A 57,671-nucleotide genomic window follows, 5' to 3' on the forward strand; every position below is an offset into this window, starting at 1 on the left:
TTCCCTCTAAAAATCGCCCCTCACCCAATGTTTGCGGTCTTTTGCCGTTTTCAGCGCAACGCGTCCTGACAGTCTGCCCAACCGATCCCGCTCGGCGCCGTTTGCGTGATGAGCCAGGGCATCGCCGTTTTCAGCGCATCCTGCTTCACATTGAAATTGATCACCCCGTGCCGCCACAGCAGCATCAGGGTCAATACCCGTTGTGCGCTCTGGTTGCCCTTGAGTTTGCCGGCGCCGTCCTGGGCATCGATGTCCCACAATGCCACCTGCAAGCCCTGAGACGTGAAGAAGCCCTCGGCATCGGACCGGCGCTGCCCCTCGGGCGGGCGAAACAGCGGCACGTAATTCTCCGGCAGCTTGCCTTTGACCAGCTCGACGCTGCGTCGCACCGAGTCCTGCCAGTCTTGCCAGTGGCTGTGGGAACGAAACTCCCAGCCTTGCACGCCCACGCATTGCTGCGAATAAGTCCCTTGCAGACTGGCCACCGAACGGTCGGCCAAGCGGGCCTGAATGTCCTTGCCGAGGACGAAGAACGTAGCGCTCATGTTGGATTTGCGCAGGTACTCGGTGACCCAGGCGGTGTTGTCTGGCATGGCATTGGCAGCGCTGTCGAAGGTCAACAGGAACAGACGATCATTCATGGCCTCGCCATTGCGCTCATAGTCACCAAAACGATCGACTTCGCTGCTGGTCTGCGGGAACAGCGCGGCCTTGCGCAGCTGCTCGTCCAGGTATTGGGCGTGGAACAACCGGCTCGGCTCGGCCCATTTGATGTAATAGCTGTCATCGCTCACCTGAAACTTCGCCGCTTGCTCACGCAAGGTGGCCATGTCCTCGACCAGGAAACAGAAAGAAGCATCTTGATCGCAGCTTTGCTGGGCGAAGTTGTAATTGGTCAGCAAACGCTGCCACAGGCGTTGGCGCAGTTGGTTGACCGACTCGAGATTGAGGGTGCGCAGGCCCAGGCGTTGAGCCAGGCTCGCTTCATCCAGCGATTCACTGGCCAGCAGAACCCGGGCGAACATGAGGATTTCGGCCCGCGAGGCGACGTCAAACAGCGTCGGGCTGCTGAGCGGCTCAGGCCAGGTGCTGCGATCCAGCGTCGCCACATCGCCCGGCGCGGCGATGGCGCCAAAACTCAAGAGCCAGGCCGAGAATAGAAAAACGATACGCAATGGGATGTCTCCATAACAAAACCCGCGCGGCACTATAGCCGATCCCGCTCACATTCCCGCAGCAGCAGCCGATCTCATTGTGGCGAGGGAGCTTGCTCCCGCTGGGCTGCGAAGCAGCCCTCAAACCAACACATGCATTCCTTCAGAAAAAACACATGCGCCTGTATTGCGACCGCTTCGCGCTCGAGCGGGAGCAAGCTCCCTCGCCACAGGATCTCTCTGTCACAAAACCTGGTTACACCACCGATCACCTATGACACCCATAGCTGGAGTCAACAAGGACAACCCCCTAGAATCGCCGCCACGATTAAAGGAGACGACTTCATGCTGATGGTGATTTCCCCCGCCAAGACCCTTGATTACGAAACACCGCCGGCGACCCAGCGCTTCACTCAGCCGCAATACCTCGACCATTCCCAGGAACTGATCCTGCAACTGCGCGACCTGACGCCAGCGCAGATCAGCGAGCTGATGCACGTCTCCGACAAGATCGGCGGCCTCAATGCCGCGCGTTTCGGTAGCTGGACCCCGGCCTTCACCCCTGCCAACGCCAAGCAGGCGTTGCTGGCATTCAAGGGCGATGTGTACACCGGCCTGAACGCACAAACGTTCAGCGAAGCCGATTTCGATTACGCCCAGCAGCACTTGCGCATGCTCTCCGGCCTGTATGGCCTGTTGCGCCCCTTGGACCTGATGCAGCCCTATCGGCTGGAGATGGGCACCAAACTGGCCAATGCCCGTGGCAAGGACTTGTACGCCTTCTGGGGTACGCGGATCAGCGAATGGCTGAACGAAGCCCTGGCCGATCAAGGCGATGACGTGCTGCTGAACCTGGCCTCCAACGAGTACTTCTCGGCAGTCAAACGCAGCGCCTTGAATGCACGCATCATCAATACCGAATTCAAGGATCTGAAGAACGGCCAGTACAAGATCATCAGCTTCTACGCGAAAAAGGCCCGCGGGATGATGAGTCGCTTCGTCATTGAAGAACGCATCAATGACCCGGCCGCCCTCAAGCAGTTCGACGTTCAGGGTTATCGCTACAGCGTCGAACAGTCTAAACCGGACAATCTGGTATTCCTGCGCGATCACGCACCGCAATAATAAAACCGCGCTTGATCGGCGCACGACAACGATAACTTCGTCGTGCGCCCTCCCTTTGAACCTCGAACAATACCCCGCCTTTTCGCCGCTTTATTGGCGCCAAAAAACTATCAGTTCATTTTCTAACTTTAGTTTCACTCGACATGGATCATTTTTTTCCGTAGTGGCACTCAACTTTTTTACGCATGGTGGCAAAAAAGTATCCAACGCAATAATAACCCCCTATATAAAGGGCCAAACGGCAAGTGCTATCAATATGAAAGCAGTGCCATCTTTTTCAATATTTCAAGAAATTTCGGAATTCGCGATGGGCGGACAGGAACTATGTCCAAATGCGCCGCTCATACCACCGGTAACGATTCTCTCGGTGATTGTGCGAGATAACTTACACAGACAAGAGATCCCTATAGCGAAGTTGTCACACTCACTTAGGCTTACTGATCACTTATTTGGGCAATACATGAAGGACAGGAGATAACGCACCATTACTATCCCCTACAAGGCCACGGCTGCGCCCCTATAAACGTGCTCACCTGAGCACCCAACCGCTTGATTTACGGGCTTTCGGGCCTGGCATTGAGCGCGCAAGACCTTTGCACGAACGTCCTCTGATTAGAGGGTCGGCTGCATAACAGGGCACGTCATAACAATAAGGCCTGGTTGCGCACATCTTGAGTGCACTTATTTAGACACTCGGAACTTAGTATGCCTGCACCCGGCATTGTGACGCCTTTAAGGCCGCACTTGCGAGTGCACTATGACCGCTGAACACCATTAACTCCGGCCATGTAATGGCTTATGAACACAGGTTTGATTAACTGAGAGGTAATTGCGATGCGCATCAGCATATTTGGTTTGGGTTACGTCGGCGCAGTCTGTGCCGGTTGCCTGTCTGCACGGGGCCATGACGTCGTTGGCGTCGATGTTGCCAAAGACAAAATCGATATGATCAACGCAGGTAAATCGCCGATCGTTGAACCGGGTTTGGGCGAACTTCTGCACAAGGGCATCGAGACGGGCAAATTGCGCGGCACGACCAACTTCGCCGAGGCGATTCGCGACACCGACCTGTCGATGATCTGCGTCGGTACGCCGAGCAAGAAGAACGGCGATCTGGAACTGAACTACATCGAAGCCGTGTGCCGCGAGATCGGTTTTGTCCTGCGTGACAAGACCACCCGCCACACCATCGTGGTTCGCAGCACCGTCCTGCCGGGCACCGTGGCAAACGTGGTGATCCCGATCCTCGAAGACTGCTCCGGCAAAAAAGCCGGCGTCGATTTCGGCGTAGCGGTCAACCCTGAGTTCCTGCGTGAAAGCACCGCGATCGCCGATTACGACCTGCCGCCAATGACCGTTATCGGCGAGTTCGACAAGGCTTCGGGTGACGTTCTGCAATCGCTGTACGAAGAACTCGACGCACCGATCATCCGCAAGGACATCGCTGTTGCCGAGATGATCAAGTACACCTGCAACGTGTGGCACGCCACCAAGGTGACCTTCGCCAACGAGATCGGCAACATCGCCAAAGCCGTCGGTGTCGATGGTCGCGAAGTGATGGAAGTGGTCTGCCAGGACAAGACGCTGAACCTGTCCCAGTACTACATGCGCCCAGGCTTTGCGTTCGGCGGCTCTTGCCTGCCTAAAGACGTGCGCGCCCTGACCTACCGCGCCGGCTCCCTGGACGTGGAAGCACCGCTGCTCAACTCGCTGATGCGCAGTAACGAGTCCCAGGTGCAGAACGCGTTCGATATCGTCTCCAGCCACGACAAGCGCAAAGTCGCCCTGCTGGGCCTGAGCTTCAAGGCCGGCACCGACGACCTGCGTGAAAGCCCGCTGGTCGATCTGGCGGAAATGCTGATCGGCAAGGGTTACGACCTGAGCATCTACGACAGCAACGTCGAATACGCCCGTGTCCACGGTGCGAACAAGGACTACATCGAGTCGAAAATCCCTCACGTCTCGTCCTTGCTCAACGCCGACTTTGACGACGTGATCGCAAATTCCGACGTGATCATCCTGGGCAACCGTGACGAGAAATTCCGCGCCCTGGCACTGGAAGCTCCACACGGCAAGCAAGTGGTCGACCTGGTTGGCTTCATGTCCAAAGCCACCAGCGTGAGCGGCCGGACTGAAGGCATCTGCTGGTAACCGTGCGGCGACACGCAACAACTGCGTGAACGCGGTGTAGGAGCTGTCGAGCGAAGCGAGGCTGCGATCTTTCCCGGGTCACTTGAGTCCCGAGTGAACCCGGAAGATCAAGATCAAAAGATCGCAGCCTTCGGCAGCTCCTACATGACCCTCGCCAGTTTTCACAGGCCTGCCTTAACCCCATCGGGCCACCCCACAGGCTCGCCCGAGATCGAGACGGATGCAGATTATGCACAGGCTAAAGCACGGCCTACTTCAGGCCGCCGGTTGGCTGTTTTACCTAAGTTTATTGATGGGCATCGCCATGGCGTTGCCTGCGTCCACGTTCGACTCCGAGTCGAAGGACTTTATCTTCCTGATCGGTATCGTCGGTATCTGGCGCTACTCGATGGGTGCCACGCACTTTCTGCGCGGCATGCTGTTTCTGTACGTGGTCTACCCGCACCTGCGGCGCAAAGTGCGCAAGCTGGGCAAAGCGGCAGACCCGTCCCATGTATTTCTGATGGTCACCAGCTTCCGCATCGACGCGCTGACCACCGCTCAGGTCTATAGCTCGGTGATCCGCGAGGCCATTGACTGCGAACTGCCGACCACTGTGGTGTGCTCAATCGTCGAAATGTCCGACGAGCTGCTGGTCAAGAGCCTCTGGAAACGCATGAACCCACCGCCACGGGTCAAGCTCGACTTCGTGCGCATTCCCGGCACCGGCAAGCGCGATGGCCTTGCCTACGGTTTCCGCGCCATCTCACGCCACCTGCCGGACGACCGCGCCGTGGTTGCCGTGATCGATGGCGACACCGTGCTGGCTGAAGGCGTTGTGCTCAAGACCGTGCCGTGGTTCCAGCTGTTCGGCAACGTCGGCGGCCTGACCACCAACGAGTTCTGCGAAGTACGCGGCGGTTACATCATGAGCGAATGGCACAAACTGCGATTCGCCCAGCGCCACATCAACATGTGCTCCATGGCCCTGTCCAAGCGCGTGTTGACCATGACCGGCCGGATGTCGGTATTCCGCGCCTCCGTGGTCACCAACCCGGACTTCATCGCCGATGTGGAAAGCGACTCGCTGCAGCACTGGCGCCTGGGCCGCTTCAAGTTCCTGACCGGTGACGACAAGTCGAGCTGGTTCAGCTTGATGCGTTTGGGCTACGACACGTTTTACGTTCCGGATGCCGCGATCCATACCGTGGAACACCCGCCGGAAAAGAGCTTCATCAAGGCCAGTCGCAAACTGATGTTCCGCTGGTACGGCAACAACCTGCGGCAGAACTCCCGCGCCCTGGGCCTTGGTGTGAAGCGCCTTGGTGCATTCACATCGGTGGTGCTGTTCGATCAGCGCGTGTCGATGTGGACCTCGCTGCTCGGCCTGACCGTCGCGATCATCGCCACCTTCAAGTACGGCAGCGCGTTCATCCTGGTTTACCTGCTGTGGATCGGCATCACCCGCCTGATCCTGACGGTGCTGCTGTCCTGCTCCGGTCACCGGATCGGCCCGGCTTACCCGGCGATTCTCTATTACAACCAGATCGTCGGCGCGCTGGTGAAGATCTACGTGTTCTTCCGCCTCGACCGACAGTCCTGGAGTCGCCAGCCCACTTCCCTGACCCGTGATCTCGCCAGCTTTCAAGGTTGGTTCAACACTTGGTCGTCTCGGACCATGACCTTCTCCGCCGGCAGCATTTTTGTCGCCGTGCTGCTGCTGATGGTCTGACCGAACTCGCCTGAATTAACTAGGAAATCGCCCATATGAATACCGCCGTCAACTCCAACGTAGTGCACGAATCCGAAGCCCAGCGCCAACACGCTCGCGTGAAAATCCCGGCCAAGCTGCGTTTCTTCGGCCCTGACCGGACCCCGGTCGAAGCCCGACTCATCGACCTTTCCGCTGGCGGCCTGGCGTTCAACGCCGGTCAGCTGCCGCTGAAAGTCGGCGATGTGCACAAGGCTCGCCTGCAATTCGTGATCGATAACCTCGGTTTGGCCATGGACGTGGAATTGCAAATCCGCTCCGTGGATCGCCAGACCGGTCGCACCGGTTGCCAGTTCCAGAACCTGGAACCCCGTGACATTTCCACCCTGCGCCACCTGATCACCTCGCACCTGGCCGGCGACATCGTCAGCGTGGGTGAAATGCTGGCGACCCTGCAGCGCGACAACTTCACCAAGGCGCGCAAAGTCAAGGATGGCGACCACGGCATGACTGCGCTGGGCCGTCTGAAAGCGGTGACTTTCAGCGCCGGTATCTTCGTGGTCGGCCTGGTGGCGTTCGGTTTCATTTTCAAATCGGTGTACGGCATGTACTTCGTCAGCCACGCCCAGGCCGGTCTGGTCAGCGTGCAGGGAATGAACATCACCATGCCACGCGACGGCACCGTGCAGAGCCTGATCAAGGCTGACGGCGTTGCCGCCAAAGGCGCCCCACTGGCGACCTTCAGCACCAGCATGCTCGACGTACTCAAGGGCCATCTGGACGAAGGTCAACTGCAACCGTCCAAGGTTGAAGAACTGTTCGGCAAGCAAATGACCGGCACCCTGACGTCGCCGTGCGATTGCACCGTGGCTCAGCAATTGGTTGCTAACGGTCAGTACGCCAGCAAAGGCGATGTGATTTTCCAACTGGTGCCGCGTAACACCGAAGCCAACGTTGAAGCACGCTTCTCCTATCGCCAGTTCGGCGACGTGCGTCCTGGCACCACCGTCAGCTTCCAGATCGCCGGCGAAGACCAAACCCGTACCGGCAAGATTGTCAGCAGCACCAGCCTGAAAAGCGCCGACCTGTCATCCGACATCCGCGTGCAGATCAAACCAGACGAGCCACTGGACAGCGCCTTCGCCGGTCGCCCGGTGGAAGTGAACAGCACTCGTGGCCCGAACCTGAGCTGGCTGATCAACAAAGCCATGGCCGCCGGTCTTTAAACAGAGGACATGCCCGTGACCATCACAAAAATCCTGAACACACCGCACACCTTGTGGGAGCGGGCTTGCTCGCGAAGGGATCAACACGGTCTGCCTGATGCTCCGCAGCGCCTGCTTCGCGAGCAAGCCCGCTCCCACAAGGGTGCATTCTGTGCACTGGCGTTAGCGGTGAGCCTTAGCGGTTGCGCCGGCCTGCCCGACCAGCGTCTGGCCAATGAAGCCCTCAAGCGTGGCGACACCACGCTGGCGGCGCAGAACTACCAGCAATTGGCAGACCTGGGTTACAGCGAAGCTCAGGTCGGCCTGGCCGATCTGCAGGTCGACAGCCATGACCCGGCGCAAATCAAAAAGGCCGAGGCAACTTATCGCGCCGCAGCCAGCGTTTCGCCGCGGGCTCAGGCTCGCTTGGGTCGTCTGCTGGTGGCCAAACCCGGTGCCACCGAAGCCGAACACCACGAAGCCGAAGCGCTGTTGAAGAAAGCCTCGGCCAATGGCGAAGGCAACACCCTGATCCCGCTGGCGATGCTGTACCTGCAATACCCGCACAGTTTCCCGAACGTCAACGCCCAGCAGCAGATCAGCCAATGGCGCACCGAAGGCAAACCGGAAGCCGGTCTGGCGCAAGTGCTGCTCTATCGCACCCAGGGCACTTACGACCAGCATCTGGATGACGTGGAAAAAATCTGCAAAGCAGCGTTGAACACCACCGACATCTGCTACGTCGAACTGGCCACGGTCTATCAGAAACGCGGCCAGCCAGAGCAACAGGCAGAACTGATCAAGCAGATGCAGGCGGGTCAAAGCCGTGGCGTCGTCACTGCGCAACGGGTGGACAGCGTGGCTCGCGTACTGGGCGATGCAAGCCTGGGCAAGACCGACGAGAAAACCGCTCAGTCGCTGCTCGAAGGCATTGCACCTGGCTACCCGGCGTCCTGGGTCAGCCTGGCGCAATTGCTCTACGACTTCCCGGAACTGGGTGATGTCGACGCCATGATGAAGTACCTGGACAACGGTCGCGCCGCCGACCAGCCGCGTGCCGAACTGTTGCTGGGCAAGCTCTACTTCGAAGGCAAAATGGTGCCGGCCGACGCCAAGGTCGCCGAAGAGCACTTCAAGAAAGCCGTCGGCCGGGAAGTCGCCGCCGATTACTACCTCGGCCAGATTTACCGTCGTGGTTACCTGGGCAAGGTCTATCCGCAAAAAGCCCTGGATCACCTGCTGACCGCTGCGCGTAACGGCCAGAACAGCGCCGATTTCGCCATTGCCCAACTGTTCTCCCAGGGCAAGGGCACCCGACCCGACCCGGTCAACGCTTATGTCTTCAGCCAATTGGCGAAGGCTCAAAACACCCCACAAGCCAATGAGCTTGCGCAAACCATCGAAGCGCAACTGCCGCCTGACCGGCTGGCCGAGGCCCAACGCCTGTTGAAACAAGAACAGGCCATTCGTAGTGCCGTGAGTCCGGACACGCTGGAACTGCACGCCCTGCAAGAAGAAGACGGCGAGGAATCCCTATGAAGCTCAATCCATTCGTGAAGGCCGGTATTGGCCTGACATTCGCCCTGCTGTGGTCGTGCCCGACCCTGGCAGCCATGACCGAAGACAAGAACTTCGGCCTCGAAGTCAAAATTACCGGCCAGTCCGAAGACGACCGTGACCTGGGCACTGCCAGCGGCGGCGACGTTTCCGGCGTCGGCCTCGACCTGCGTCCATGGGTGTACGGCGAAAGCGGCGCGTGGAGTGCCTACGCCATGGGCCAGGCCGTAACGTCCACCGACATCATCGAAACGGACACCCTGCAACAGTCCGACAGCGACGGTACCCAGACCACCGACAACGGTGATCGCAAAACCAAGAAGAACTACCTGGCGATGCGCGAGTTCTGGGTCGGCTACAGCGGCCTCACGCCCTACCCTGGCGAGATCCTCAAGCTCGGTCGCCAACGCCTGCGCAACGACGACGGCCAATGGCGCGACACCAACATCGAAGCCCTGAACTGGACCTTCGACACCACCCTGTTGCGCGCCAACGTCGGTATCGCCGAACGCTTCAGCGAATACCGCACCGACTTGAAAGAGCTGGCACCCAAGGATGAGGATCGCCTGCACGTTTTCGGCGACGTTGCCACTCAATGGTCGCCGGGTAACTGGGTCGGCATTCGCGGTCATCACACCCACGATGACGGCAAGCTCGACTACCCGGAGCCGGGCGTTGCCGGCGATTCGCTGGATAAGAAACAGAACGGTGACATCAGTTGGCTCGGCCTCACCGCCGACAGCGACGCCTATAACTGGCGCAACACCAACACCGTCAATTACTGGGGCAGCATCACCGGCATGAGCGGCGACACCGACACGGTCAACCCGCTGAACGCCGATGGCACGCGCCCCACCGAAGCCAAACGCGGTGAAGACCTCAATGGCTGGGCCACCGATATCGGCCTGCGTTTGCGCCTCGATCCGCAGTGGCAAGTCGGTGCGGCCTATGCCCGTGCCAGCGCCGAGTACGAACAGACCGGCCTGGAAAGCAATCGCTCGAATTACACCGGTACACGCTCGCGGGTTCACCGTTTCGGCGAAGCCTTCCGTGGCGAAATGAACAACATGCAGACCGCTACCCTGTTCGGCTCGTGGATGCTCAACGACGAATACGACGCCAGTCTGATCTACCACAAGTTCTGGCGCGTGGACGGCAACAAGCCGGTGGGCAGCAATGGCATCAACGCCGTCGAAAACAATACCGACGACGTGACCGGCGCCATCCTCTCCAGCACTTCGCTGCCGCTGGAAGATGGCAACAAAGACCTCGGTCAGGAAATGGACCTGGTGGTCACCAAGTACTTCAAGCAAGGCCTGTTGCCGGCGGCGTTGAGCCAGTCGATCGACGAGCCTTCGGCTCTGGTGCGGTTCCGTGGCGGTGTGTTCAAGCCTGGCGATGCCTATGGCAAAGAAGTCGACTCGTACATGCACCGCGCGTTTGTCGACGTGGTCTGGCGCTTCTGATGCAAACCGCGAAGGGAGTGCCCGACATGAACAGCGCCAAGAAAGGCTCGATCAGCCTGCTGGCCGGCGCGCTGCTGCTCGCCAGCGCAGCCGCCTTCGCCGCCGTCGAACCGGCCAAGCCCGTGCAAGCGGGAAAACCGACGACCATGGCCAAGGGGCTGCAACAGGCCAAGACCTACACCGTCAGCAGCGCGCCCACCGCGCCGCTGGACTTGGCCAAGCCGACACTGCCGGACACCTCTGGCTACACCGCCGAAGCCATCGCCGCGAAAGTCGTGCGCACCAAACCCGGCAAGATCAGCGTGCGCCGGATGATGCAGGAAAACGCCCTGAAGGACTTCATCGGCGGCGATAACAAGATGGCCGAGTGGGTGGTGCGTCAGCATGGCATCCCGCAGGCGATCTTCATCGACGATGGCTACATGAACCTCAAGGACCTGGCGAAGAAGCTGCCCAAGCAGTACTTCAGCGAAACCTCGCCGGGCGTGTTCCTGGCGAAGTTGCCGATCGTGGTGGGTAACAAGGGCATTCTGGAAATCGACAAGCAGACCCAGGAACTGCGCCTGTCCCAAGAGGCCGGTTCGTTCCTGGTCAATGACGGCCAGCTGTTCGTGCGTGATACCAAAATCACGGGCTGGAGCGAAAAGGCAAACGGTCCGGCGGCCTTCAAGTCGCCCAAGGAATTCCGTCCGTTCCTGCTGTCCTGGGGTGGCACCGAGACCTATATTGCCAACAGCAAGATTGCCAGTTTCGGTTACGCCAACAGTAAGTCCTACGGCGTGAGTATTTCCCAATACACGCCGAACATGGCCAAGGTGCTCAAGCGCCCGGAACCGTCCGGCTGGATCGTCGGCTCCGAGTTCTCGGACATGTGGTACGGCTTCTACTGCTACGAAACCCGCGACTTCGTGGTCAAGGGCAACACCTACAAAGACAACATCGTCTACGGCATCGACCCCCATGACCGTTCCCACGGTCTGATCATCGCCGACAACACGGTGTACGGGACCAGGAAGAAGCACGGGATCATTATTTCCCGTGAGGTCAACGACAGCTTCATCTTCAACAACCGCAGCTACGACAACAAGTTGTCGGGCCTGGTGATCGACCGTAACAGCGTGAACAACCTGATCGCCTACAACGAGATCTACAAGAACCACACCGATGGCATCACCCTCTATGAGAGTGCTGACAACCTGTTGTGGGGCAACAAGGTGATCAACAACAAACGCCACGGCATCCGTATTCGTAACAGCGTGAACATTCGCCTGTACGAAAACATTTCGATGGCCAACGGCCTGACCGGTGTCTACGGGCACATCAAAGACCTGACCGATACCGACCGCGACATCAAGCTCGACCCGTTCGACGCCCAGGTGTCGCTGATCGTGGTCGGCGGTGAACTGGCCGCCAATGGCAGTGGACCGCTGTCCATCGACTCGCCGCTGAGCGTGGAGTTGTATCGCGTGTCGATGCTCGCCCCGACCAAATCCAGCGGCATCAGCTTCTCGGGGATTCTTGGCGAGCGCCAGGATGAAATTCTCGACCTGCTGGTGCGCCAGCAGAAAGCCGTGCTGATCGACCCTGTCGAACGCCAGACCGAAATGCGGGACTGAGGATAATTTTATGCACCCACACTTGATCAAATTACTCAGCCTGTCGGCCCTGACCGCTGGCATTCTTGCGGCGAGCGGCGGTGTTCGCGCCGATAACGCCGCCAGCGTAAGCGCACCGAAATTCAAGGCCGATGACTGCTGCAATCTCTGCCCTGAAGCCCATGACCCGAAGAACTACACCACCCGCTATCAGCAGAACTTCACCACACTGGTGCAGGCGCAGGGCGATTGGCTGTTCCGTACGCAAGAAGATTTGCGCACCGAGTTCGACACCACGCCCGCTGGCTACAAACGCTTGAAACAATTGCACGATGCGTTCAAGAGCAAAGGCGTGGAACTGGTCATCGTTTACCAGCCCACCCGTGGCCTGGTGAACCGCAACAAGCTGAACCCGGCAGAGAAGGCGAGCTACGATTTCGACAAGGCGCTGAGGAACTACAAAACCATGCTCGGGCGTTTCGCGCAGATGGGTTACGTGGTCCCGGACCTGTCGCCACTGACCAATGAATCGCTGCCCGACACCCTGCCGGCTCACGATTTCTATTTCCGCGGCGACCAACACTGGACGCCGTATGGCGCCCAGCGCACGGCGAAAATCGTCGCCGAGAAGGTCAAGCAATTGCCGGCCTTCGCCGACGTTCCCAAGCGTGAATTCGAGACCCATAAGTCGGGTCGCATGGGCAAGACCGGAACGTTACACAACATGGCGGGTCAACTCTGTGGCACCAGCTACGCGATCCAGTACATGGATCAGTTCACCACCGAGCCAAAAGGCGAAGCGGGCGATGGCGATCTGTTCAGTGATTCCGGCAATCCGGAAATTACCCTGGTCGGCACCAGCCACAGTGGCAAGAACTACAACTTCGCCGGTTTCCTCGAAGAGGCCATCGGCGCCGACATTCTCAACGTGGCATTCCCCGGTGGTGGCTTCGAAGGTTCGATGCTGCAGTACCTGGGCAGCGAAGAGTTCCAGACCAAACCGCCGAAAATTCTCATCTGGGAATTCTCGCCGCTTTATCGCCTCGATCAGGAAACCATCTACCGCCAGATGATGGCGCTGCTGGACAACGGTTGCGAAGGCAAAGACGCGCAAATGAGCGCCAGTGCCACGCTGAAACCGGGCAAAAACGAATTGATGGTCAACAGCAAGAACCTGGATCTGCGCAACAGCAGTCACCAGGTCGATATCCGCTTCGCCGACACCTCGGTGAAAACCTTGCAAGCCACCCTCTGGTACATGAACGGGCGCCACGAGGACATCAAGATCGAAAAACCGGAAACCTCCGAAACCGACGGGCGTTTCGCCTTCGAGTTGCGCACGGACGAAGACTGGGCCTCGCAGAATCTGCTGGCCGTCGAAGTCCAGGGACCTGAAAAACCAGGTGCCACGCCTCAGAAGGTCGAAGCGAAAATCTGCAAACGCAACGTGTTCTCCGGCACTGGGCAGCGTACCGCTCAAGCCGGGCAATGAGGCTACCTCTTATGAACTGCATGCAAACCCGAACGCTGAAAAAGTTACTCGCGCCTTCCCTGCTGACGCTGGCGATGTTCGCCGGCGCCACCCAGGCTGCCGCGCCACTTCGCCCGCCCCAGGGTTACTTTGCGCCCATTGAAAAAGTCAAAACCGGCGACAAGAGTGAAGGCTGCGAGGCGATGCCGACGCCTTACACCGGTGCCCTGCAATTTCGCAGCAAATACGAAGGTTCCGACAAGGCCCGTTCGACCCTGAACGAGGCATCGGAAAAAGCTTTCCGCGACACCACCGCCGACATCACCAAGATCGAGCGCAGCACCAGCAAGCAGGTGATGAAGTTCATGCGTGACGGTCGTCCGGAACAACTGGAATGCACCCTGAATTGGTTGACCGCCTGGGCCAAGGCCGATGCATTGATGTCCAAGGACTTCAACCACACCGGCAAGTCCATGCGCAAATGGGCATTGGGCAGCATGGCTTCGTCCTATGTTCGCCTGAAATTCTCTGACTCGCATCCGCTGGCTACCCACCAGGAACAAGCGCAAGTGATTGAAGCCTGGTTCAGCAGAATGGCTGATCAGGTGGTCAGCGACTGGGACAACCTGCCGCTCGAGCAAACCAACAACCACTCGTACTGGGCCGCCTGGTCGGTGATGGCCACGTCGGTCGCCACCAACCGCCGCGATCTGTTCGATTGGGCCGTCAAGGAATACAAGGTCGGCGTCAATCAGGTCGACGCCCAAGGCTTCCTGCCCAACGAACTCAAGCGCCAGCAACGCGCCCTCGCCTATCACAACTATGCCCTGCCGCCACTGGCGATGATTGCCAGTTTCGCTCAGGTCAACGGTGTCGATTTGCGTCAGGAAAACAACGGCGCCTTGAAACGCCTGGGTGATCGCGTGCTTGCAGGCGTGAAAGACCCGGATGAATTCGAGGAGAAGAACGGTAAAGAACAGGACATGACCGACCTCAAGGTCGATTCGAAATTTGCCTGGCTCGAACCGTTCTGCTCGCTCTACACCTGCACGCCGGATGTGCTGGCGCAGAAACATAAAATGCAGCCGTTCAAGACCTTCCGTCTCGGCGGGGATTTGACCAGGGTCTACGACCCGGCCAGCGAGAAAGGCAAAAAAGGCAGCTGATACATCCCTCCCTGTAGAGCAGGGAACCCTGTGGGAGCGGGCTTGCTCGCGAAAGCGGTCTGACATTCACCAATGATGTCGACTGATACACCGCCTTCGCGAGCAAGCCCGCTCCCACACTGAATGCAATACACCTCCCGAATTTCGTGGGGGGTTTGGGGGGGCCTTGGCCCTTGACTGTTGGTTAAACATGGAGAGATCGGGATGGTATTTTCATCCAACGTATTCCTGTTTCTGTTCTTGCCGATCTTTCTCGGCATGTATTACTTGAGCGGAATACGCTATCGCAACTTGCTGCTGCTGATCGCCAGCTACGTGTTCTACGCCTGGTGGCGTGTGGACTTCCTTGCGCTGTTCGCAGCCGTCACGTTGTGGAACTACTGGATCGGCCTGAAAGTCGGTGCGGCAGGCGTTCGGACCAAACCGGCCCAGCGCTGGCTGCTCCTGGGCGTCGGGGTGGATCTGTGCATCCTCGGCTACTTCAAGTACGCCAACTTCGGCGTGGACAGCATCAACGCGATGATGACCTCGGTCGGTCTGTCGCCGTTCATCCTGACCCACGTGCTGTTGCCGATCGGGATCTCGTTCTACATCTTCGAGTCCATCAGCTACATCATCGACGTTTACCGTGGTGACACCCCGGCGACCCGCAACCTGATCGACTTTGCCGCATTCGTGGCGATCTTCCCGCACTTGATCGCCGGCCCCGTGTTGCGTTTCCGTGACCTGGCCGACCAGTTCAACAACCGCACCCACACCCTCGACAAGTTCTCCGAAGGTGCCACGCGGTTCATGCAGGGTTTCATCAAGAAGGTCTTCATCGCCGACACCCTGGCGGTGGTGGCCGACCATTGCTTCGCCTTGCAAAACCCGACCACGGGCGATGCCTGGCTCGGCGCCCTGGCCTACACCGCGCAGCTGTACTTCGACTTCTCCGGCTACAGCGACATGGCCATTGGCCTGGGCTTGATGATGGGTTTCCGCTTCATGGAAAACTTCAAACAGCCGTACATCAGCCAGTCGATCACCGAGTTCTGGCGTCGCTGGCACATCAGCCTGTCGACCTGGTTGCGTGACTATCTGTACATCACCCTCGGCGGTAACCGTAAAGGCACGCTGATGACCTATCGCAACCTGTTCCTGACCATGCTGCTCGGTGGTCTGTGGCACGGCGCGAACATCACCTACATCATTTGGGGTGCCTGGCACGGCATGTGGCTGGCCATCGAAAAAGCCATCGGCCTGAACACTTCGCCACGCAGCTTCAACCCGGTCCGCTGGGCCCTGACCTTCCTGCTGGTGGTGATGGGTTGGGTGATCTTCCGCGCAGAGAACCTGCACGTCGCCGGTCGCATGTACGGCGCCATGTTCAGCTTCGGCGAATGGTCGTTGTCGGAACTCAACCAGGCCAGCCTCACCGGCCTGCAAGTGGCAACCCTGGTGGTGGCTTACGCAACCCTGGCGTTCTTCGGTCTGCGTGATTTCTACACTAACCGGCCACCGGCCAAGACCACACCTTCGGCAAATACCGAGACCGATGGCCCGGCCGCTGCTCAGCCAGGTTTGATCAAAGCCGTACCGGGCGACAACCCGGGCAGCATCCACGAACCGGGTTACACCGTCGGCGTTGAAGCGACTGTGCAACCGGCTTACTGGACCGCTGACTGGTCCCGTTACGTGATGCGCGCCGTCGTACTGCTGCTGTTCATCGCCTCGATTCTCAAACTCTCGGCGCAAAGCTTCTCGCCGTTCCTTTACTTCCAGTTCTGAGGGATCTGACTATGACCCGCTCATTACGCATCTTCTACATCGCCCTGTTCCTGGTGACCTTGCTGGTCCTGGGCGTGTGGTCGGTACGCAGCTTCTTCGGCTTCAGTACCAACGCCGATGCAACCGTGCTCAACGGTCGCTGGAGCAAAGCCGTCGAGACGCACTACGACGATGAGTTCCCGATCAAGCGCCTGGGCACCAATCTTTGGGCCGCGCTGGATTTCAAACTGTTCAATGAAGGGCGCCCGGGCGTGGTGCTCGGTCGCGATCAGTGGCTCTTCAGCGATGAAGAGTTCCACCCGATCGTCAACGAAGAGTTGAACCTGCAGGGCAACTACGCGCTGGTCGAAGGTGTGCGTCAGACCTTGAAAAAACAAGGTGTGCAACTGGTGATGGCGATTGTCCCGGCCAAGACGCGTCTGTACCCGGAACATCTGGGTGAAGAGAAGCCGGCAAGTATCCACGCCAATCTGTACAAGGACTTCCATGCTCGTGTGGCGGCCGACAAGATCCTCGCCCCTGACCTGCTCGGCCCGATGCAAAAGGCCAAGCAGGACGGTCAGCAAGTGTTCCTGCGCACCGACACCCACTGGACCCCGGAAGGCGCGCAAGTCGCTGCCCAGACCCTGGCCAAAACCATTGCCGACAAGGCTCCGCTCAGCGGCGAACCGCAAAACTTCGTCACCGAGCCTGCGGAAAAGGTGACGCACAAGGGCGACCTGCGGTTGTTCCTGCCGCTGGACCCGCTGTTCGAAAACCTGATGCCGGCGCAAGAGCCTTTGCAGAAGCGCAACACCGTGGCGGCCACGGATCAGCCTGCCGGTGACGACGCCCTGTTCGCCAACACTGAAGTGCCGGTGGCCCTGATCGGCACCAGCTACAGCGCCAACCCGAACTGGAACTTCGTCGGTGCGCTGAAAGAAGCACTGCGCAGCGACGTGGTCAATTACGCCGAAGACGGCCATGGCCCGATTCTGCCGATGCTCAGCTACCTGAAAAGCGATGCCTTCAAGAACAGCCCGCCACAAGTGCTGATCTGGGAGTTCCCTGAACGATATCTGCCTGTGAACAACGAAATCGGTGACGCCGACCCGCAGTGGGTCGCAGAGCTTAAACAAGCCGGCGCGCGCCAACAAAACGTAGCTGCAAACACTAAATCCGAGACGCCCGACCGGGCGCAAAACTGAAAGAGAGGTACACCATGACTTTCACTACTACTCCTCGCCGTCTCGCCGCTCGCTCCCTGAAAGCAGTTGCCCTCGTCGCCGGCATGAGCGTGCTGTCGATGCAGGCCTTCGCCGGTGACGGTGCGCTCTATGGCCCGACCGCACCGAAAGGCTCCAGCTTCGTGCGCATCTACAACGCCGCTAACGCCGAAGTCAGCGCCACCGTTGGCAGCACCAACCTGAGTGAAGTCGCGCCGCTGTCCAGCACTGACTTCAGCTTCATGCCGGGCGGCGATTACAGCGCCAAAATCGGCAGCCAGACCCTGCCGGTGAAACTGGCCGGCGACCACTATTACACCCTGGTCAACAACGCCAGCGGCGCACCGCAACTGATCGAAGAGCCGCCGTTCAAGAACAAGCAGAAATCCCTGGTTCGCGTACAGAACCTCAGCGACAAGGCCCTGACCCTGAAAACCGCCGACGGCAAGACCGAAGTGGTCCCGTCCGTGGCGGCCAAGGGTCGTGGCGAACGTGAAATCAACCCGGTGAAAGTCAGCCTGGCCCTGTATGACGGCGCCACCAAAGTCGGCGACGTGAAACCGGTTGCCCTGGAACGAGGCGAAGCCGCGGTGCTGTACGTCACCGGCAGCGGCAGCAGCCTGTCGCCAGTGTGGGTAAAACGCCCGGTATCGACGCGCTAACACATTTGCCGGATTGACCCATGTCCCTGTGGGAGCGGGCTTGCTCGCGAATACGGTTTCACATTCAACGATGATGTTGGCTGACCTACCGCTTTCGCGAGCAAGCCCGCTCCCACAAGGGATCGAGGCGTCGATTTGGACACGGAACAAGAACAAGAGTGAAACGACAGAACGTTCGTGGCTCTAACCAATCGATTTTAAAGGAGTAACAACATGATTCCGGTGATCTTGTCAGGTGGTAGCGGCTCACGTCTTTGGCCGCTTTCGCGCAAGCAATTCCCCAAGCAATTCCTCGCCCTGACCGGCGAACACACACTGTTCCAGCAAACCCTGGAACGCCTGGTGTTCGAAGGCATGGACACCCCGATCGTGGTCTGCAACAAGGAACACCGTTTCATCGTCAACGAGCAGTTGAGCGCCCGCAACCTGGACGTGCAGCGCGTGCTGATGGAACCCTTCGGCCGCAACACCTCGCCGGCCGTGGCCCTGACCGCGATGATGCTGGTCAATGAAGGTCGCGACGAGTTGATGCTGGTGCTGCCGGCCGACCACGTGCTGGAAGACCAGAAAGCCTTGCAACGCGCCCTGGCCCTGGCCACCGTAGCGGCCGAGCGTGGCGAGATGGTGCTGTTCGGCGTGCCGGCGACCAAACCGGAAACCGGTTACGGCTACATCAAATCCACCAACGATGCCCTGCTGCCGGAAGGCGTCAGCCGTGTCTCGCACTTCGTCGAAAAACCGGACGTGAAACGCGCCACCGAATTCGTCCAGTCCGGTGGTTACTTCTGGAACAGCGGCATGTTCCTGTTCCGCGCCAGCCGTTTCCTCGAAGAACTGAAAAAGCACGATCCGGACATCTACGACACCTGCGTACTGACGCTGGAACGTAGCGCACAGGACGCCGACACCGTCGACATCGACCCTGCCACCTTCGCCTGCTGCCCGGACAATTCCATCGATTACTCGGTGATGGAAAAAACCCAGCGCGCCTGTGTCGTGCCGCTGACCGCCGGCTGGAGCGATGTCGGTTGCTGGTCGTCGCTGTGGGAAGTCAATGAAAAAGACGCCAACGGTAACGTCACCAAAGGCGACGTGGTCATCCAGGACAGCAAAAACTGCATGATCCACGGCAACGGCAAACTGGTGTCGGTGATCGGCCTTGAAAACATCGTGGTCGTCGAAACCAAGGACGCCATGATGATCGCCCACAAGGACAAGGTCCAAGGCGTGAAACAGATGGTCAACACCCTCAACGCGCAGGGCCGCAGCGAAACCCAGACCCACTGCGAAGTCTATCGTCCGTGGGGCTCCTACGACTCGGTGGACATGGGCGGCCGCTTCCAGGTCAAGCGCATCTCGGTCAAGCCGGGCGCATGCCTGTCGCTGCAGATGCACCACCACCGCGCCGAACACTGGATCGTGGTCAGCGGCACTGCCGAAGTGACCTGCGACGAAAACGTGTTCCTGCTCACTGAAAACCAGTCGACCTATATCCCGATCGCCTCGGTTCACCGTCTGCGCAACCCGGGCAAGATCCCACTCGAGATCATCGAAGTGCAATCGGGCAGCTACCTGGGTGAAGACGATATCGAGCGGTTTGAAGATATCTACGGTCGCTCCAACCCGATCGAGCGTGGCGTGTCGGTGAAAACCATCGCGCAGTGATTGACCGGCAACAATAAAAAGCCCCCATCCAGCCCGCTGCGTCCCTATCCGCAGTGGGTTGGGCGGGGGCTTTTTTCTTTAAGTTTTGCAGTGCTTCAGCGGCCCCTTCGCGAGCAAGCCCGCTCCCACACTGGATCTGAGTTGTTCATAAATGTGTGATTCAACTCGGTCCAATGTGGGAGCGGGCTTGCTCGCGAAGAGGCCCTAACGTCCAACATCGAAATCATGCCCATCGCCAATCCCACCTACGCTTAGGTAGGATGCTCTTTCCCCTCCCGAGGTTTTCGCGTCATGTTCATCGGCGTCCTGCTGGTCATCACCTGGCTGATCCTGCTGCTGCGCTACCCATCCAAAGCCGTGCCGGTGTCCATGGCCGCCGCCTTCGGATTGGGTCTGGTGGCGGTGTGGGTGTTCTGGCTGGACACCCGCGAGGTCAAGCAACTGGCGCGCCTGGAGCTGCGCATCACCTACGCGCCCGAGCACTGCCCGGCGGATCGCCCCTTGAAGCTGACGATGAACAACGGCAACGACGTACCGCTGACCGAACTGCGCTGGCGAATCGCCGCTTATGCACCGGGCGATACGGTCAATCTGGCTGACAATCAATACGCCGCACCGCGCTATCGCGGCCCCGGCGAATTGCAGGCCGGCGGCAATTGGGAAGACTGCTTGCCTATGCCACCCCTGCGCCCCGGTTATCGCCCGCAAACCCTGGAGTTTCGCGCCGAGCGTTTGCAGGGTAGCTTCTCCGACTGATCCCTTTCTTTTGCACAAGGACCGCGCCATGCCTGTTGCGTTGATTACCGGTTGTTCCAGCGGCATTGGCCGCGCCCTCGCCGACGCTTTCAAAAGTGCCGGTTACGACGTCTGGGCCAGCGCCCGCAAGGCTGAAGACGTGGCGGCCCTGAGCGCCGCCGGGTTCACTGCCGTGCAACTGGACGTGAACGACGGCCCGGCCCTCGAACAACTGAGCGAGCGGATCAATCAGCAGCTTGGCGGCCTCGATGTGCTGATCAACAACGCCGGTTATGGCGCCATGGGCCCCCTGCTCGATGGCGGTGTGCCGGCCATGCAGCGGCAATTCGAAACCAACGTGTTTGCGATTGTCGGCGTGACTCGCGCGATGTTCCCGGTGCTGCGTCGCGCCAGGGGTCTGGTGGTGAACATCGGCAGTGTTTCCGGGGTTCTGGTCACGCCGTTTGCCGGTGCTTACTGTGCGTCGAAAGCGGCGGTGCACGCCTTGAGCGATGCGTTGCGCATGGAACTGGCACCGTTCGGTGTGCGGGTCATGGAAGTTCAGCCAGGGGCCATCGCCTCCAGCTTCGCCAAGAATGCCGGCCAAGAGGCTGAGCAACTGATCACCGAGCAATCGCCATGGTGGCCGCTGCGTGAAGGTATTCGCGCGCGGGCCAAGGCGTCTCAGGACAAACCGACACCGGCCAATGAATTTGCCGCCGGTTTATTGAAGGCCGTGCAGCAGAATAAACCGCCGCGTCTGGTGCGTTTGGGTAATGGCAGTCGGGCGTTGCCGTTGATGGCAGGGCTGTTGCCCAAGGGGTTGCTGGAGTCGGGGTTGATGAAGCGGTTCGGGTTGCGCGGGCAGCTTTGAGACCGCGGTGCCCCATTCGCGAGCAAGCCCGCTCCCACAAGGTTCTGCTGGGTGGCGTAGATAGCATTTACACCAAAGATCACTGTGGGAGCGGCGGTGCGACGATTCGACTTGCCCGCGAAGACGTCAGGACAGACGCTGCAAAATTTCAGGAAACAACATGACCGACTACACCGAATACTTTGACGAAGTGATCCAGGCTCACATAGCCATCGAACAATGGTTGGCCGAAGAGCGAGACGAGTCCGAGCTTGAGCTATTGCTGACGCGTTTTTCACCGCAGTTTTCCATGGTCTCGCCATTGGGCCGGGTGCTGGATTTCGAGGCGTTGAATGAATTGTTTCTGCTGGCGGGCGGGAAGAAGCTCGGGTTCAGGATTGAGCTCAGCGAGTTGCGCGGTGTCGCGCTGTACGACGGGGGCGCGGTGGTGAGTTACCGCGAGCAGCAGACCGATGCGACCGGCCTGCACTCGGATCGGCGCTCGACCGTGGTGTTCGAGAAGCAGGCCGGTGGCAAGGTGGTTTGGCGGCATTTGCAGGAGACTTTCTGCAAGGAGTGAGTTGTCACTGTATACCTCAAGGAGCAAGTCGTCCTGTGTCAGTGACTTATGTTTGTCACGTCGCCACAGGACAATAGCAACAATCTAAAACATTTAATAAACACTCCACCCTCGCCAATTAACAACAAGCCCTATAACTTGCCATCCTACCCATTAAGCAATGGCTAGAACATCTTGATAAATAAAAATACCAAATCAGATAAAGGCAATAATATGGACGTTATTACTCACAACCATTTCACCTTCCCTGTACCCGTAGAACGTGACCCTGAGTTCGGAGATGAAGGTGTTATCACTCTATTCAAACTTGAACACGAACTTGACATCGATCGTCATGTGAAAGGGATCAAAGTACTGGCGAACGATAAAATTCTGGTCGGCGCATGGCTCGCCCGTAATCTGAAAGGGTTGTATGGCCTGTCACGTTTCAATCCCGATGGCAGCGTAGACACCTCCTTTGCCGACAACGGTCTGGTACTTGGCAACTTTGCCAATGGCTACGACTCAGCCGGCGGCAGGCTGGCGGTGCAGGCAGACGGGCACATCCTGATGCTGGGCTGGTCGCGAAAAGACGACGTCTACAGCCCAAAACGCCTGGTAATCGCTCGCTTCGACCAGGACGGTGCCGTCGACCAAAGCTTCGGTAATCAAGGCTGCGTGATGATCGACAACAGCGCCCTCGGTGAACTAGTCAGCGACTCCAGTACACTGCAAATACTGGAAGACGGGAGAATTCTCATCGGCGCCACTTATTTCAACGGGGATACTTCTACCGGAGTGGTGGTGCGCATCGATACTCGTGGCGACCTGGATAAAAGTTTCAACAAAACCGGCCAACTCAAAATCAAAAGCTCAGCATTCACCGACACTTCGGCTAATGCCTATTAGTAAAGAACAACACCATTCTGATCGCTGGAAGTGCCAGGGCGACAACTTCAGAAACCCAAGGTTATATCGCACGCTACTCTGTCACAGGTGAACTTGTCAGCAACTTTTGCGATCAACAAACGCCTGGCTTCTCGACCTTGGCAATACCAAACGGCACGGTGATCTTTCATGATCTGATTGATACAGGCGAAGGAAATGTCGTCGGCATTGGCCAGGCCAGCATCCCGCTCAGAAACTGGGGTCTGTTGGTGGGAGTGGATGCTACTGGCAACCCTCACTCTGCGTTCAATGGTGGCCGCCCCGTGTTGACTCTGTTCGATCCCGAGCATGGCAACGAATGGGTCTGCGGCGAACAACAGGCCGATGGAAAAATCCTTACCGCCGGTGGCTCCCAGCGCCTGTACACCGCTCGTTATCAGGCCAATGGTTTGATTGACCGAAGCTTCGGCCAACACGGCAGCATCAAGGAAGACACGGAACTGGTGACCACCCCGGCTCAGTTACAGATACAAACCGACGGCCGCGTTCTGCTGGCGGGTAACACGCTGGGGCTGGGCGGTGCACTCGGCCATATTTATGGCTATCCGGGCTGATCAGCCCTGCGTAGCGAGCGCGAGATCATGTTTTTTTCAAAAGGATTTCGAGATGACAAAACTCCTGAATCTGAAGATGGATAACTTTATCAACGGGGTCCAGAAAGGTGTGCCCGTGACGCTCGGCTTCACCCTTGAAACCGATGGCGCTCCCCCCCCTGTCGGGTCGCGTCTGCAGTTCCGGGTCGCAGAGGATGTGACCCTGCTGCACGCTTCCATGCCGGTCAGTGGTGCGCAAATGACCACGCATGAACACTTTCGTTTCAGCACCATAGCGATTACCGATGCGCAAACTCAGGGATGGAATCCCCAACGCACGGTGACGTTGAAGTCCGATAAAACCTTGCCCGGATCATCGATCGCCGAGTTGTGTGGGATTGTCTACTACCAGCCCACCTATCAGGAAGACACTTACTGTCCTGTGTTGGCGAGAACTATTGAGGGGCAGGAAATTCAAGCCTTTCAGCTGTTCAAAGGAGCGTGGCAGGATCAGGCCAGCAAAGGCTGGATTTACAGTTATGACATTATCTTGCGCGCTGTCGGCAGTTCGTTTTACCCAGTGGAAGTTCTCGAGTTCCGGCTTGCCGTTGGGCTCGAAAATTTATACTAATCCCTGGCTGAACGTGGGGCATGACGGCACCGAAGGTGTGATCGAACTGTACACTCCGGCAGGTGACCAGTACCTGCTGAAACCGGACAAGGATTTGACTGTGTCCATTCAACTTCTCTATCCGCTGGCATCGGGGCAGGATCCTGCATTGCGCAGCGTGCCTAATCTCGTGGCGTACCCACGCTGAACGAAAACACCTCTGTCCATCAGGGTAGAGGTGTTTACCGAGCTACTCGAGGTTAATTGCCGGCCAGAGGGTTCACCACCACCGTACAAGTAATCCCCGCCGCCAACAGCACGCCCTCTGGCACTTCATCAATGTGAATCCGTACCGGCACCCGCTGCGCCAAACGCACCCAATTGAAGGTCGGGTTCACGTCGGCGATCAGCTCGCGGCTTTCCGGGTTGTCACGGTCGTAGATGCCGCGAGAAATGCTTTCCACATGGCCCTTGAGCACTTCGCCGCTCATCAGTTGCATGTCGGCTTTATCGCCCACACGCACGTGGGGCAGTTTGGTTTCTTCAAAGAAGCCATAAACCCAGAACGAGTTCATATCGACCACCGCCATTTTCGCTTCGCCTATGCGTGCGTAGTCGCCGCGATGGACGTTGAGGTTGGTGACATAGCCGTCCACCGCCGCGCGCACTTCGGTGCGTTTCAGATTCAACTCGGCCGCTTCCAGTTGGGCCTGGGCGTGCTGGTAATCGGCCAGGGCCGAGTCAGCGATGTTTGTGGCATCGTCGCGGTTTTCCCTGGAGATCACCAGGTTGTCGAGGTCGGCGCGGCGATGGGCGTTGACCTTGCGCATCTCCCACGTGGCTTTGCGCGAGGCCACCAGCGACTGCGCCTGTTTCACCGCGATGCGGTAATGCTCGGGATCGATGCGCATCAGCAAATCGCCCTTCTTCACTAGCTGATTGTCGCGCACCGGCACGTCCACCACTTCACCGGTCACGTCGGCGGCGACGTTGTTGATGTCGGCGCGCACCCGGCCGTCGCGGGTCCAGGGCGTGTTCATGTAATGCACCCACAGGGTCCGGCCGATCCACAGGGCAAGGGCCAACACCAGCAGGGTCGCGAGCAGGCTGAAAAGCTTTTTCATCAGGGCCTTCTTCAGTGATAGAGAGTCAGTGGTAGAGAGTCAACGGTAGACAGTCAACGCAAGAGCGCCGAACAGACACGTAAACAGACTCAGGCGCAGCAGCGCCGGGTGCCAGAAGAAGCGGTACAGATCGAACCCGGACAGGAACCGATCCAGTGCCCAGGCCAGCGCCGCGGCAATGAAAAACAGCAGGGTCATGGTCGGCATGTACACGCCGTGGAAGGCGATTTCACGAGGCATGTTCAAGTCCTTGGGGCTTGGTCACGGTGTAAGCCGCAAGCGGTGATTGCGGGTCGAGCAGCGAGGTGCGGATGAAGTGCAGGTAGCTTTTCACCCGGCGCAATGCAGAGGTATCGAAGTGCGGCGCGAAGGGCTCATCGGTAGCCTGCACGCGGCTGATCGCGTGGTCGACCGCGACCAGCGCACGTTCCAGATTGCTCCGGCCCGGCTGCAAAAACAGTCGCACCAGCGAACGCCCCATCGCCCGGATTGACTGGCGCCACGGTTGGGCTTCGGCATAAGCAGGATGCACCGGCAGAATCGCCTGCTCCTTGCGCAACTCGATGATCGCGTGGCCGACTTCCAGCACCACGAACATCCAGCGCAACAAGTCCCGTTGCACCTGCGGCTGTCCCGCTGCGAGGCCATAGGCCTGATGCAAAATATCGCGAGTACGACTTTCGAAACTCGACGCCAAACCCTTGAGTTTGCCGCTGATGGCGTACACCACTTGCCCGCGCAAATCCTGCTCCAGGCGCCGCCATAACCAGCGACTGTTGGGCGGCAAAATGATCGCCCCCGCCGCTGCACACACCAGCATGCCCATGATCATGGCGATGTAGTCGTTGATGAAAGCGTAAGGGTTGTAAACCGTGAGGTTGTCCGGCACCGAACCGGTGCTGAAGAAGATCAGCAACCCCAGGCCAACCCCGGCATATTGCGGCCGTGAAGTCAGGAACGCCCCGATCACGATCACCGGCGCAAGCATCACGCAGAGCAACGGAAAACCGTCAATCCAGGGGAAGATGAAAAACATTTCGACGAAACCGATCAGCGCTCCGAACAACGTCCCGCAGGCCATCTGGAACGCCATCTGTTTGGGGTTCGGTGTCGCCGCTGAAAGGCCGACGGTGGCGGCGGCGATCAAGGTCATGGTCGCCCCGCTCGGCCACGCCGTGGCTACCCAATAACTGCCGAGCACCACGAGAATGAATGCTGCGCGAATGCCCGATGCCGCCGAGGCCAGCCAGTTGGTTTGCGGGGTGAAGGGCTCGTCCCAACGTTCCCGTTCGTGGCGGTGATCGGCGAGCGATGCGTGGGTCTGTGCATAACTGTGCAGGTCGTCGACGAAGCGATAAAGCAGCTCGTAGGCGGTGTGAAAATCCAGCTGCTCGGCGTCGCTCGGAGCACTCGCCTGAAAAGTCGCGCGCAAGCTGCGCACCCGCGCCGGCAGGTTTTCCTTATAGGTCGCCAAAGCGCTGGCCAGGCGCGCAGCGTCGGGGCTGGTCAAGGCCCGACCGCTGAAGCCGTCGAGCACTTCGGCCAGATCCTGCAGACCCGGCTTGATCGTCGCAACAACCTGATCGGTGCCGCTGCTGCGCAGGCGTTCGAGCAACTGATGCAGCGCATTGAAGCGCGTGGTAATGCCCATGAATTCGCTGTTCAAGCGGCTGAGTCGCCCATTGCGCCGACGCATGTGCGGGTCTTCGAACACCGTGACGCTGCGCAGCCCTTCCAGACCTACCGCTTCGGCGATAAACCGCACGTTGCTCGCTTCAAATGCCTCGCGCCGGCTGCGACCGCGCAAGCCATCGGTGACGAACAAGGCAAACACGCCGAAGCGCTGATACAAGGCATTGCGCATCGCGGCGCTGGCGGTTTGCGGCAGGATCGCGGCGCTCACCAGCGTCGAGCAGAGAATCCCCAGGGAGATTTCCAGCACACGCCAGACTGCTGCCATGAACGCACCGTCCGGATGCGCCAATGCAGGCAGCCCGATCATCGCCGCCGTATAACCGGCGAGCACAAATCCGTAGGCACGGAAGTTGCGATAACGCGCCGCGCCGGCCGAGCAGAGGCCGACCCAGATCGCCAGCGAGCCGAGGAACAGCTCGGTGTTCTGCGCAAACAAGGCAATCAACGCGACCATCACCGCCGACCCGGCCAACGTGCCGAGAAAGCGATAGAAACTCTTGGCGAATACCTGGCCGCTTTGCGGTTGCATGACGATGAACACGGTGATCATCGCGGTGCGCGGTTGCGGCAACTCAAGGCGCATGGCCAGCCACAGGGTCAGGAACGCGGCGAACAGCACCTTGAAAATGTACACCCAGGTCACGCCGTCGCTGCGTGCCCAGTCGAAGAACCCCCGGCGCCATTCAAGGGAATACAGCCAGCGCAAAGGTGCGGGCAAGGGAGTCATGGGATTTTGCTCAATGGTTGAGGGCTTGATGAAGGGCCAAAATGCTGAGCGAGTACTTTGTGGCGAGCGAGCTTGCTCGCGCTGGGCTGCGCAGCGGCCCCAAAATTCCGGCAACCATTGCTGATGTTGTGAGTGCTGCGCACTCAAGCGGGAGCAAGCTCCCTCGCCACAAATGTGGGTGCGCCATCGCGCTCACTTCAAAATGCTCGGGGTTTTCGGGGCCAGGGTTTGCTCGGCGGTCGGCACATCGTTGCCCGCCCCGAGTCCCCCGCCAAGCGCCGTCACTAGCTCGGCATGGGCACTCAAGCGTGCAGCCTGAACCTGCTGCTGCACTTGCTGCTGCTTGAACAACAACGTCTGCGCATTGAGCACGTTGAGGTAATCGGTGAGCCCGCGCTGATAGGCGATCATGGCGATGTCGTAGGTTTTCTGCGCCGTGGCCACCGACTCGGCGGCGAAGGCTTGTTGCTTGTCCATCGACTCGCGGCGAATCAACTGGTCGGAGATGTTCTTCAGCGCGTTGACCAGCGTCTGGTTGTACCTGGCCACCGCGATGTCATAACCCGCCGAGGCTTCGCCCAACTCCGCACGCAAGCGTCCACCGTCGAAGATCGGCAACGAGATCGCCGGGCCGACGCTGTAGTTGAGTTTCTTGCCGGTCAAAAACTCCAGCGCCCCACCGCCGGTCGCCATGTAGCCGAGGCTGCCGACCAGATCGACGTTGGGGTAGAAGCCCGCGTGAGCGACATCGATACCTCGCGCCTGCGCCGCCACTTGCCAGCGACTGGCAACCACGTCCGGGCGTTGACCGAGCAGTTGCGCCGGCAAGGAGGACGGCAGTTTCAATGCCGCCCCCAACGATAGCGTCGGCCGTTGCAACTGCGCGCCCTCCCCCGGTCCCTTACCGGCCAGCGCGGCGAGTTGGTTGCGGCTGAGGGCAATTTCCTCGTCCAGGGCATCAATTTGCCGATGGGTTTCCGGCAAGGGTGTTTCGGCCTGGCTGACGTCGAAATGGGTGCCGATGCCGCCGTCCAGACGTTTCTGTGCCAGGTCGAGAATTTGCTGTTGCTGCTTCAAAGTCGCGGCGACGATGTCCCGTTGCGCGTAATGCAACGAGAGCTCGATGTAGGCGCGCACGATGTTGTTCTGCAATTCGAGTTGGGCCTGCCGTGCTTCGGCGACGCTCATGTGCGCCATGTCCACCGCGCGTTCGGTGGCGTTGCTTTCGCGACCCCAGAGGTCGAGGGCATAGCTGAAACCCAGCGCGGCGTTGTTGTCCCAAGTGGTGGTGTTGGCCAACTCGCCGGGGCCGTAGAACTGATCGGTGGGCCAGTTGTGGCGCTTGAGGGTGGATTGGCCATTGATCTGCAATGACTCGGCGGACTCGGCAACGCCGGCCATGGACCGCGCCTGACGCACGCGCGCGGCGGCCATGGCCATGCTCGGGCTGCCTTGCAGGGCGAGGTCGAGCCAGCGGTTCAATTGCGGGTCGCCGTAGGCTTGCCACCATTGAGCGGTGGGCCAATGAGCGTCTTGCTCGGCGCTCTGAATGGCATCGTCGGTGGCCAGTGAATTGGCCTCCAGTGCCTTGTCTTGCGGGGCAATACCTGCGGTGCCGATGCAGCCGCTGATTGCCAGGGTTAAAGCCAAAACACTGAGCGTCTTGAGCGCTCTGTTGATGCGACGCGGCACTGCTGCGATTTCCTGAGATGAGGGAGATACCCTGTAGGAGCTGCCGCAGGCTGCGATCTTTTGATGTTGCTTTAAAAGCGAAGATCAAAAGATCGCAGCCTGCGGCAGCTCCTACATAGGTGGGTGCAATTCTAGGGGTGGGCTCTGTTGGCGATAAGCTGGGAATCCTGTGAATCTTTGTTACCGTTAACGCGATAATCCCTTGGTCGCGTCTTTAGTCGCCTGTAAAGAATCAGCAACTTCGTGTCACAATTTGCCATTCGCCAAGAGAGCCCCCCATGGACACTTTGCAAAACATGCGCGCCTTCAGTTACGTGGCCGAGGCCGGCAGCTTCACCGCCGCCGCTGTGCAACTCGACACCACCACGGCCAACGTCTCGCGCGCGGTCTCCAACCTGGAAGCCCACCTGCAAACCCGTCTGCTCAACCGCACCACTCGCCGCATCGCCCTGACCGAAGCCGGCAAGCGATATCTATTGCGTTGCGAGCAGATCCTGGCCTACGTCGAAGAAGCCGAAGCCGAGGCCAGCGACGCCCACGCACGCCCGGCCGGGCAACTCAAGGTGCATACCATGACCGGCATCGGTCAGCACTTCGTGATCGACGCCATCGCCCGCTACCGCAAAACCCACCCGGACGTGACCTTCGACCTGACCATGGCCAACCGCGTGCCGGATCTGCTCGACGAGGGCTACGACGTGTCCATCGTGCTCGCCAGCGAACTGCCGGACTCGGGCTTCGTCTCCCAGCGTTTGGGCATCACCTACAGCATCGTTTGCGCCTCGCCCGCCTATGTAAAAGCCAACGGCTGCGCGCATAAACCCAGCGATTTGCTCAACCACGCCTGCCTGCGCCTGGTGAGCCCGGTCATCCCGCTGGAGAAATGGGCCTTCGATGGCCCTGACGGCCAGGAAATGGTCACCATCAACAGCTCACCGTTTTTGGTGAACTCCGCTGATGCGATGAAGACTGCAATCACCAGCGGTATGGGGGTTGGCGTTTTACCGGTGTATGCGGCAATTGAAGGGTTGCGCAACGGCACGTTGGTGCGGGTGATGCCCAACTACCGTTCGCAGGAACTGAATCTGTATGCGATTTATCCATCGCGGCAGTATCTGGATGCGAAGATCAAGACGTGGGTCGAGTATTTGCGTGGGTCGTTGCCGGAGATATTGGCGGCGCATCAGGCGGAATTGGCGGCGTATGAATTGAGTGGGAGTTTGGGTGGGGTTCGGGTGGCGAATTGAGCTACAGACGGTCCTACAAATCGCCGATATTCAGGGACGTTTCCGACGCGTTTTGACGGTTGGTGTGTGGGACGGGAGATAGGTAGGCTTTGGGGGTCGCTGACGCATCAGCGATCAGGTCTGGAAAACCTGGATCAATTCTTTACCTCTGCACATGGCATACTGCGGCACTTTTTTCTGCTCGCAATGTTATGGCGGCTGTGCGCGGGAGACCTTCGGGTCTGCCGGGTTCTGTTGGGATTGACCGGTTTTTCCAGTCCGCGCACGGCTGCCACCCTTTTGTCTGGAAAACAAAAAGTGGCAGCTCCATTAATCCCAGCATGGAGTAACGCACTTATGTTCAAGCCGACGCCAAATCCCCCTCACACCCCCAGCCACTTGTTCCAGGTTGCCCCCGACGCCACCACCGAAACCTTATTGGTCTACGCCTGCGAATCCCTCGCCTCGGCCAGCGTCATGGCCAGTGACTTCGCCGGGTTTCTCGAAGGCACTCATCGCAACACCATGCTGGGCATCCAGCAGGTCATCATGCTGGGCGAACTGGCGGTGAATCGAGTACTGGACAACATCGACCCACAAGACTGACCCGTACCTGTAGGAGCTGCCGAAGGCTGCGATCTTTTGATCTGGATTTTTCAAGATCAAAAGATCGCAGCCTTCGGCAGCTCCTACGCACAACAGCGAAAAAGAATGTTAGCGTGCTTGGCATTCACCACCGCCCGACGAGCCGCCTCCAATGAAAAAAACCGTCCTCGCCTTCAGCCGTATCACCCCACCGATGATCGAACGTCTGCAACAAGACTTCGACGTGATCGTGCCGAACCCGAAAAACGGCGACATCAATGCCCAATTCAATGAAGCCCTGCCCCACGCCCACGGCCTGATCGGCGTCGGCCGCAAACTCGGTCGCGCGCAATTGGAAAATGCGGAAAAACTTGAAGTGGTCTCCAGCGTCTCCGTTGGCTACGACAACTACGACCTCGCCTACTTCAACGAACGCGGGATCATGCTCACTAACACCCCCGACGTCCTCACCGAAAGCACCGCCGACCTGGCCTTCGCCTTGCTCATGAGCAGTGCCCGCCGCGTCGCCGAGCTGGACGCCTGGACCAAGGCCGGCCAATGGCAAGCCACCGTCGGTGCGCCGCTGTTCGGTAGCGATGTACATGGCAAAACCTTAGGGATTGTCGGCATGGGCAGCATCGGCGCGGCCATCGCCCGTCGCGGTCGGCTGGGCTTCAACATGCCGATTATCTACAGCGGCAACAGCCGCAAGACCGAACTGGAACAGGAGCTCGGTGCGCAGTTTCGCAGCCTCGACCAGTTGCTGGCCGAAGCCGATTTCGTCTGCCTGGTGGTGCCGCTCAGCGAAAAAACCAGGCACCTGATCAGCCACCGTGAATTGGCGCTGATGAAATCGAGCGCCATTCTGGTGAACATCGCCCGCGGCCCCGTAGTGGACGAAGCGGCGCTGATCGAAGCGCTGCAAAACAACCGGATTCGCGGCGCCGGCCTGGACGTCTACGAGAAAGAACCGCTGGCTGAGTCGCCATTGTTCCAACTGAAAAACGCCGTGACCTTGCCGCACATTGGCTCGGCGACTCATGAAACCCGTGAAGCCATGGCCAACCGTGCCTTGGCCAACTTGCGCAGCGCCTTGTCGGGTGAGCGGCCGCAAGATCTGGTGAACCCGCAAGTGTGGAAAGGCTGACTTGAAAAGGGCAGGCGTTTCAATCGCCTGCCCGCTCACTACATACTTTGCAATTCAGTCCGTCGTCATAAAAAAGATACACACGATAGACTCTCCATTACTTACCCCCCCTAGGGGATTTTAGCGATGGAGAGCAACTACCTTGATCCCGACAACAACCGATCAACTCATCAGATGCAGCAAAATCATATTGATGGCCTTTATAAGTTTATTTGGCCTACTGGTGATGTACAGCAACTTTACTGACTACGCGTCCAACTATGAGTATGTGGGCCATATCCTGAGCATGGACACCACCAGGGACAACCAGAACCTGAGCTACCGGGCCATTACATCCCCCATGCTCCACCATCGAATCTACTGGTTCATCATCACGCTGGAAGTTATTTATACCGCGTTTTGTTTATTGGGCACGTATCATCTTTTCCGAAACATAAATGCTTCTTGTGAGGTGTTTCACGAGGCGAAGAAATTTTCGATTGTCGGATTATTAATCGCGATATTCGTCTATTACATCTGCTTGCAAGTCATCGGCGTCGAATGGTTCAACATGGATGAGTCGCAAACCTGGAACGCCAAGGACTGGGCCCGACACATTGTCGACTTTATATTGCCGTTACTGATTTATGTGGCCATCAGGATCGAGCGCTGAGCTGTTCAGCGCTCGATCAAAGCGAACCTCACGCCAACTTGCCGCGCTCCTGCACCATCGACGCCTTGGGTTTACGGAACACCAACACATTCCCCAGCATCACCAATACCAGCCCCACCAGTGCCGGCGCGGTCCATTGATAGCCTTCGACAAACGCCGACACATTCAGCGCCACCACCGGAAAGAGTACAGTGCAGTACGCTGCCCGCTCCGGGCCCATGCGTCCGACCAGCGTCAGGTAGGCGGTGAAGCCGATCACCGAGCCCGGAATCACCAGGTACAGCAACGAGCCGATATAGCGGGCATTCCATTCCATGTCGAACGGGATGCCTTTGATCAGGCACCACACCGTCAACATCGCCGCGCCGTAAGCCATGCCCCAGGCATTGGTGGTCAAGGGTTTCAGGCCGGCCTTCTGTTGCAGGCTCGACAGCATGTTGCCGGCCGAGAAGCATAAGGTTCCAAGCAGTGCCAAGCCCAAGCCGAGCATGGTTTCGGGGCTGGCGGTATGACCGGCCAGCTCTGGCCAGAACAACAGGCCCAATCCGAGCAAACCCAGTGCACCGCCCATCAGTACATTGCGAGCGATTTTCTGACCGAAAAACACTCGTGCGTTGAAGGCATTCCACAGGGTGGCGGTAGAAAACACCACGGCGACCAGACCGCTGGGGATCCATTGGCTGGCGGTAAGAAAGCACATGAAATTGATGCAGAACAGGCACAAGCCCTGCGCCAGGCAGATCAGATGCCCGCGACGGTTCATCACTTGCAGACGGCGGCTGAGCAGCAACATCACGAACAACACCAATGCGGCAAGGCCGAAGCGATAAACGATCGACACCGGAATCGCCACCACACCCAGTTGCCATTTCAAGGCGATCCAGGTGGTGCCCCAGATCAGCACGGTCAGCAGATACAACGAAAGATTCATGGCGACAGCTCCGGGATGGGCAATGCTGTTCACTTTGTGGCGAGCGAGCTTGCTCGCGCGGGGCTGCGTAGCGGCCCCAAGTCCTGGCAAATTTCGCCAGTTTTGTGAGCGCTGCGCACTCAAGCGGGAGCAAGCTCCCTCGCCACAGGGCATTGCCTGATTAGGGGGCCAGTGTGCTGCGCCAATCGTGGATTCACTTGCATAAACTTGCGCTTTTGTCGGCGGCCGGGCTGGCAGGCCAACCTCTACGGAGTAGGATGCAAGGCGTTGGAGAGAACCGATCATGGCCGCACAAGTGTCCTGTCTCGCAAATACGTTCCTTTTTGACGAGGGGCTGTTGCCGTCAGGCAAGGCGCCGCGACGAGTCATAGCCCGCTATGGCGAGGAGCGGCAACGCAGCATGGCGGAAACAGACACCGTCAAAAGGGAACCGTATTTGCGAGACAGGACACTCGATACCCTGCAAGTCTTTCAAGCGCTTAACCGCTCGCCCAATGCTCGCCTGGAGCACAGCGCCGAGCTCGGTGACGGCATGGCCGCGGCTTTGTGGAATAACCACCACGATGCCCAGGATTACGAAGCGCCGAGCCATCACACCTTGTCTTGCTACATCGCTGGCGGCACCGGTACTTTTCGCCGCGACCAGCCCGGTACCAAGGGCGGCCCGGACAAGCTGTGCATTCTGCCGGCCGACCATCAGTCCGGCTGGGTGATCAACGGCGATATTCGCCTGGCCCACCTGTATTTCAGCCCCGAACAATTTGCCCTTGGCTGCGTCACGTTGCTGGATCGCGAACCTCGGGAATTGCAATTGCGCGAGCGCACGTTCCTTGAAGACCCGCAGCAAGCCCGGCGCTTTCGGCAGTTGATCGCCCTCAACTGGGATGAACCGGGCGAACGCCTGCTCACCAGCAGTCTGGCCCACGAAATGCTCAGCCATGCCCTGCTCAGCCAGGTTGGTGTGCGTGAGGGCTTGCGCCTCAAGGGCGGGTTGGCGGCGCATCAGCGGCGGCAGTTGGTGGAGTTCATCGACCATCAAATGTCAGAAGCCATCAGCCTTGGGCAATTGGCGGGGTTATGTGCGCTGTCCGAATACCACTTTGCGCGAATGTTTCGAGTGAGCTTCGGTTTGCCGCCGCATCAGTATGTGTTGGCTCGGCGACTGAGCTGCGCGCGGGAACTGTTGCGCACAACATCGCAGCCGTTGGGGGACATTGCGTTGGCCTGTGGGTTCGCCAGTGCGAGTCATTTCACCAACCGGTTTCGCCAGGCGTTGGGTGGCACGCCTGGGGAGTATCGGCAGGCGTTTTTGCGGTAAAGCAAGATCAAAAGATCGCAGCCTTCGGCAGCTCCTACACGGGATGCTGCGATCTTTTTAACGAGTCTGAAGAGATAGCAGCCTGGAGCCGATTGCCGGATGCAGGCCCCGCCCCTACAATGCGAACAATTCTTGTTCTCTAACGTATCGAAATACGTCCGGAGCGGTTCCGTTGTCGTCAGCCACTACCGTCGAAGTCCTTTATCACGCCCATCACAACTGGCTCACCGGTTGGCTGCGGCGCAAACTCGGCTGCCCTGACAGCGCAGCGGATCTGGCCCAGGACACGTTCATTCGAGTGCTGACGGCACGGGAAACGCCCCAAATCATCGAACCGCGGGCGTTCCTCACCACCATCGCCAAGCGTGTGCTGTTCAATCATTACCGCCGTCAGGATCTGGAACGCGCCTACCTCGACGCGCTGGCTCAGATGCCGGAAATCGTCGCGCCGTCGGAGGAAGATCGGGCGATCATCCTGCAAACGCTGATGGAACTCGACCAGTTGCTCGATGGTTTGCCGCACTTGGTCAAGCGCGCCTTTCTGCTGGCTCAGCTCGATGGTTTGACGTATCCACAGATCGCCGCCGAACTGGGCATTTCCATTGCCACGGTCAAACGGCACCTGAACAAAGCAGCGATGCGCTGCTACTTCGCACTATGAATAGCCCTGCGGATTTCTCCTCTCAAGTGGCTGAGCAGGCCGTGCACTGGTGGATGCAAGTCCAGCAAGGGCCGTTGAACCCGCGCCAGCAAATCGCCTGGCAGCAATGGCTCGATGCGCACGGCGAACATCGACGGGCCTGGGAGCATATTCAGCGGGTCAATCAACGTTTGCGCGGTTTGTCTTCACCGCTGGCCCATGCCGCCCTCAACGCACCGAAATCCGCCGGCCGCCGTCAGGCATTGAAGCTATTGCTTATTCTCGGCGCGGGTTCCGCAGTCACTTGGGGCATGCGCGAGCACAATCCGCTGATGCCGTTGCTGGCCGACTACCGCAGCCCGATCGGCCAGCGACGTAAAGTGCCGCTCGGCGATGGCAGCCAAGTGCAGCTCAATACCGCCAGTTCGGTCGATGTGCGAGTCGACGGTCAGCAACGGCTGATCCGCTTGCTAGAAGGCGAGATGCTGCTGACCGCCGCCCAAGGGTTTCAAGTACAGACCGCACAGGGCCTGTTGAAAACCCAAGGTGGGCGGCTGAATGTGCGGCAGTTTGCCGATCACACTCAGGTGGCGGTGTTCGAAGGCAGTGTTGAGTTGACGCCCGATGGCGGCGCACCGCTGATGCTGCAAACCGCCAGGCAGTTGAGCTTCGGCGCACGCGGCATCGGCACTCCCCTGCCACTGGACGCCAACAGCGGCGCCTGGGCCGATGGCATGCTGGTGGCCGCGCACATGCGCCTGGGGGATTTCCTCGATGAACTCGGTCGCTATCGCCGGGGGCAACTCACGTGCGCGGCGAATGTTGCCGACCTGCTGATCTCCGGGACTTATCCACTGGACGACAGCGAGCGGATTCTTGATCTGCTGGAAATCAGTTTGCCGGTGAAGGTGAGGCGTTTTACCCGGTATTGGGTGACGGTCGAGGCGCGCACCTGAATCTTGATCAACACACATAACCTGTGGCGAGGGAGCTTGCTCCCGCTCGGCTGCGAAGCAGTCGTAAAACTCGCTAACCTGATTTGCCTGACACACCGCACTGGATGGTTTCGGGGCCGCTTCGCACCCCAGCGGGAGCAAGCTCCCTCGCCACAAAAGCCAACCTGCGTCACCCCAGAAAAAATATTCATCCAGCGTGAGCCGTTTTTCAGATCTGGCGTGACAGAGAAGGAAAGCCCCCTTGATTCAACCTTCTCAGGATCGCCTTTCATGCAACCCTTGCGCGTCACACCGCTAACCCGCACCTTGCGCCAACTCTTGCTGGGCGCCAGCCTGAGCTTCGGCGCACTGCCTCTGGTGCATGCCGCCGACACCAAGCCGTACCACATCGCACCGTCCTCGCTGGAGAACGCCCTCAACCAGTTTGGTCGTGAAGCCGGCGTGCTGATCTCCTTTGGCTCGCAAGTCACCCGCGGTGTGCAAAGTCGCGGCCTGGAAGGCAACTACACCCCTTCGCAAGGCTTGAACGCGTTGCTCGAAGGCACCGGCCTGCAAGCCCGCGCCGAGGGCGACAATGCCTTCAGTCTGCAACCGTCGGGTGATGCGGCGCTGGAGCTGGACACCTCGAAAGTGGTCGGCGACTGGCTCGGCGATGCGGCGCAAACCAACGTCTTCGAACATCCTGGCGCTCGCGACGTGATCCGGCGCGAAGAATTCGAACGCCAGGGCGCGACTCAGGCCAAGGATGTGCTCAATCGCATTCCGGGGGTCAACGCGCCAGACAACAACGGCACCGGCAGCCATGACATGGCACTGAACTTCGGCATTCGCGGGCTCAACCCTCGGCTGGCTTCGCGCTCCACGGTATTGATGGACGGCATTCCGGTGCCCTTCGCACCTTATGGTCAGCCGCAGCTTTCGTTCGCGCCGATCAGCATGGGCAACATGGACGCGGTCGACGTGGTGCGCGGCGGCGGTGCGGTGCGCTACGGGCCGCAGAACGTCGGCGGTGTGGTCAACTTCGTAACTCGCGCCATTCCCGATGAGCCGACGGTCAAGGGCGGCTTCCAAACTGAAACCAGCCCATCGTCCAGCCATGACGGCTTCAAAACCACCGGCAATTTGCTGGCCGGCGGCACCGCCGATAATGGTTTGGGCGGCGCGATTCTGTATTCGGGCACCCGTGGTGGCGACTGGCGCGAACACAGCGACACCGAAATCGACGACCTGATTCTCAAGGGCAAATATCAACTCGACGAGGCCAACAGCTTCAACGCCATGGCCCAGTATTACGAAGGCAAGGCGGACATGCCCGGTGGCCTGAATGTAGCCGATTACGATGCCGACCCGTACCAGTCGACCCGCCCGAAAGACCAGTTCTGGGGCCGCCGCACGATGTTCAATTTCGGTTATCGCTATCAGGAAGATCGCCGGGAGTTCACCGCCAATACCTTCTTTACCAAAACCCTGCGCAGCGGTTATCTGGACCAGGGCACGTTCCTCTCGCTGTCGCCACGCGAGTATTGGGTACGTGGCCTGGAAACCCGTTTCGCCCAAGGCTTCGACCTCGGCCAAACCAGCCATGAAGTCGGCGTCGGCTATCGCTACATCAACGAGGCCGGCCACGAACTGCGCTACCGCACGCCGATCGCCAGCAACGAACTCCCGACCACCAGCAGTCGCAACGACCGCGATACCCGGGGCGGCACCGAGGCCAATGCGTTCTTCGTCGATGACCGGATCGACATCGGCAAGTGGACGATCACGCCAGGCATCCGCTACGAAATGATCGAATCGCAGCAGACCAACAACCTGACCAACGTGAAATACAAAGGCGACTACAACACCGCCCTGCCGGCGTTGAACGTGCTCTATCACCTGACCGACAGCTGGAATCTTTACGCCAATACCGAAGGTTCATTCGGCAGCGTGCAGTACAGCCAGATGCCTAACCGGGTGACCAGCGGCGAAGTCAAACCGGAAAAGGCGCGCACCTGGGAGCTGGGTACCCGCTACGACAATGGCGCGTTGCGTGCCGAGATTGGCGCATTCCTGATCAATTTCGACAATCAGTATGAAAGCAATCAAACCAATGACTCTGTGATCGCCCGTGGCGAAACCCGTCATCAAGGCATCGAAACCAGCATCAACTACGCCCTCGACGATTTGAGCCCGGCGCTGGCCGGGTTCGACGTGTACGCGACTTACGCTTATGTCGACGCGACCATCCGCGAGGACGGGCCGAACAAGGGCAATCGCGTGCCGTTCTCTTCGAAACACAAAGGCACGGTCGGCGTCGGTTATACCGAAGGCGCGTGGAAACTGAACCTGGACAGTAGCTACCAGAGCGACCAGTTCGCTGACAACGCCAACACCTCGGCCGAAAGCGCCGACGGCAGCACCGGTAAGATCCCGGGGTACATGTTGTTCAGCAGCCGCGCGGCGTATGACTTTGGGCCGAAACTATCCGATCTTAATGTGGCGGTGGGGGTGAAGAACATCTTCAACCACCAGTACTTCACCCGCTCGTTCGATGACAACAACAAGGGCAAGTACGTGGGAGAACCGCGGACGGTGTATGTGCAGACGTCGGTGGCGTTTTGATTCCTACCCCGGTCTGAGGTAAGACACTTTGTGGCGAGGGAGCTTGCTCCCGCTCGGCTGCGAAGCAGTCGTAAAACCTGCTAACGAGATTTGCCTGACACACCGCACTGGATGGTTTTGGGGCCGCTTCGCACCCCAGCGGGAGCAAGCTCCCTCGCCACAGGTTTCCATGGTGGCGAATACCATAAACAAGAACGGGCCTGCATAAGCAGGCCCGTTTTTCAGGTGGAGAGAAAGTGGAAAGGTAAAAAGTGAATCAGGCCTCAGCCGTTTTGTGCAGCCTGTTCGTTCTCGAGAAACTCGTCTTCCAGCAGCGCATCGGCCGTAGGCCTTTCGAACGGCACCACAGCGGCACGTGGTTTGCCCCGCAGTTTGCCGAACAGATGTTCAAGCGCATGTTCGAGTTTTTCAGCCGCACCGTCGATCGCCAGTTCCAGGTTAGCGGCTTTATGGGTCACAGAAAGCGGTTGATGGCCTTTTGGCCGCGCTTCCAGCTGACAGCGTATATCGTGGGGACCGGGCTTGTCGCCGTTCTCGTCCCGCAGGTGGACCTCGACGCGGGTCAGGTCCTCTTCATAACGTTCGAGCGTGCTCTCTATGGTAGTACGTACCCACTCCTCCAGTCGGATGCTGCTTTGAATATGGTTATCGCTGTTGACTTGGATTTGCATAGTTCATCCCTTATTTCAGCTAGCTCGCGAGAGGCCCTTCGGCTGGCCCTTGGGCTTCATCACCGTGACCTCTTGGTTACACAATCGGTGTGTGCGCAGAACATTTCAACCCCTAAAAAAAGATAAATATTCATTCGCAAAAAAAGCCGGACAACGAGTAAAAGCGCTGTTAATGTCGGGAGTTGGGTCGCCCCGGGCTGATGTTCCAGGCTACTGTCACATCTGCCGCTCCGCCAGCGGGTGCAGACTACGAAATATCCCCGCTTCTTCCACCAGCCAGTCATGCACCGCGCGCACGCCCGGATGGCTCAGCGCGCCCGGCGCATAAAGCAGCACGTACCGCTTGTGATTGGGCACCGCCAGGCCAAACGGCACGATCAACGTCCCGCGCTCGAGCTCATCGTTGAGCAGCGTTCGCCGCGCAATCGCCACGCCCATCCCCGCAATCGCCGCTTCAATGGTCAGGTGATTGCGATTGAAGGTATGCCCGCGCCGCACATCCGCGCCCTCGAAGCCGATGGCGTTGAGGTAGAACTCCCATTCCGCGTATTCGTAACTGCCACGCCAGGCGGTGATGTCGTGCAGCAACGGAAAATGCACCAGGTCTGCCGGGCCGTGCAGGGGCGGCCTTGCGCGCAACAGGCCCGGGGCGCACACCGGAAAGATCTGCTCATCCAGCAAGGTTGTGGATAACAATCCCGGATAACTGCCGTCATTGAGGTCGATGGCCAAATCGAAGTCGCCCTCATGCAATGGCACGCTGCTGTCCTCGGCCACCAGCCGCAGTTGAATGTCCGGAAAGCGCTGCTGCAAACGCGGCAACCTGGGGGTCAACCACTTGCTCAAGAATGATGGAATCGAGCGCAATCGCAAAATCCCGCTGATCATTCCCGCATCCAGTCGTCGCAATTCCGCATCGATGCTGCCGTAGGCTTCGTTGACGGTGATAGCCAATCGCTGGCCTTCGGCGCTCAACTCCACACCCCGAGCGCGACGATGAAACAGGCGAAAACCCAGCCGCTCTTCCAGTTGGCGAATTTGCTGACTGACCGCACCCGGCGTGATGTGCAGTTCTTCGGCGCAACGGGTGAAGGACAAGTGCCGCGCGGCACACGAAAACACGTGCAGCCAGACGTAGGTCTGGGCGTGCAATTGGCGACTCATTGTTTAGTCCTGCTAAAGGCTGTCTTAGGAAGTTTCGTTGGTCACGTAGGACCGAGGTTGGCAGTATCGCCCACCTTGCGCTTGGCCTACAAAAATGGCGGCGATTTCTCTTCCATTGCTTGTATAGGCTTTAGCATGGCTATCAGTGTTTTCGATCTCTTCAAAGTCGGTATCGGTCCGTCCAGCTCCCACACCGTCGGCCCGATGCGCGCCGCCGCAACTTTCGCCCAGGCACTGATTGACCAACATTTATTGGCCGACGTACAGCGGGTAGAAATCCGCCTCTACGGTTCGCTTTCGGCCACTGGCGTCGGTCACGCCACCGACCGTGCCTGCGTCATGGGCCTGATGGGCGAATGGCCAGACAGCATTGATCCGAATTCAATCGACAGCCGAATCCAGACTTTGCGTGAAACCGGCGAACTGAGTCTGGCCGGCAAATCGGCCATTGCCTTCAACTGGCAGCGTGATCTCCTGCTGCTGGACGAGAGTCTGCCCTACCACCCCAACGCGATGTCTCTGACAGCCTTTGGCGAAACCGGTGAATTGTTCGAGCAGACGTACTACTCGGTGGGCGGTGGTTTCATCATCGAAGCAGCCGAAGCCGAGTCCGGCATTGCGCCGGCCAGCGATGTGGTTCTGCCCTACGATTTCTCCAGTGCCGCCGAATTGCTCAAGCTCTGCAACCAGCACGGTCTGAGGGTTTCCGAGCTGATGATGGCCAACGAACGGGCCTGGCGCAGCGACGCCGAGATCCGTCAGGGCTTGCTGCATATCTGGTCGGTGATGCGCGAATGCGTAGAGCAAGGTTTGCGTCACGAAGGCATCCTGCCCGGCGGTCTGAATGTTCCGCGCCGCGCCGCGAAATTGCACCGCAGCCTGTTGGAAATCGGCAAACCGAATGTCATCAGCTCCACCCTGTCGGCCATGGAGTGGGTCAACCTGTTCGCCCTCGCCGTGAACGAAGAGAACGCGGCGGGCGGACGCATGGTGACCGCGCCTACAAACGGGGCGGCGGGGATCATTCCCGCCGTGTTGCACTACTACATGAAATTCAACCCGGACGCATCGGACGATGACGTGGTGGCGTTCTTTTTGGGCGCTGCCGCGGTAGGCATTCTCTGCAAGAAAAACGCCTCGATCTCCGGCGCCGAAGTCGGCTGCCAGGGCGAAGTTGGCTCCGCCTGCGCCATGGCAGCCGCTGGCCTGGCCGACATACTCGGAGCGACTCCCGAGCAACTGGAAAACGCCGCCGAAATCGGCCTGGAACACAACCTCGGCCTGACCTGCGATCCGGTCGGTGGCCTGGTGCAGGTGCCATGCATCGAGCGCAACGCAATTGCTGCCGTGAAGGCGATCAACGCCACGCAAATGGCCCTGCGCGGCGACGGCAAACACTTCATTTCCCTGGACCGGGTGATCCGCACCATGCGCGATACCGGTGCCGACATGCACGACAAATACAAAGAAACTTCACGGGGCGGCCTGGCGGTGAGCTGGGTGGAGTGCTGAGGAGCACTCCGAAGCAGGTGCCTGCCTGACCGTCCGCAATACGTGAGCCCGAGCAAAAATAATAACGAGGCAAAAACGATGACCGATGTACGTACACCTGCTGCCGATAATCCTGCTGTAGACCTGACCCGCAATAGCGAAACAACCCACAAAGGCTGGAGCAAACACGACACCACCTGGATGCTTGGCCTCTACGGCACGGCGATTGGCGCCGGCACATTGTTCCTGCCGATCAACGCCGGTGTCGGTGGTTTCTGGCCGCTGCTGCTCCTGGCGGTACTGGCCTTTCCGATGACGTTCTTCGCCCACCGCGGCCTGACGCGTTTCGTTTTGTCCGGGCGTTCCGGGGACATTACCGAAGTGGTGGAAGAACACTTTGGTATCGGCGCCGGCAAGCTGATCACGCTGCTGTATTTCTTTGCGATCTTCCCGATTTTGCTGGTGTACAGCGTGGCGCTGACCAACACCCTGAGCAGCCTCATGGAGCACCAGTTGCACATGACCCCGCCGCCTCGGGCGATTCTGTCGCTGGGGCTGATTCTCGGCTTGATGGCGATCGTGCGTTGCGGTCAGGGCGTCATCGTCAAATGCATGAGCGTACTGGTTTACCCGTTCGTCGCGGCGTTGCTGCTGCTCGGCGTCAGCCTGATCCCGAACTGGAACGGCGCGTTCTTCGCCACTGCCAGTGAAGGCATGCCACTGCCACTGTTCTTCCAGACCTTGTGGTTGGCGATTCCGGTGATGGTGTTCTCGTTCAACCATTCGCCGATCATCTCGGCCTTCGCCGTCGATCAGAAACAACGTTACGGCGAGCAAGCCGAACGCAAAAGCAGCGGCATTCTCGCGATCGCTCACGCCATGATGGTCGTCACGGTGATGTTCTTTTGCTTCAGCTGCGTGCTGGCGCTGTCCCCGGCTGATTTGGCCGCTGCGAAGGCGCAGAACATTTCGATCCTGTCGTACCTGGCCAACCACTTCCAGACACCGGTCATCGCTTATGCCGCGCCGTTGATTGCGTTGGTGGCGATCACCAAATCCTTCCTCGGCCATTACATCGGCGCCAGCGAAGGCTTTCAGGGCCTGATCGTGAAAAGTCTGCGTGGCCGTGGTCGCGTCATGTCCGCCAGTTGGCTGAACCGCATCACTGCGCTGTTCATGATCCTCAGCTGCTGGGCCGTCGCGACCTTCAACCCGAGCATCCTGGGCATGATCGAAACCCTCGGCGGGCCGATCATCGCGTGCCTGTTGTTCCTGATGCCGATGTACGCCATCCGCCGCGTGCCAGCCTTGCGCCAGTACTCGAATCAGGCCTCGAACGTGTTCGTAGTGTTGATCGGTTTGATTGCACTGTCTGCGATCATCTACTCGTTCATGCCCTGAAACGGGCAGGCAAAAAGAAGGCGGGCCACAGTGCCCGCCTTCTTTTTGCCGTGTTCATTGTTCCATCCTTTTCCCGGCATGCCCCTTGCTTTGCCCTGTAGGAGCTGCCGAAGGCTGCGATCTTTTGATCTTTTTCTCGACATCCTTGGAAGCGGTAAAAATCAAAAGATCGCAGCCTTCGGCAGCTCCTACAAAAGCGATGATGGCGATATGGCTAGGGAATGGCCGACGGTCTGGTGTTGCGAACTAATCCCGATCATGGCCGGTCAACAACTGCACGTTCAATCAGGCGGTGACGCATCATGGACAACCCCTTTCAACTCATTACCGATGCCTTTGCACCGGATTATCAAGTCAACCTGAGCATTCAGGGGCTGGACGGCAGCATCATGCTGACCCTCTCCAAAAGTGGTCGCGTGGTGGCCAAACGGATGATCAGCGCCGAACAGCGCAATGATCCCAAGCGCCTCAAACGCCTGGTGCAAAGCATCCAATTCGGCATCGCCATCGAACAGGGCAACAGCGCCGTGGCCATCCTCGAAGCCATGACCGACGGCGACAGTCGCAACTCGCTGCCGCCACGGGTCAAATCCCGGCCCCGACCTTCACTGGGGCTTTAAATCTCGCCCTTCTCCACTTCGGGATGCTCACCGGAACCCGCACCGATCTTGCGTTGCGGGTGTTCGATCTTCACCGAAGGGAACTGCGACGAGGCGTAACGCACCACCAGAATTGCAAATGCCAGCAGCAGAATCCCGCCGCACAAGTAAATGATCCCCAGGTCCGGCGGATTGTGGTGCGAGACGTTGGAGATGAGCAGCCGCGTCAGTGCGGTGATCGCCACATAGATCAGGAAGCGCACCGGCATGTGGTTGGTCTTGAAGTAAATCCCGACCATCGCCCCCAATTCCAGGTAGATGAACAGCAACAGAATGTCATCGATCTTGATATGCCCCTGTTCGAGCATTCCGAGGAATTCCATCACCGCCGCCCAGGCGGTCACTGCTCCGATGGCAAATAGCGCCAGGTAATGGAAGGTCTCGACGAACAGGTTGCCCAGGGACTCGGCCAGTTGGTGCACGTTCTGCCGCAAGTTCTCGGCCCAGTTGATTTTCACTTTGATTGTTCCTTAGCTCGGTTCGAGCGGATGATGCGGGATGGACGTGACGGTTATTCTGCATGCAGAAAAAAGGCCAGATACTGGTGGGTGAGATGGCGATGGGCTGCTACTGGACACTTTTGTGGTGTTTTTGCCGGCCTATTCGCGAGCAAGCCCGCTCCCACAAGGGTCAGCGCATATCCTGTGGGAGCGGGCTTGCTCGCGAACAGGGACAACACGGCTCCCCTGACAAACTCTGAATTCGGTCTACATTAAAAAGCCACTACCCAAAGCGCAGGGATTCGCTTATCCTTTTCGCTGTATATAAATACAGTGGTCGAAACAGACAACTAATGTAAAGGCATGTGAGGTGGTGAATGGCCGTCGAAGTGGTATACCGCAGCAGCCGAGATCTGGAGCGCTTGTTCATGGATAAAGCCGAAGCTGACCGTCATGACAAAATGCTCGAACTGGCCGAATTGCTGGCAGAAGTATTGCAAAAAGCCGTTCCGTCCCTGACTGAACAGCAAGTGGAAGAAGCCGGGATCTACATGGCGAAGAACCGTGATGTATTCGCCAAGGCATTCAAGAGCCAGCCGGACGCTCTGTCCGAACTACTGAATGCACCCGCCGAAGCCATTGAACCTGTTAAAGCCACTGAACCTGTTGAAGTAGCTGCACCAGTTGAAGTAGCGAGCGCTGAGCCGACCAAGCCAGCCAAAGCTGCCAAGACGCCAAAGTAAGCAATGCCCGAATTGAATAGGCCCTGAGTCAAATGGCTCAGGGCCTTTTTCATGCCTGCAAGAAACCTAGACCTCGGGTTGTTCCAGCGCCTCGACCAACGCCTTGAAGAAGCGCGCCGCCTCACCGCCAGTGACCACGCGGTGATCGAAGGTCAGGGACAATGGCAGAATCGGATGCACCACCACCGCGCCCTCGACCGCCACCGGTTCATCGCGGATCGCCCCGGCGGCGAGGATCGCCACTTGCGGCGGCACCACCACCGGGTTGGCGTAGCGGCCGAACAAGGTGCCGAAGTTCGACAGGGTCAGGGTCGCACCCATCATTTCCTGGGGCGGGATCGAGCGCGCCTGCACATCGGCCCGCAGACGCATCACACCTTCTTTCAAATCCGCCGCCGTGCGATTGCCTACATCGCGCAGCACCGGCACGAACAAGCCGTCCGGCGTGTCCACGGCAATGCCCAGGTCGAGCTGTTCATGTTGCTTGAGCGCCAGGGTTTTGCCATCGAAGGCGCTGTTGAGCACGGGTTCTACGACGCAGGCGGCCGCCATCGCCTTGGCCAGACGAATCAGCGGTTCTCGCGCCTGCCCCCAGCGATGCAGATCGGCATCACCGAAAATCGTCACCGGCACCACTTCGGCATGGGACCTTGCCATGTTCAGCGCCATGCTGCGTCGTACACCGCGCAGCTTCTCGCCGCCGAAGCGTTCGCGTTCCGTCTGGACTGCGTTTTCCACGTCACTGCGGGTGATCTGGCCGTCCTGGCCGGAGCCCGTCAAGCCGCTCAGTTCAACGCCGAGTTGCCGAGCCAGTTGACGCACCGCCGGCGTGGCACGGTTGGTTAGGTGCTCACGAGTCGAAGGTGCAGCGCCGATAAAAAATGCATCTTCCTGATTCGTGCCACCGCCCTCAAGCCGCCCGACCACGGTGCCCGCATCGGCTTCGCCTTCGTAACCGAGTAGAGGTTCGCCAACGTGAAGGATGTCGCCCTCACCACCAAAGGTTTTTGCCACCACACCGTCGTAGGGCGCAGGAATGTCCACCAGCGCCTTGGCGGTTTCCACCGACACCAACAGTTGATCGGCCTTGACGGTATCGCCGACCTTGACATGCCAGCGGACGATTTCCGCTTCCTGCAAGCCCTCGCCCAGATCCGGCAGTTTGAAATATTTCATCGCAACCTCCTCGGCCTCAGGCGTCTGTTCAGGGGTAGTGCTGCATGACGGTGTTGCAGGCATGAAGAATTTCTTCGACGCCGGGCATGTACAGCGATTCCAGTCGATACAACGGCGGCGGAATGTCTGGCGCGGTGACTCGCTGGATCGGTGCCTGCAACTCCAGAAACACCCGTTCGTAGAGACTGGCGGCGATTTCCGCGCCGACTCCGCAGGAGCGTGGCGCTTCGTGCACAATTACGCAGCGACCGGTCTTGCGCACCGAGGCTTCCATCGTGTCGAGGTCCAGCGGTTTGATACTGGCGACATCGATCACTTCCGCCGAGACGCCCTGCTCGGCCAGTTGTGTGGCGGCTTGCAGGGTTTCCATCACGCTGGCGCCCCAACTGATCAAGGTAATGTCGCTGCCTTCACGCAGGGTGAAACAGCTGTCCAGCGGCAGGCGCTTACCGTCATCCAGCAGCGGTTGCGGGTTCATTCGATAGAGTCGGGTCGGTTCGAGAAATATCACTGGATCCGGGTCGTCGATGGCCGCGAGCAACAAGCCATAGGCCCGGGCCGGCGAGGACGGGATCACCACCCGCAGCCCCGGAATGTGCGCGAACAGCGCTTCAGTGCTTTCGCTGTGATGTTCCGGCGCGCGAATCCCTGCGCCCATGGGCGTGCGCATCACCATCGGGCAGGTGATCCGCCCGCGCGTGCGGTTGCGCATGCGGCTGGCGTGGGACACCAGGTGCTCCATGGTGGCGTAGATGAAACCCATGAACTGGATTTCCACCACCGGTTTCAGGCCTTGGGCCGCCATGCCCACCACCAGCCCGCCGAGCATGGTTTCGGCCAGCGGCGAGTCGATCACCCGCTTGAAACCAAAGCTGTCGCGCAGGCCCAACGTGGCGCGGAACACGCCACCATTCACCCCGACATCCTCACCGAGGACGATGACGTTCTCGTCCTCGCTCATGGCCCGATGCAACGCCAGATTCACCGCTTCCAGCAGCGTCACTTTGCCGTTACTCATCGCTCGAACCTCCCGTCCGGCGCGCCACCCGTTCCAAAAACTCTTCGCGCTGTTCGGCCAGGGCTTGTGGCCATTGCGCGTAGACGTAATCGATGACCGATTCCGGTGCCTGCACTCCTGCCGCTTCGAAGTTATCCACAGCCTGCTGCACCAAGCCCTGACATTCGCTGACCAGCGCCTGCTCACGGCCTTCGTCCCACACGCCCTGCCCGGCCATGAAGCGTTGCAGACGTTTGATCGGTTCTTCGAGCCAGGCCTGCTTGACCTCGTCCGCCGACCGGTAGCGCGTGGCATCGTCGGCGGTGGTGTGATCGCCGAGCCGATAGCTCAGGCATTCGAGCAACACCGGGCCTTTCCCGTGGCGCGCCCGTTCGAGGGCCGCTTGCATGCGGTCGTAAACGGCGAGCATGTCATTGCCGTCGACTTGCTCGCCGTGGAAGCCGGCGCCAAGGGCTTTCTGCGCCAGAGTCGGAGCGCCGCACTGGATTCGTCGCGGCACCGAGATCGCCCACTGGTTGTTGTTGATCACAAACACCACCGGCAACTGCCAGGCACCAGCGACATTGAGGGCTTCGAGGAAATCACCTTTGCTGGTTCCGCCGTCGCCGCACGTAGTGACAGCGACCCGATGCTCGCCGCGGATTTTGAAGGCGCTGGCAACGCCGCAGGCATGCAGGGCCTGGGTGGCGATTGGCACGCAGATCGGGAAATCCTGGGCCACCGCCGGGTCAGCAAAATCGCTGCCACGCTCGTCGCCACCCCAATACAGCAGGATTTCTTCCATGCGCACACCGCGCATCAATTGCACGGCAGTGTCGCGGTAATACGGGATCAGCACATCTTCGGCGTGCATCAGGCTGCCGACTGCGACGCCAATGGCTTCCTGGCCCAGGGTCGGCGCGTAGGTGCCGATGCGTCCGGTGCGTTGCAAGGCGACAGCTTTCTGATCGAAAAGGCGGGTCAGGACCATCTGCCGATACAGGCGCGTCAACAGATTGAAATCGTCGGCCCAGGCAGGAAGCGCGCCGAGCGGCTGGCCATCGGGGGATAAGAAACGGGTGTACGGCAGCTCAACCTTGTGAAGCATCACAGGGCTCCTGGCACGCGTGAGTCGGCGTGCATTGGTCAGCCCGACGCTTGTGACGCTGGGCCTGAGGAGCAAGTCGGCCGGATACGCCCCTACTCCTTCATCGGTTCAAACTGTTGATCAGTACGACATCAGCGGTATAGCACTTTCTCCGCCAACTCATCTGCCACCCGGGCCGGGGAACGTTTTTCCGCCTGGGCATGGGCGAAGACTTCGGTCAGCCGTGAACTGATTTTCGACAGGTGCGCGGTGATGGTCGTCAGCTCTTCCCCGCGGTGTTTGAGCGACACGTAGATCAGCCCGCCAGCATTGATCACATAATCGGGCGCATACAAAATGCCCCGACGCTCCAGCTGATCGGCGATGCCGATATGGATCAACTGGTTGTTTGCCGAACCTGCGACCGCCGCGCAGCGCAGTTGCGCCACGCTGTTGCTGTTAAGCACACCGCCCAGACCGCAGGGCGCGAGTATGTCGCACGGTGTGCTGAGCAGCGCATCGTTGGCGATGGGATGAGCGCCCAATTGCTCCATGGCCAATTGCACTTTGCCTTGGTCAATGTCGCTGACCAACAGTTCGGCACCGGCCGCGTGTAACTGTTCGGCCAAGGCATATCCGACATTGCCCAGGCCTTGAATGGCGATGCGCAAGCCTTCGAGATTGTCGCTGCCCAGGCGGGCCATGGCAGTGCTGCGAATGCCGGCGAATACGCCCATGGCGGCGTGCGGGGCCGGGTCGCCCGCGGCGGTGGTGCTGGTGACGAATTGGGTCTGTTGGGCGATGCAATCCATGTCCGCCACGGAGGTTCCGGCGTCGATGGCGGTGATGTAGCGACCGTCGAGCTGATTGATCCAGCGCCCGAAGGCTTCAAATAGGGCGGCGCGATTTTCCACATGGGCCGGGCGTAGAATCACTGCAACGCCACCGCCCTGAGCCAAGCCGGCCAGGGCCGCCTTGTAACTCATGCCTTGGGCAAGGCGCACGGCATCCTCGATCGCGGATTCATCGGTGGGGTAAGCAAGGTAACGACACCCGCCCAGGGCAGGTCCCAGACGGCTGTTGTGGATGGCAATCACCGCCTTCAACCCGGTGACCGGATCGACGCTCAGGTGCAGCGATTCAAGGCGAGTGCTTTGCATGAGAGCGAACATCGTAGGGCTCCCGAATCACTTCTTGTAGTCGCCAGTATAGGCTTGTGCACAAAAATTGCAGAAACGCCCCGGAATAAGCGCCGCCGCTTTGCAGGCTTTCGGACATAACCTGTTACCGCTTGTGCCCGACACTGGACGAAAGCCTTCGACGGGGCTAAAACGAGGCATTCCCCGGAGATTTTGATGACCCCGCGCCAACGTTTTTTCGACTGTCTGCAACGATCACCGCCCGCGCTGTTCGAGGCGGCGCTGTGGATGGCTGTCGAACACGATAAGGAACTGAATCCCGAGGCGGTGCTGGCGGATTTCAAGGACCTGCAACAGCGGGTCAGCTACGGGTTGCCGATGCTGCCGGTGAGTGAATTGGCCCAACCGTTGTTGCGCCGGATGAATGACCTGGGGTTCGCTCAGGACGACTCCACGCCCTTGCGCCCGCAAGTGGCGTTACTCCATAAGGTGCTGGAACGTCGGCGGGGCCAACCGCTGGTACTGGGCCTGATTGCGCTGGAACTGGCCAGAAGGCTGGAGATCCCCATGGTCGGGGTCAACTTCCCCGGACATTTCCTGCTACGGGTACAAGGCGCCGATCATCTGCTCGACCCTTGCGGCGGGCGACGGCTATACCCCAACGACTGCCGGGAGTTACTGCAACGCCAGTACGGCCCGAACATGCAACTCAGCGCCGAGCACTTACTGACAGCTGAACCGGTGCAGATGCTGCAGCGGCTGTCGCGCAACCTGCGCCAGTTGTACCTCACGAATGATGACTACATCGACGCCCTGATCGACGCCGAGCGTGTGCTTGAGTTGGGCAACGCCTGCGCCTCCGACTATCTGGCCCGGGCAAGTCTCTATCAACGGCTGGAATGCCCGAATGCCGAGCGTTTTGACCTGGAGCACGCGCTGCTGCTCTGTGACGACCCGATCCAGCGGATTCGCCTGACCGAACGACTCGGGCACCTACCGCCTAACTCAGTGGTTCACTAATCTCATGTGGGAGCGGGCTTGCTCGCGAAGAAGACACCGCGGTATTTCTGACGGACCGCGTTATCGTTCTTCGCAAGCCCGCTCCCACATTAGGTCTATGTGAGCCATTAAGGGGTATCGGACTGATTCGCAGGATGGGCCAGGAAGAAGGCCGGGTGTGTCGCCGCCAATGCCGCCACTCGACGAATTCGCGGGTAGGCCTCAAGGGAAATATTGAAGCGCTCGGCCGCATACAACTGCGGGATCAAATAGACGTCCGCCAGCCCCGGCTGATCGCCAAAGCAGTAACCGGTGTCACCGATCAACTGCTCCACCGTCGCCAACCCTTGTCTGATCCAGTAACCGATCCATTCCACCACCAGCGGCTCATCGTGCCCTAACTGCCGAAGCTTGTTGAGCACGCTGACGTTGTGCAGGGGATGAACATCGCAGCCGATCACCGCCGCCACGCCACGCTCATGGGCACGGGCGACGAGGTCTTTAGACAGCAATGGCACCTCTGGAAAACGTTCCTCCAGGTACTCGATGATCGCCGGTGACTGGATCAGCAACTCGCCCTCATCGGTGCGCAAGACCGGCACCCGGCCTTGCGGGTTGATGCCCAGATAGGTCGGCTGCCGATGTTCGCCACCTTGCGGCGCGATCAGGTTGATGGGCAGCGCCTGGTAATCCAGCCCCTTCAACGCCAACGCAATACGCACCCGGTATGACGAGGTCGAACGGTAGTAGGTATAGAGTTCCATGACCCAATCCTCTTAGCGCGCTGGCAACACTTTGCCACGGCATTCGCCGAAACCGATGGAAGCAAAACCCTCGCGGCTGCAACGTGCGCGCAGAATGATTTCGTCGCCGTCCTCAAGAAATTTACGCACCTCGCCCGACGCCAGTTCGATAGGCTTTTTACCGCCCTCGGTGATTTCCAGCAGGCTGCCGAACTGACCGTTTTCAGGACCGGACAGCGTACCCGAACCGAACAGGTCACCGGCCTGCAACTGACAGCCATTGACGCTGTGGTGCGCAACCAGTTGTGCAACGGTCCAGTACATATGTTGGGTGTTGCTGAGGGTCAGGCGATGGGCTGGCATATTTTGCTCACGCATCGACTCGGTCAGCAGCAGCACTTCGAGTTCGATGTCGAAGGCACCGGCGGCCTGATCACGCTTGTCGAACAGGTACGGCAGCGGCTGCGGATCGCCTTCAGGGCGTGCAGGCTGGGCACGGCGGAACGGCTCCAGCGCTTCGGCCGTCACCACCCACGGAGAAATACTGGTGATGAAACTCTTGGACAGGAACGGCCCTAGCGGCTGGTATTCCCAGGCCTGGATGTCCCGCGCCGACCAGTCGTTGAGCAGGCAGAAACCAGCGATGTGGTCGGCGGCGTCACCGATGGCGATCGGGTCGCCCATCTCATTGCCCGGACCGATCCAGATACCCAGTTCCAATTCATAGTCCAGACGTGCGCACGGACCAAACGTCGGCTCGGTCTGGCCGGCCGGCAGGGTCTGGCCTTTCGGCCGACGCACGTCAGTGCCGGATGGGCGAATGGTCGAGGCACGGCCGTGGTAACCGATCGGCACGTACTTGTAGTTCGGCAGCAACGGGTTGTCCGGGCGGAACAGTTTGCCGACATTCTGCGCGTGCTCGATGCCGACGTAGAAGTCGGTGTAGTCGTTAATCTTCGCTGGCAAGTGCATTTCGCAATTCGCCGCCAGTGGCAGCAGTTTGGCACCTTGGGCTTCGATTTTGCCGTGCAGGGTGCTGCCTTCGGCAAACAGTTCCAGCATACGTTCGCGCAGGGCAACGCGAGCATCGCGGCCCAATTCGAAGAACGCATTCAATTGACCGCCACGGGTGGCGTCGACCGCAGTGCGCGCAACACCTTCGAACAGCCCGGCCTCCAGTGCCGCTTCCAGATCAAAGATGTGGTCGCCGATCGCCACGCCACTGCGCGGCGCGGAGCCCTTCACGCTGAAGACGCCCAACGGCAGGTTTTGCAGCGGGAAATCCGCGTGGCCGTTGGCGGAGGCAACCCAGCTACGAGTGATGGAAGTCTGAGTCATGGGTTATCTCCGGGTCGGGTCGAAAGTCGCGGGCAGCGTGGCCCAGCAGGCGTCGTAATTATTTTGCAGTTGTGGGCAATCCAGGGCGAATCGGCTCGGGCGCAACACTTGGCTGGTCTCGAACATGAAGGCCATGGTGTTATCGATTTTAGTCGGCGCCAGTTCCGCGTTGATCGCTTTGGTGCACGTCTCGCCGTCAGGGCCGTGGGCGCTCATGCAACTGTGCAACGAAGCACCGCCAGGCACAAAGCCTTCGGCCTTGGCATCGTATTCGCCCTGGATCAGGCCCATGAATTCGTTCATCAGGTTGCGGTGGAACCATGGTGGACGGAATGTCTTCTCGGCGACCATCCAGCGTGGCGGGAAGATCACGAAATCGAGATTGGCCAGACCGTGCACGCTGGTCGGCGAAGTCAGAACTGTGAAAATCGATGGATCCGGATGATCGAAACTGACCGTGCCGATGGTGTTGAAGCGGCGCAAGTCATATTTATATGGCACGTTATTGCCGTGCCAGGCGACCACGTTCAGCGGCGAATGATCGAGCTCGCAACCCCACAACTGACCGAGAAATTTCTGCACCAGGGTGGTCGGTTGCTTGAGGTTTTCGTAATGAGCCACCGGCGTCAGGAAGTCTCGCGGATTAGCCAGACCGTTGCTGCCGATCGGCCCCAGGTCCGGCAGGCGCAGAGGAGCGCCGTGGTTTTCGGCGATGTAGCCGCGGGCTTGCGGATCGAGCAGTTCGACGCGGAATTTCAGCCCGCGAGGCAGAACGGCGATTTCCAGCGGTTCCAGTTCCAGCACGCCCAGTTCGGTGGCGATGCGCAGGCGACCCAGTTGCGGCACCAGCAGCAATTCGCCGTCGGCGTTGAAGAACACGCGTTTCATGGAACGGTTGGCGCGGTAGTTATAAATACTGATCCCGGACGGTTTTTCTGCGCCCGAGTTGGCGGCCATGCTCACCAGCCCATCGATGAAATCAGTGGGCTCGGTCGGAATGTCCAACGGGTTCCAGCGCAGGCGATTGGGCGTTACCTCACCCAACGGGCCACCCGCCAGTTGCCGATCCAGTTTGACGAATGCCGGGTGGTTGGCCGACGGCTGAATGCGGTACATCCAGGTCCGCCGTGCTTCGCTGCGAGCCATGGTGAACGCAGTGCCAGAGAACAGTTCTGTGTACAGGCCGTAAGGGGCTTTTTGCGGGGAGTTCTGGCCGACGGGCAACGCGCCGGGCAACGCTTCGCTGCTGAATTCGTTGCCAAAGCCTGACTGATAGGCCAGCGCTGGCGCCGTTGAATCGAGGTTCATGGAGCCTCCTGAACGGGAGTTGGCAATGGCCTGTCACTCTGCTGAAGAGAACTTGGCACGCCAGGGTTATTTTTATCGTAATTCGATTACGCATAACGTAATTTGATTGGTATTGACCGTCAAGCTATAAAGACGCCCATTCGTCCCGGGATCACACCGCCTCATGACCAGCGAAAGCAACGGTAAACAGAAAGTCCGCTCGGCCGAGGTCGGCACCGATATTCTCAAGGCGCTTGCCGAACTGTCGCCATCGACCTCGTTGTCACGCTTGGCCGAACACGTGCAGATGCCGGCGAGCAAGGTCCACCGCTATTTGCAGGCGCTGATTGCCAGCGGTTTTGCCGAGCAGAACCCCGCCACTAACCATTACGGCCTGGGCCGTGAGGCGCTTCGGGTCGGCCTGGCTGCTCTGAACAGTATGGACGTGTTGAAAGTCGCCGCCCTGCCCTTGGCTGAACTGCGCGACGACCTGAACGAGACCTGTTTTTTGGCGGTATGGGGCAATCAGGGCGCGACAGTGGTGCACATCGAACCGGCAGTGCGGGCAGTGACGGTGGTCACGCAATTGGGCTCGGTTCTGCCGTTGCTCAGCTCCTCGACCGGGCTGGTGTTCAGTGCCTATTTGCCCCATCGCGAAACCGATGAGTTGCGCGATCTCGAAGTTCGCGCTGTCGACGTTCATCCGCTGGCCGATGAGCAGGCTTACACCTCATTGTGCGAGCAGATCCGCGAACGCAGCTTGCACCATGTTCACGGCTTGCTGATGCCTGGCGTGGATGCATTGTCGGCGCCGGTGTTCAATGCGGTCGGACAGGTAGCGGCGGTGATGACCATTGTCGGCCCGGCCTCGTTGTTTCATGCCGATGAAAACGGCCCGGCGGCGCAGCGGTTGTTGGCGGCGACGCGGGCTGTGAGTTGGCGGATGGGGTTTGAGGCCAACGAAGTCGCTCGCTGAACACGAATCGACATCGGCGGCCATCCGTTGCAGGTCAACAGCTCGGGGCCTTACACAAGGGTGGTTTGGCTGCTGATGGTTTCCGGATCATCGAGAATCTCCTGAATCACTTCCAGCGCCCGCTCATGCAACCGGGGCTGCCCGGTTGCAGCCGCAAACAACTTTTCAACCTCTAACGCATCACCCAACAACCCGATGAGATTTTTCTGCAACTGACTGGCGCCCGACTTGCCAAGACCGGCCTTGCCCAGAGACGCCAGTTCAAACAGCGCCTTCTTAAAGTGGCTCAGGGCTTTTGCCCGATCGCCCTCGGTATAGGCTTCAGCGCCTTGCACCAGATTCTGGGTCAGCAACGCCGCACTTAGCGCGATACCTACTGGCGCATAAACAATACTGATGACACTGGCCGCCGTGACGACTGCGTTATACACCAGCCCCCAAATGATTTCGTTAAGGCTTTCGGTCTTCTCGTCGACATCGGAAATGATTTTGTACACCACGTCGTTATAGCTGTCGTTCAAATCGGTGACGCGGCTATTGCGCTCCAGGGAGGGAGCCTCGATAAAGTTGCTCAATTGTTCGAGATCAGTAAGGTAAGTGCCGACCTGCGGTTGATATTTGGCAAAAACCCGATCATGGCAATAATCACCGAGCGTGCCTTTTTTTACTGCCGACACAAACTCCTTGAACGGTCGTAGCTCACGTCCGTCCGGTGCATCCGGGGTAAACAGATACTCCTCGACTTGCCCGGCCACCACTAGCCTGAACACGAACACCCCAACCACCAAACGCCCTCTGAGATGAAGGTTGAACAATGCACTGGAACGCACATCCTCTGGCGACTCACCCACAGGACTTGTCGGCTGCGGCTGAAGCGGATCGAACTGTTCGACAACTTTGATCAACTCCGCAAAGTGCTCCTCAGGCAACCGCCCAGTGAATGCCCCCTGCATGATTGCCACTTCCATCTGACGTTGCAGTATCGCCATGTAGAGCTGTCGCTTGAATGCACCTTCGGGATGGGATCGGTTGAGGTGCACCGAGCGCAACATATCGATGTACTTCTCGCCAGGACGTAGCGTATTCGACCAACTGGCTATATCGCGGATATCAAGCTTGTTGATCGGTGGATGGTCAGCAGCCAGTGTGAATCTCGGATAAAGGGGTTGGCCTTCACCACTGGCATAAAAGTGCACTTCGCCGACAATCAATTGGGTCAGTGTCATCTTTTGTTCCTGACTGATTTCCACATTGATTCGATCAGGATTGATGACGACACGCTCACCTCTTTGCAGAAGAACTTCTTCTACACGTTGCTTGATCAGTTGATGGCAAAAACGTTCAAAGCTGACAAATCCTCCTTGACGGACCTCAACGGTTTGCAGCGACTTGAGTTCGCAGTTGATCCGCGCAAAACGTTGACGCTGCTCGTTGGACGCTGTGCGATAGCCATAGGGCGTTTGACTCTCTTCCTGCGATACCCGCCATGCCCGCTCGTTGTAAACAATTGCGTTCAACACCTCTTCTCCCTTGTATGGGGAAGGTGCAAGCGTGATACCGCCCCAGAGATAAGGCAGCTGCGGGATTTGTTTCAGATAACCGCTGATCGTCTCGCGATCCAGTGCATGGGACTGCCAAGTCAGATAGTCCTGACCGCTTTGTGTTGCCGTCCACCGACTGATATCAAGGCTCAAACGCCTGAAAGTGGGCAACTCGTACCAATCCTGACCATCGGGCGAGCCGGGGGCGTACAGGAGCCAGTCCTCCAGGCTGTCGTCGCGGCTTCCAATGGCGACCATATCCTTGAGTGCACGGGTGTCTTCACGTAACTGCAAGGGCGCAATCGTCAGGCTCGAGTCTCCGGCAATCGCACGTAGAACCCGCTGCAGATTGGTGTCGTTGAGGTGTCCTTGAAGTTTCGCAGCAAACGCACTCAGCAACAG

50 protein-coding genes and 1 pseudogene (1 of these 51 only partly in view) are annotated in these 57,671 nt (G+C 59.2%); 34 read left to right on the forward strand and 17 right to left on the reverse strand.

Annotated features, from left to right (window positions below; translation table 11 throughout):
- Positions 1-50: 50 nt before the first annotated feature.
- A complete protein-coding gene (locus ABH909_RS27390) occupies positions 51-1,175 on the reverse strand; it encodes a polysaccharide deacetylase family protein (protein WP_429439140.1) in 1,125 nt (374 codons plus the stop codon).
- 324 nt (positions 1,176-1,499) lie between these two features.
- Between ABH909_RS27390 and yaaA the strand changes: the two genes are divergently transcribed.
- The 20 genes from yaaA to ABH909_RS27490 all read left to right on the forward strand — a co-directional run bounded on the left by yaaA (position 1,500) and on the right by ABH909_RS27490 (position 24,141).
- Positions 1,500-2,279 carry a peroxide stress protein YaaA gene (gene yaaA / locus ABH909_RS27395; RefSeq protein WP_429439143.1) on the forward strand — a complete coding sequence of 260 codons (780 nt, stop codon included), beginning with the start codon at positions 1,500-1,502 and terminating at the stop codon, positions 2,277-2,279.
- Positions 2,280-3,113: 834 nt separating this feature from the next.
- The gene (locus ABH909_RS27400) at positions 3,114-4,430 is read left to right on the forward strand and encodes a nucleotide sugar dehydrogenase (RefSeq protein WP_429439146.1); all 1,317 of its coding nucleotides are present in this window, start codon (positions 3,114-3,116) and stop codon (positions 4,428-4,430) included.
- Positions 4,431-4,659: 229 nt separating this feature from the next.
- A complete protein-coding gene (gene alg8, locus ABH909_RS27405) occupies positions 4,660-6,141 on the forward strand; it encodes a mannuronan synthase (protein WP_429439148.1) in 1,482 nt (493 codons plus the stop codon).
- 35 nt (positions 6,142-6,176) lie between these two features.
- Positions 6,177-7,346 carry a PilZ domain-containing protein gene (locus ABH909_RS27410; RefSeq protein ID WP_429439151.1) on the forward strand — a complete coding sequence of 390 codons (1,170 nt, stop codon included), beginning with the start codon at positions 6,177-6,179 and terminating at the stop codon, positions 7,344-7,346.
- Between the two features lie 9 nt (positions 7,347-7,355).
- The gene (algK, locus tag ABH909_RS27415) at positions 7,356-8,864 is read left to right on the forward strand and encodes an alginate biosynthesis TPR repeat lipoprotein AlgK (RefSeq protein ID WP_429439154.1); all 1,509 of its coding nucleotides are present in this window, start codon (positions 7,356-7,358) and stop codon (positions 8,862-8,864) included.
- Positions 8,861-10,348: an alginate export family protein gene (locus ABH909_RS27420; RefSeq protein WP_429439157.1), complete on the forward strand. Its 1,488-nt coding sequence runs from the start codon at positions 8,861-8,863 to the stop codon at positions 10,346-10,348. Before algK ends, ABH909_RS27420 begins: the two co-directional genes overlap by 4 nt.
- Before the next feature lie 26 nt (positions 10,349-10,374).
- Positions 10,375-11,964 (forward strand): mannuronan 5-epimerase AlgG, encoded by a 1,590-nt coding sequence (gene algG, locus ABH909_RS27425; protein ID WP_429439160.1) that lies wholly within the window; start codon positions 10,375-10,377, stop codon positions 11,962-11,964.
- A gap of 10 nt (positions 11,965-11,974) precedes the next feature.
- Positions 11,975-13,435 carry an alginate O-acetyltransferase gene (locus ABH909_RS27430; RefSeq protein ID WP_429439162.1) on the forward strand — a complete coding sequence of 487 codons (1,461 nt, stop codon included), beginning with the start codon at positions 11,975-11,977 and terminating at the stop codon, positions 13,433-13,435.
- 11 nt (positions 13,436-13,446) lie between these two features.
- Complete coding sequence (locus ABH909_RS27435; RefSeq protein WP_429439165.1) at positions 13,447-14,580, forward strand: mannuronate-specific alginate lyase; 1,134 nt, start codon at positions 13,447-13,449, stop codon at positions 14,578-14,580.
- Between the two features lie 204 nt (positions 14,581-14,784).
- Positions 14,785-16,350, forward strand: a complete 1,566-nt coding sequence (locus ABH909_RS27440; RefSeq protein WP_429439168.1) for an MBOAT family O-acyltransferase — start codon at positions 14,785-14,787, stop codon at positions 16,348-16,350.
- An 11-nt stretch (positions 16,351-16,361) separates the two neighbouring features.
- On the forward strand, positions 16,362-17,537 hold the full coding sequence (locus ABH909_RS27445) for an alginate O-acetyltransferase (RefSeq protein ID WP_429439171.1): 1,176 nt from the start codon (positions 16,362-16,364) through the stop codon (positions 17,535-17,537).
- 14 nt (positions 17,538-17,551) lie between these two features.
- A complete protein-coding gene (locus tag ABH909_RS27450; protein ID WP_429439174.1) occupies positions 17,552-18,217 on the forward strand; it encodes an alginate O-acetyltransferase AlgF in 666 nt (221 codons plus the stop codon).
- A gap of 12 nt (positions 18,218-18,229) precedes the next feature.
- Complete coding sequence (locus ABH909_RS27455; RefSeq protein ID WP_429440126.1) at positions 18,230-18,301, forward strand: hypothetical protein; 72 nt, start codon at positions 18,230-18,232, stop codon at positions 18,299-18,301.
- A gap of 129 nt (positions 18,302-18,430) precedes the next feature.
- On the forward strand, positions 18,431-19,882 hold the full coding sequence (locus tag ABH909_RS27460; protein ID WP_008070455.1) for a mannose-1-phosphate guanylyltransferase/mannose-6-phosphate isomerase: 1,452 nt from the start codon (positions 18,431-18,433) through the stop codon (positions 19,880-19,882).
- Positions 19,883-20,173: 291 nt separating this feature from the next.
- Complete coding sequence (locus tag ABH909_RS27465; protein ID WP_030128673.1) at positions 20,174-20,638, forward strand: hypothetical protein; 465 nt, start codon at positions 20,174-20,176, stop codon at positions 20,636-20,638.
- A 28-nt stretch (positions 20,639-20,666) separates the two neighbouring features.
- Positions 20,667-21,491, forward strand: coding sequence for an SDR family oxidoreductase (locus ABH909_RS27470; RefSeq protein WP_429439178.1), 825 nt, complete (start codon positions 20,667-20,669; stop codon positions 21,489-21,491).
- Positions 21,492-21,651: 160 nt separating this feature from the next.
- Complete coding sequence (locus ABH909_RS27475) at positions 21,652-22,050, forward strand: DUF4440 domain-containing protein (protein ID WP_429439181.1); 399 nt, start codon at positions 21,652-21,654, stop codon at positions 22,048-22,050.
- Positions 22,051-22,263: 213 nt separating this feature from the next.
- Positions 22,264-22,938: a hypothetical protein gene (locus tag ABH909_RS27480; RefSeq protein WP_429439182.1), complete on the forward strand. Its 675-nt coding sequence runs from the start codon at positions 22,264-22,266 to the stop codon at positions 22,936-22,938.
- Positions 22,939-23,075: 137 nt separating this feature from the next.
- Complete coding sequence (locus ABH909_RS27485) at positions 23,076-23,531, forward strand: delta-60 repeat domain-containing protein (protein WP_429439185.1); 456 nt, start codon at positions 23,076-23,078, stop codon at positions 23,529-23,531.
- Positions 23,532-23,583: 52 nt separating this feature from the next.
- Positions 23,584-24,141 carry a hypothetical protein gene (locus tag ABH909_RS27490; RefSeq protein WP_429439188.1) on the forward strand — a complete coding sequence of 186 codons (558 nt, stop codon included), beginning with the start codon at positions 23,584-23,586 and terminating at the stop codon, positions 24,139-24,141.
- A gap of 239 nt (positions 24,142-24,380) precedes the next feature.
- On the opposite strand, the gene ABH909_RS27495 is transcribed toward ABH909_RS27490, so the two are convergent.
- The 4 genes from ABH909_RS27495 to ABH909_RS27510 form a co-directional block, all read right to left on the reverse strand.
- Positions 24,381-25,244, reverse strand: coding sequence for an efflux RND transporter periplasmic adaptor subunit (locus tag ABH909_RS27495; protein ID WP_429439190.1), 864 nt, complete (start codon positions 25,242-25,244; stop codon positions 24,381-24,383).
- A gap of 39 nt (positions 25,245-25,283) precedes the next feature.
- Positions 25,284-25,484, reverse strand: a complete 201-nt coding sequence (locus tag ABH909_RS27500) for a DUF1656 domain-containing protein (protein WP_429439193.1) — start codon at positions 25,482-25,484, stop codon at positions 25,284-25,286.
- The gene (locus tag ABH909_RS27505) at positions 25,474-27,666 is read right to left on the reverse strand and encodes an FUSC family protein (protein ID WP_429439196.1); all 2,193 of its coding nucleotides are present in this window, start codon (positions 27,664-27,666) and stop codon (positions 25,474-25,476) included. The genes ABH909_RS27500 and ABH909_RS27505 overlap by 11 nt, the downstream gene beginning before the upstream one ends.
- Positions 27,667-27,858: 192 nt before the next feature.
- Positions 27,859-29,358 carry an efflux transporter outer membrane subunit gene (locus tag ABH909_RS27510; RefSeq protein ID WP_429439198.1) on the reverse strand — a complete coding sequence of 500 codons (1,500 nt, stop codon included), beginning with the start codon at positions 29,356-29,358 and terminating at the stop codon, positions 27,859-27,861.
- A gap of 278 nt (positions 29,359-29,636) precedes the next feature.
- On the opposite strand from ABH909_RS27510, the gene ABH909_RS27515 reads away from it, so the two are divergent.
- The 4 genes from ABH909_RS27515 (at position 29,637) to ABH909_RS27530 (ending at position 32,968) form a co-directional block, all read left to right on the forward strand.
- Positions 29,637-30,605, forward strand: a complete 969-nt coding sequence (locus ABH909_RS27515) for a LysR family transcriptional regulator (protein WP_123358522.1) — start codon at positions 29,637-29,639, stop codon at positions 30,603-30,605.
- Positions 30,606-30,941: 336 nt separating this feature from the next.
- Positions 30,942-31,190, forward strand: a complete 249-nt coding sequence (locus tag ABH909_RS27520; RefSeq protein WP_429439202.1) for a DUF6124 family protein — start codon at positions 30,942-30,944, stop codon at positions 31,188-31,190.
- Between the two features lie 151 nt (positions 31,191-31,341).
- Entirely contained in the window at positions 31,342-32,316 is a 975-nt protein-coding gene (locus ABH909_RS27525) for a 2-hydroxyacid dehydrogenase (protein ID WP_429439204.1), read from the forward strand.
- Positions 32,317-32,458: 142 nt separating this feature from the next.
- Positions 32,459-32,968 carry a DUF2165 family protein gene (locus tag ABH909_RS27530; RefSeq protein ID WP_429439206.1) on the forward strand — a complete coding sequence of 170 codons (510 nt, stop codon included), beginning with the start codon at positions 32,459-32,461 and terminating at the stop codon, positions 32,966-32,968.
- A gap of 28 nt (positions 32,969-32,996) precedes the next feature.
- Here the strand turns inward: ABH909_RS27530 and ABH909_RS27535 are convergent, their stop codons facing one another.
- Entirely contained in the window at positions 32,997-33,899 is a 903-nt protein-coding gene (locus ABH909_RS27535) for a DMT family transporter (RefSeq protein WP_429439209.1), read from the reverse strand.
- A 400-nt stretch (positions 33,900-34,299) separates the two neighbouring features.
- Here ABH909_RS27535 and ABH909_RS27540 point away from each other — a divergent pair, with 400 nt between their 5' ends.
- From ABH909_RS27540 to fecA, 4 genes are all read left to right on the forward strand, one after another.
- Positions 34,300-35,217: a helix-turn-helix transcriptional regulator gene (locus ABH909_RS27540; RefSeq protein WP_429439212.1), complete on the forward strand. Its 918-nt coding sequence runs from the start codon at positions 34,300-34,302 to the stop codon at positions 35,215-35,217.
- 172 nt (positions 35,218-35,389) lie between these two features.
- Positions 35,390-35,878, forward strand: a complete 489-nt coding sequence (locus tag ABH909_RS27545) for a sigma-70 family RNA polymerase sigma factor (protein ID WP_429439214.1) — start codon at positions 35,390-35,392, stop codon at positions 35,876-35,878.
- Complete coding sequence (locus tag ABH909_RS27550) at positions 35,875-36,813, forward strand: FecR domain-containing protein (protein WP_429439217.1); 939 nt, start codon at positions 35,875-35,877, stop codon at positions 36,811-36,813. The genes ABH909_RS27545 and ABH909_RS27550 overlap by 4 nt, the downstream gene beginning before the upstream one ends.
- A 270-nt stretch (positions 36,814-37,083) precedes the next feature.
- Positions 37,084-39,417, forward strand: a complete 2,334-nt coding sequence (fecA, locus tag ABH909_RS27555; RefSeq protein ID WP_429439220.1) for a TonB-dependent Fe(3+) dicitrate receptor FecA — start codon at positions 37,084-37,086, stop codon at positions 39,415-39,417.
- A 263-nt stretch (positions 39,418-39,680) separates the two neighbouring features.
- Here the strand turns inward: fecA and ABH909_RS27560 are convergent, their stop codons facing one another.
- Complete coding sequence (locus ABH909_RS27560) at positions 39,681-40,088, reverse strand: HPF/RaiA family ribosome-associated protein (protein WP_429439223.1); 408 nt, start codon at positions 40,086-40,088, stop codon at positions 39,681-39,683.
- A gap of 216 nt (positions 40,089-40,304) precedes the next feature.
- Positions 40,305-41,252, reverse strand: a complete 948-nt coding sequence (locus tag ABH909_RS27565; RefSeq protein ID WP_429439225.1) for a LysR substrate-binding domain-containing protein — start codon at positions 41,250-41,252, stop codon at positions 40,305-40,307.
- Positions 41,253-41,387: 135 nt separating this feature from the next.
- Between ABH909_RS27565 and ABH909_RS27570 the strand changes: the two genes are divergently transcribed.
- From ABH909_RS27570 to ABH909_RS27580, 3 genes are all read left to right on the forward strand, one after another.
- Complete coding sequence (locus ABH909_RS27570) at positions 41,388-42,764, forward strand: L-serine ammonia-lyase (RefSeq protein WP_429439228.1); 1,377 nt, start codon at positions 41,388-41,390, stop codon at positions 42,762-42,764.
- A gap of 78 nt (positions 42,765-42,842) precedes the next feature.
- Complete coding sequence (locus ABH909_RS27575; RefSeq protein WP_429439230.1) at positions 42,843-44,144, forward strand: serine/threonine transporter; 1,302 nt, start codon at positions 42,843-42,845, stop codon at positions 44,142-44,144.
- A gap of 302 nt (positions 44,145-44,446) precedes the next feature.
- A complete protein-coding gene (locus tag ABH909_RS27580; protein WP_429439233.1) occupies positions 44,447-44,764 on the forward strand; it encodes a DUF3509 domain-containing protein in 318 nt (105 codons plus the stop codon).
- On the opposite strand, the gene ABH909_RS27585 is transcribed toward ABH909_RS27580, so the two are convergent.
- Positions 44,761-45,261 (reverse strand): phosphate-starvation-inducible protein PsiE, encoded by a 501-nt coding sequence (locus tag ABH909_RS27585; protein WP_007903272.1) that lies wholly within the window; start codon positions 45,259-45,261, stop codon positions 44,761-44,763. The genes ABH909_RS27580 and ABH909_RS27585 overlap by 4 nt on opposite strands.
- A gap of 359 nt (positions 45,262-45,620) precedes the next feature.
- On the opposite strand from ABH909_RS27585, the pseudogene ABH909_RS27590 reads away from it, so the two are divergent.
- Positions 45,621-45,875, forward strand: a pseudogene (locus tag ABH909_RS27590) (YebG family protein); the annotation flags it as partial.
- A 177-nt stretch (positions 45,876-46,052) separates the two neighbouring features.
- Here the strand turns inward: ABH909_RS27590 and ABH909_RS27595 are convergent.
- The 4 genes from ABH909_RS27595 to ABH909_RS27610 all read right to left on the reverse strand — a co-directional run bounded on the left by ABH909_RS27595 (position 46,053) and on the right by ABH909_RS27610 (position 50,418).
- The gene (locus tag ABH909_RS27595) at positions 46,053-47,162 is read right to left on the reverse strand and encodes a dihydrolipoamide acetyltransferase family protein (RefSeq protein WP_429439235.1); all 1,110 of its coding nucleotides are present in this window, start codon (positions 47,160-47,162) and stop codon (positions 46,053-46,055) included.
- A gap of 28 nt (positions 47,163-47,190) precedes the next feature.
- Positions 47,191-48,180, reverse strand: a complete 990-nt coding sequence (locus tag ABH909_RS27600) for an alpha-ketoacid dehydrogenase subunit beta (protein WP_429439238.1) — start codon at positions 48,178-48,180, stop codon at positions 47,191-47,193.
- Positions 48,173-49,267: a pyruvate dehydrogenase (acetyl-transferring) E1 component subunit alpha gene (pdhA, locus tag ABH909_RS27605; protein ID WP_429439241.1), complete on the reverse strand. Its 1,095-nt coding sequence runs from the start codon at positions 49,265-49,267 to the stop codon at positions 48,173-48,175. The genes ABH909_RS27600 and pdhA overlap by 8 nt, the downstream gene beginning before the upstream one ends.
- 131 nt (positions 49,268-49,398) lie before the next feature.
- Positions 49,399-50,418: a Glu/Leu/Phe/Val dehydrogenase dimerization domain-containing protein gene (locus tag ABH909_RS27610; protein WP_429439243.1), complete on the reverse strand. Its 1,020-nt coding sequence runs from the start codon at positions 50,416-50,418 to the stop codon at positions 49,399-49,401.
- A 183-nt stretch (positions 50,419-50,601) separates the two neighbouring features.
- On the opposite strand from ABH909_RS27610, the gene ABH909_RS27615 reads away from it, so the two are divergent.
- Positions 50,602-51,405 carry a SirB1 family protein gene (locus tag ABH909_RS27615; RefSeq protein WP_429439246.1) on the forward strand — a complete coding sequence of 268 codons (804 nt, stop codon included), beginning with the start codon at positions 50,602-50,604 and terminating at the stop codon, positions 51,403-51,405.
- 107 nt (positions 51,406-51,512) lie between these two features.
- Here the strand turns inward: ABH909_RS27615 and maiA are convergent, their stop codons facing one another.
- The 3 genes from maiA to hmgA are packed head-to-tail and all read right to left on the reverse strand — an operon-like array spanning position 51,513 to position 54,773.
- Positions 51,513-52,148 (reverse strand): maleylacetoacetate isomerase, encoded by a 636-nt coding sequence (maiA, locus tag ABH909_RS27620; protein WP_429439248.1) that lies wholly within the window; start codon positions 52,146-52,148, stop codon positions 51,513-51,515.
- 12 nt (positions 52,149-52,160) lie between these two features.
- Positions 52,161-53,465, reverse strand: a complete 1,305-nt coding sequence (gene fahA, locus ABH909_RS27625) for a fumarylacetoacetase (protein ID WP_429439251.1) — start codon at positions 53,463-53,465, stop codon at positions 52,161-52,163.
- Between the two features lie 3 nt (positions 53,466-53,468).
- Positions 53,469-54,773 (reverse strand): homogentisate 1,2-dioxygenase, encoded by a 1,305-nt coding sequence (gene hmgA / locus ABH909_RS27630; protein ID WP_429439254.1) that lies wholly within the window; start codon positions 54,771-54,773, stop codon positions 53,469-53,471.
- Positions 54,774-54,936: 163 nt separating this feature from the next.
- On the opposite strand from hmgA, the gene ABH909_RS27635 reads away from it, so the two are divergent.
- Positions 54,937-55,728 (forward strand): IclR family transcriptional regulator, encoded by a 792-nt coding sequence (locus tag ABH909_RS27635; RefSeq protein ID WP_429439257.1) that lies wholly within the window; start codon positions 54,937-54,939, stop codon positions 55,726-55,728.
- A 50-nt stretch (positions 55,729-55,778) separates the two neighbouring features.
- On the opposite strand, the gene ABH909_RS27640 is transcribed toward ABH909_RS27635, so the two are convergent.
- Positions 55,779-57,671, reverse strand: partial view of a dermonecrotic toxin domain-containing protein gene (locus ABH909_RS27640; RefSeq protein WP_429439259.1) — the 3' portion only. 636 nt of this gene lie beyond the right edge of the window; the window shows 1,893 of its 2,529 coding nt (coding positions 637-2,529); the start codon falls outside the window, past its right edge; the stop codon is at positions 55,779-55,781.

This window comes from Pseudomonas sp. BS3782 TE3695, from assembly GCF_050435305.1.
In the GTDB taxonomy this organism is placed as follows: domain Bacteria; phylum Pseudomonadota; class Gammaproteobacteria; order Pseudomonadales; family Pseudomonadaceae; genus Aquipseudomonas.

Excerpts from the sequence above, each read along its gene's own strand:
- yaaA (WP_429439143.1), top strand. The coding sequence starts at position 1,500 with ATGCTGATGGTGATTTCCCCCGCCAAGACCCTTGATTACGAAACACCG.
- ABH909_RS27400 (WP_429439146.1), top strand. The coding sequence starts at position 3,114 with ATGCGCATCAGCATATTTGGTTTGGGTTACGTCGGCGCAGTCTGTGCC.
- alg8 (WP_429439148.1), top strand. The coding sequence starts at position 4,660 with ATGCACAGGCTAAAGCACGGCCTACTTCAGGCCGCCGGTTGGCTGTTT.
- ABH909_RS27410 (WP_429439151.1), top strand. The coding sequence starts at position 6,177 with ATGAATACCGCCGTCAACTCCAACGTAGTGCACGAATCCGAAGCCCAG.
- algK (WP_429439154.1), top strand. The coding sequence starts at position 7,356 with ATGCCCGTGACCATCACAAAAATCCTGAACACACCGCACACCTTGTGG.
- ABH909_RS27420 (WP_429439157.1), top strand. The coding sequence starts at position 8,861 with ATGAAGCTCAATCCATTCGTGAAGGCCGGTATTGGCCTGACATTCGCC.
- algG (WP_429439160.1), top strand. The coding sequence starts at position 10,375 with ATGAACAGCGCCAAGAAAGGCTCGATCAGCCTGCTGGCCGGCGCGCTG.
- ABH909_RS27430 (WP_429439162.1), top strand. The coding sequence starts at position 11,975 with ATGCACCCACACTTGATCAAATTACTCAGCCTGTCGGCCCTGACCGCT.
- ABH909_RS27435 (WP_429439165.1), top strand. The coding sequence starts at position 13,447 with ATGAACTGCATGCAAACCCGAACGCTGAAAAAGTTACTCGCGCCTTCC.
- ABH909_RS27440 (WP_429439168.1), top strand. The coding sequence starts at position 14,785 with ATGGTATTTTCATCCAACGTATTCCTGTTTCTGTTCTTGCCGATCTTT.
- ABH909_RS27445 (WP_429439171.1), top strand. The coding sequence starts at position 16,362 with ATGACCCGCTCATTACGCATCTTCTACATCGCCCTGTTCCTGGTGACC.
- ABH909_RS27450 (WP_429439174.1), top strand. The coding sequence starts at position 17,552 with ATGACTTTCACTACTACTCCTCGCCGTCTCGCCGCTCGCTCCCTGAAA.
- ABH909_RS27460 (WP_008070455.1), top strand. The coding sequence starts at position 18,431 with ATGATTCCGGTGATCTTGTCAGGTGGTAGCGGCTCACGTCTTTGGCCG.
- ABH909_RS27465 (WP_030128673.1), top strand. The coding sequence starts at position 20,174 with ATGTTCATCGGCGTCCTGCTGGTCATCACCTGGCTGATCCTGCTGCTG.
- ABH909_RS27470 (WP_429439178.1), top strand. The coding sequence starts at position 20,667 with ATGCCTGTTGCGTTGATTACCGGTTGTTCCAGCGGCATTGGCCGCGCC.
- ABH909_RS27475 (WP_429439181.1), top strand. The coding sequence starts at position 21,652 with ATGACCGACTACACCGAATACTTTGACGAAGTGATCCAGGCTCACATA.
- ABH909_RS27480 (WP_429439182.1), top strand. The coding sequence starts at position 22,264 with ATGGACGTTATTACTCACAACCATTTCACCTTCCCTGTACCCGTAGAA.
- ABH909_RS27490 (WP_429439188.1), top strand. The coding sequence starts at position 23,584 with ATGACAAAACTCCTGAATCTGAAGATGGATAACTTTATCAACGGGGTC.
- ABH909_RS27495 (WP_429439190.1), bottom strand. The coding sequence starts at position 25,244 with ATGAAAAAGCTTTTCAGCCTGCTCGCGACCCTGCTGGTGTTGGCCCTT.
- ABH909_RS27500 (WP_429439193.1), bottom strand. The coding sequence starts at position 25,484 with ATGCCTCGTGAAATCGCCTTCCACGGCGTGTACATGCCGACCATGACC.
- ABH909_RS27505 (WP_429439196.1), bottom strand. The coding sequence starts at position 27,666 with ATGACTCCCTTGCCCGCACCTTTGCGCTGGCTGTATTCCCTTGAATGG.
- ABH909_RS27515 (WP_123358522.1), top strand. The coding sequence starts at position 29,637 with ATGGACACTTTGCAAAACATGCGCGCCTTCAGTTACGTGGCCGAGGCC.
- ABH909_RS27520 (WP_429439202.1), top strand. The coding sequence starts at position 30,942 with ATGTTCAAGCCGACGCCAAATCCCCCTCACACCCCCAGCCACTTGTTC.
- ABH909_RS27525 (WP_429439204.1), top strand. The coding sequence starts at position 31,342 with ATGAAAAAAACCGTCCTCGCCTTCAGCCGTATCACCCCACCGATGATC.
- ABH909_RS27535 (WP_429439209.1), bottom strand. The coding sequence starts at position 33,899 with ATGAATCTTTCGTTGTATCTGCTGACCGTGCTGATCTGGGGCACCACC.
- ABH909_RS27540 (WP_429439212.1), top strand. The coding sequence starts at position 34,300 with ATGGCGGAAACAGACACCGTCAAAAGGGAACCGTATTTGCGAGACAGG.
- ABH909_RS27550 (WP_429439217.1), top strand. The coding sequence starts at position 35,875 with ATGAATAGCCCTGCGGATTTCTCCTCTCAAGTGGCTGAGCAGGCCGTG.
- fecA (WP_429439220.1), top strand. The coding sequence starts at position 37,084 with ATGCAACCCTTGCGCGTCACACCGCTAACCCGCACCTTGCGCCAACTC.
- ABH909_RS27560 (WP_429439223.1), bottom strand. The coding sequence starts at position 40,088 with ATGCAAATCCAAGTCAACAGCGATAACCATATTCAAAGCAGCATCCGA.
- ABH909_RS27565 (WP_429439225.1), bottom strand. The coding sequence starts at position 41,252 with ATGAGTCGCCAATTGCACGCCCAGACCTACGTCTGGCTGCACGTGTTT.
- ABH909_RS27570 (WP_429439228.1), top strand. The coding sequence starts at position 41,388 with ATGGCTATCAGTGTTTTCGATCTCTTCAAAGTCGGTATCGGTCCGTCC.
- ABH909_RS27575 (WP_429439230.1), top strand. The coding sequence starts at position 42,843 with ATGACCGATGTACGTACACCTGCTGCCGATAATCCTGCTGTAGACCTG.
- ABH909_RS27580 (WP_429439233.1), top strand. The coding sequence starts at position 44,447 with ATGGACAACCCCTTTCAACTCATTACCGATGCCTTTGCACCGGATTAT.
- ABH909_RS27595 (WP_429439235.1), bottom strand. The coding sequence starts at position 47,162 with ATGAAATATTTCAAACTGCCGGATCTGGGCGAGGGCTTGCAGGAAGCG.
- ABH909_RS27600 (WP_429439238.1), bottom strand. The coding sequence starts at position 48,180 with ATGAGTAACGGCAAAGTGACGCTGCTGGAAGCGGTGAATCTGGCGTTG.
- pdhA (WP_429439241.1), bottom strand. The coding sequence starts at position 49,267 with ATGCTTCACAAGGTTGAGCTGCCGTACACCCGTTTCTTATCCCCCGAT.
- ABH909_RS27610 (WP_429439243.1), bottom strand. The coding sequence starts at position 50,418 with ATGTTCGCTCTCATGCAAAGCACTCGCCTTGAATCGCTGCACCTGAGC.
- ABH909_RS27615 (WP_429439246.1), top strand. The coding sequence starts at position 50,602 with ATGACCCCGCGCCAACGTTTTTTCGACTGTCTGCAACGATCACCGCCC.
- maiA (WP_429439248.1), bottom strand. The coding sequence starts at position 52,148 with ATGGAACTCTATACCTACTACCGTTCGACCTCGTCATACCGGGTGCGT.
- fahA (WP_429439251.1), bottom strand. The coding sequence starts at position 53,465 with ATGACTCAGACTTCCATCACTCGTAGCTGGGTTGCCTCCGCCAACGGC.
- hmgA (WP_429439254.1), bottom strand. The coding sequence starts at position 54,773 with ATGAACCTCGATTCAACGGCGCCAGCGCTGGCCTATCAGTCAGGCTTT.
- ABH909_RS27635 (WP_429439257.1), top strand. The coding sequence starts at position 54,937 with ATGACCAGCGAAAGCAACGGTAAACAGAAAGTCCGCTCGGCCGAGGTC.